The organism is Brachybacterium atlanticum (genome assembly GCF_025669985.1).
Classification (GTDB): Bacteria; Actinomycetota; Actinomycetes; order Actinomycetales; family Dermabacteraceae; genus Brachybacterium; species Brachybacterium conglomeratum.
In genome coordinates this window covers 53,671-110,988 of sequence record NZ_JAKJJW010000010.1, presented here as the reverse complement: position 1 = coordinate 110,988, position 57,318 = coordinate 53,671, and the positions used below count along the sequence as shown (strand labels likewise).

Annotated in this window: 48 protein-coding genes and 1 tRNA gene (2 of these 49 cut by a window edge); 34 read left to right on the top strand and 15 right to left on the bottom strand. The window is 72.0% G+C overall.

What is annotated here, in order from left to right; all coding sequences use genetic code 11:
* Positions 1-153: the start of a chromosomal replication initiator protein DnaA gene (gene dnaA, locus L3K22_RS07180; protein ID WP_263310761.1), read on the bottom strand. Its footprint begins 1,545 nt before the window's first position; 153 of the gene's 1,698 nt are visible here — the first part of the coding sequence; its start codon is at positions 151-153; the stop codon falls past the left edge of the window.
* Positions 154-602: 449 nt separating this feature from the next.
* Here dnaA and rpmH point away from each other — a divergent pair, with 449 nt between their 5' ends.
* The 8 genes from rpmH to L3K22_RS07140 all read left to right on the top strand — a co-directional run bounded on the left by rpmH (position 603) and on the right by L3K22_RS07140 (position 7,278).
* A complete protein-coding gene (gene rpmH, locus L3K22_RS07175; protein WP_010552021.1) occupies positions 603-740 on the top strand; it encodes a 50S ribosomal protein L34 in 138 nt (45 codons plus the stop codon).
* A gap of 35 nt (positions 741-775) precedes the next feature.
* A complete protein-coding gene (rnpA, locus tag L3K22_RS07170; protein ID WP_263310760.1) occupies positions 776-1,144 on the top strand; it encodes a ribonuclease P protein component in 369 nt (122 codons plus the stop codon).
* Positions 1,141-1,464 (top strand): membrane protein insertion efficiency factor YidD, encoded by a 324-nt coding sequence (gene yidD, locus L3K22_RS07165; RefSeq protein WP_263310759.1) that lies wholly within the window; start codon positions 1,141-1,143, stop codon positions 1,462-1,464. Before rnpA ends, yidD begins: the two co-directional genes overlap by 4 nt.
* 85 nt (positions 1,465-1,549) lie before the next feature.
* Positions 1,550-2,653 (top strand): membrane protein insertase YidC, encoded by a 1,104-nt coding sequence (gene yidC, locus L3K22_RS07160; protein ID WP_263310758.1) that lies wholly within the window; start codon positions 1,550-1,552, stop codon positions 2,651-2,653.
* 64 nt (positions 2,654-2,717) lie between these two features.
* Entirely contained in the window at positions 2,718-3,395 is a 678-nt protein-coding gene (locus L3K22_RS07155) for a Jag family protein (RefSeq protein ID WP_263310757.1), read from the top strand.
* Between the two features lie 8 nt (positions 3,396-3,403).
* The gene (rsmG, locus tag L3K22_RS07150) at positions 3,404-4,069 is read left to right on the top strand and encodes a 16S rRNA (guanine(527)-N(7))-methyltransferase RsmG (RefSeq protein ID WP_263310756.1); all 666 of its coding nucleotides are present in this window, start codon (positions 3,404-3,406) and stop codon (positions 4,067-4,069) included.
* Positions 4,056-4,985, top strand: coding sequence for a ParA family protein (locus L3K22_RS07145; protein WP_224765401.1), 930 nt, complete (start codon positions 4,056-4,058; stop codon positions 4,983-4,985). Before rsmG ends, L3K22_RS07145 begins: the two co-directional genes overlap by 14 nt.
* Before the next feature lie 85 nt (positions 4,986-5,070).
* Entirely contained in the window at positions 5,071-7,278 is a 2,208-nt protein-coding gene (locus L3K22_RS07140) for a ParB/RepB/Spo0J family partition protein (protein ID WP_263310755.1), read from the top strand.
* Positions 7,279-10,549: 3,271 nt separating this feature from the next.
* On the opposite strand, the gene L3K22_RS07135 is transcribed toward L3K22_RS07140, so the two are convergent.
* The 6 genes from L3K22_RS07135 to L3K22_RS07110 form a co-directional block, all read right to left on the bottom strand.
* Complete coding sequence (locus L3K22_RS07135; RefSeq protein WP_263310754.1) at positions 10,550-11,041, bottom strand: hypothetical protein; 492 nt, start codon at positions 11,039-11,041, stop codon at positions 10,550-10,552.
* A gap of 11 nt (positions 11,042-11,052) precedes the next feature.
* On the bottom strand, positions 11,053-12,126 hold the full coding sequence (gene trxB / locus L3K22_RS07130; RefSeq protein WP_263310753.1) for a thioredoxin-disulfide reductase: 1,074 nt from the start codon (positions 12,124-12,126) through the stop codon (positions 11,053-11,055).
* An 85-nt stretch (positions 12,127-12,211) separates the two neighbouring features.
* Entirely contained in the window at positions 12,212-12,778 is a 567-nt protein-coding gene (locus L3K22_RS07125; RefSeq protein WP_263310752.1) for a hypothetical protein, read from the bottom strand.
* Positions 12,775-15,588, bottom strand: coding sequence for a protein kinase family protein (locus tag L3K22_RS07120; protein WP_263310751.1), 2,814 nt, complete (start codon positions 15,586-15,588; stop codon positions 12,775-12,777). Before L3K22_RS07120 ends, L3K22_RS07125 begins: the two co-directional genes overlap by 4 nt.
* 55 nt (positions 15,589-15,643) lie before the next feature.
* The gene (gene murJ / locus L3K22_RS07115; RefSeq protein ID WP_263310750.1) at positions 15,644-17,392 is read right to left on the bottom strand and encodes a murein biosynthesis integral membrane protein MurJ; all 1,749 of its coding nucleotides are present in this window, start codon (positions 17,390-17,392) and stop codon (positions 15,644-15,646) included.
* Entirely contained in the window at positions 17,389-19,797 is a 2,409-nt protein-coding gene (locus L3K22_RS07110; protein ID WP_263310749.1) for a DUF6049 family protein, read from the bottom strand. Before L3K22_RS07110 ends, murJ begins: the two co-directional genes overlap by 4 nt.
* Positions 19,798-19,893: 96 nt before the next feature.
* On the opposite strand from L3K22_RS07110, the gene L3K22_RS07105 reads away from it, so the two are divergent.
* The 4 genes from L3K22_RS07105 to L3K22_RS07090 all read left to right on the top strand — a co-directional run bounded on the left by L3K22_RS07105 (position 19,894) and on the right by L3K22_RS07090 (position 26,794).
* Entirely contained in the window at positions 19,894-21,372 is a 1,479-nt protein-coding gene (locus tag L3K22_RS07105; RefSeq protein WP_373318008.1) for a CCA tRNA nucleotidyltransferase, read from the top strand.
* 172 nt (positions 21,373-21,544) lie between these two features.
* Positions 21,545-24,181 (top strand): transglycosylase domain-containing protein, encoded by a 2,637-nt coding sequence (locus tag L3K22_RS07100; RefSeq protein WP_263310748.1) that lies wholly within the window; start codon positions 21,545-21,547, stop codon positions 24,179-24,181.
* 2 nt (positions 24,182-24,183) lie between these two features.
* A complete protein-coding gene (locus L3K22_RS07095; protein ID WP_062946931.1) occupies positions 24,184-24,396 on the top strand; it encodes a hypothetical protein in 213 nt (70 codons plus the stop codon).
* 181 nt (positions 24,397-24,577) lie between these two features.
* On the top strand, positions 24,578-26,794 hold the full coding sequence (locus tag L3K22_RS07090; RefSeq protein WP_263310747.1) for a catalase: 2,217 nt from the start codon (positions 24,578-24,580) through the stop codon (positions 26,792-26,794).
* Between the two features lie 3 nt (positions 26,795-26,797).
* On the opposite strand, the gene L3K22_RS07085 is transcribed toward L3K22_RS07090, so the two are convergent.
* Positions 26,798-28,126, bottom strand: coding sequence for an APC family permease (locus L3K22_RS07085; RefSeq protein WP_263310746.1), 1,329 nt, complete (start codon positions 28,124-28,126; stop codon positions 26,798-26,800).
* Between the two features lie 246 nt (positions 28,127-28,372).
* Here L3K22_RS07085 and rpsF point away from each other — a divergent pair, with 246 nt between their 5' ends.
* The 8 genes from rpsF to L3K22_RS07045 all read left to right on the top strand — a co-directional run bounded on the left by rpsF (position 28,373) and on the right by L3K22_RS07045 (position 32,418).
* Positions 28,373-28,663 (top strand): 30S ribosomal protein S6, encoded by a 291-nt coding sequence (gene rpsF, locus L3K22_RS07080; protein WP_259882529.1) that lies wholly within the window; start codon positions 28,373-28,375, stop codon positions 28,661-28,663.
* A 56-nt stretch (positions 28,664-28,719) separates the two neighbouring features.
* Positions 28,720-29,283, top strand: coding sequence for a single-stranded DNA-binding protein (locus L3K22_RS07075; protein ID WP_263310745.1), 564 nt, complete (start codon positions 28,720-28,722; stop codon positions 29,281-29,283).
* Positions 29,284-29,382: 99 nt separating this feature from the next.
* Positions 29,383-29,619, top strand: a complete 237-nt coding sequence (rpsR, locus tag L3K22_RS07070; RefSeq protein WP_010533203.1) for a 30S ribosomal protein S18 — start codon at positions 29,383-29,385, stop codon at positions 29,617-29,619.
* Positions 29,620-29,636: 17 nt separating this feature from the next.
* Positions 29,637-30,107, top strand: coding sequence for a 50S ribosomal protein L9 (gene rplI / locus L3K22_RS07065; RefSeq protein WP_263310744.1), 471 nt, complete (start codon positions 29,637-29,639; stop codon positions 30,105-30,107).
* A gap of 112 nt (positions 30,108-30,219) precedes the next feature.
* Positions 30,220-30,504 carry a ribosomal L7/L12 family protein gene (locus tag L3K22_RS07060; RefSeq protein ID WP_263310743.1) on the top strand — a complete coding sequence of 95 codons (285 nt, stop codon included), beginning with the start codon at positions 30,220-30,222 and terminating at the stop codon, positions 30,502-30,504.
* Between the two features lie 61 nt (positions 30,505-30,565).
* On the top strand, positions 30,566-30,730 hold the full coding sequence (locus L3K22_RS07055; protein WP_263310742.1) for a hypothetical protein: 165 nt from the start codon (positions 30,566-30,568) through the stop codon (positions 30,728-30,730).
* Between the two features lie 42 nt (positions 30,731-30,772).
* Complete coding sequence (locus L3K22_RS07050; RefSeq protein ID WP_263310741.1) at positions 30,773-32,203, top strand: amino acid permease; 1,431 nt, start codon at positions 30,773-30,775, stop codon at positions 32,201-32,203.
* 131 nt (positions 32,204-32,334) lie between these two features.
* A tRNA-Leu gene (locus tag L3K22_RS07045) sits at positions 32,335-32,418 on the top strand.
* A gap of 98 nt (positions 32,419-32,516) precedes the next feature.
* Here L3K22_RS07045 and L3K22_RS07040 read toward each other — a convergent pair.
* From L3K22_RS07040 to L3K22_RS07030, 3 genes are all read right to left on the bottom strand, one after another.
* A complete protein-coding gene (locus L3K22_RS07040; RefSeq protein ID WP_263310740.1) occupies positions 32,517-34,286 on the bottom strand; it encodes a TIGR03767 family metallophosphoesterase in 1,770 nt (589 codons plus the stop codon).
* Between the two features lie 94 nt (positions 34,287-34,380).
* Entirely contained in the window at positions 34,381-35,757 is a 1,377-nt protein-coding gene (locus L3K22_RS07035; protein ID WP_263310739.1) for an NAD-dependent succinate-semialdehyde dehydrogenase, read from the bottom strand.
* Positions 35,758-35,821: 64 nt separating this feature from the next.
* A complete protein-coding gene (locus L3K22_RS07030; RefSeq protein WP_010552056.1) occupies positions 35,822-36,373 on the bottom strand; it encodes an NYN domain-containing protein in 552 nt (183 codons plus the stop codon).
* A gap of 605 nt (positions 36,374-36,978) precedes the next feature.
* Between L3K22_RS07030 and L3K22_RS07025 the strand changes: the two genes are divergently transcribed.
* Positions 36,979-38,709: an HNH endonuclease signature motif containing protein gene (locus tag L3K22_RS07025; RefSeq protein ID WP_263310738.1), complete on the top strand. Its 1,731-nt coding sequence runs from the start codon at positions 36,979-36,981 to the stop codon at positions 38,707-38,709.
* 1 nt (position 38,710) lies between these two features.
* On the opposite strand, the gene L3K22_RS07020 is transcribed toward L3K22_RS07025, so the two are convergent.
* Together L3K22_RS07020 and fdhA are read right to left on the bottom strand one after the other, a co-directional pair.
* Complete coding sequence (locus tag L3K22_RS07020; protein WP_263310737.1) at positions 38,711-39,118, bottom strand: hypothetical protein; 408 nt, start codon at positions 39,116-39,118, stop codon at positions 38,711-38,713.
* A 146-nt stretch (positions 39,119-39,264) separates the two neighbouring features.
* Positions 39,265-40,491, bottom strand: a complete 1,227-nt coding sequence (gene fdhA, locus L3K22_RS07015) for a formaldehyde dehydrogenase, glutathione-independent (RefSeq protein ID WP_259814038.1) — start codon at positions 40,489-40,491, stop codon at positions 39,265-39,267.
* Positions 40,492-40,607: 116 nt separating this feature from the next.
* On the opposite strand from fdhA, the gene L3K22_RS07010 reads away from it, so the two are divergent.
* From L3K22_RS07010 to ppsA, 10 genes are all read left to right on the top strand, one after another.
* On the top strand, positions 40,608-42,029 hold the full coding sequence (locus L3K22_RS07010; RefSeq protein ID WP_263310736.1) for a protein adenylyltransferase SelO: 1,422 nt from the start codon (positions 40,608-40,610) through the stop codon (positions 42,027-42,029).
* Between the two features lie 89 nt (positions 42,030-42,118).
* Positions 42,119-42,673 (top strand): type 1 glutamine amidotransferase domain-containing protein, encoded by a 555-nt coding sequence (locus tag L3K22_RS07005; protein ID WP_263310735.1) that lies wholly within the window; start codon positions 42,119-42,121, stop codon positions 42,671-42,673.
* 10 nt (positions 42,674-42,683) lie between these two features.
* A complete protein-coding gene (locus tag L3K22_RS07000; RefSeq protein WP_259882046.1) occupies positions 42,684-42,974 on the top strand; it encodes a hypothetical protein in 291 nt (96 codons plus the stop codon).
* 273 nt (positions 42,975-43,247) lie between these two features.
* Complete coding sequence (locus tag L3K22_RS06995; RefSeq protein ID WP_263310734.1) at positions 43,248-43,910, top strand: alpha/beta hydrolase; 663 nt, start codon at positions 43,248-43,250, stop codon at positions 43,908-43,910.
* A gap of 184 nt (positions 43,911-44,094) precedes the next feature.
* On the top strand, positions 44,095-45,471 hold the full coding sequence (locus tag L3K22_RS06990; protein WP_191461109.1) for a hemolysin family protein: 1,377 nt from the start codon (positions 44,095-44,097) through the stop codon (positions 45,469-45,471).
* On the top strand, positions 45,468-46,508 hold the full coding sequence (locus L3K22_RS06985; protein ID WP_259882050.1) for a hemolysin family protein: 1,041 nt from the start codon (positions 45,468-45,470) through the stop codon (positions 46,506-46,508). The genes L3K22_RS06990 and L3K22_RS06985 overlap by 4 nt, the downstream gene beginning before the upstream one ends.
* Before the next feature lie 22 nt (positions 46,509-46,530).
* Positions 46,531-47,151 carry a class I SAM-dependent methyltransferase gene (locus L3K22_RS06980; RefSeq protein ID WP_263310733.1) on the top strand — a complete coding sequence of 207 codons (621 nt, stop codon included), beginning with the start codon at positions 46,531-46,533 and terminating at the stop codon, positions 47,149-47,151.
* Positions 47,144-48,502 (top strand): hypothetical protein, encoded by a 1,359-nt coding sequence (locus L3K22_RS06975; RefSeq protein WP_263310732.1) that lies wholly within the window; start codon positions 47,144-47,146, stop codon positions 48,500-48,502. Before L3K22_RS06980 ends, L3K22_RS06975 begins: the two co-directional genes overlap by 8 nt.
* Positions 48,503-48,685: 183 nt before the next feature.
* Positions 48,686-49,603, top strand: coding sequence for a pyruvate, water dikinase regulatory protein (locus tag L3K22_RS06970; protein WP_263310731.1), 918 nt, complete (start codon positions 48,686-48,688; stop codon positions 49,601-49,603).
* 25 nt (positions 49,604-49,628) lie between these two features.
* Positions 49,629-52,028 (top strand): phosphoenolpyruvate synthase, encoded by a 2,400-nt coding sequence (gene ppsA / locus L3K22_RS06965; RefSeq protein ID WP_263310730.1) that lies wholly within the window; start codon positions 49,629-49,631, stop codon positions 52,026-52,028.
* Positions 52,029-52,125: 97 nt separating this feature from the next.
* Here ppsA and L3K22_RS06960 read toward each other — a convergent pair whose 3' ends face one another.
* Positions 52,126-52,509: a cupin domain-containing protein gene (locus tag L3K22_RS06960; protein WP_010552069.1), complete on the bottom strand. Its 384-nt coding sequence runs from the start codon at positions 52,507-52,509 to the stop codon at positions 52,126-52,128.
* A 303-nt stretch (positions 52,510-52,812) separates the two neighbouring features.
* Positions 52,813-54,441, bottom strand: coding sequence for a nickel pincer cofactor biosynthesis protein LarC (larC, locus tag L3K22_RS06955; protein ID WP_263310729.1), 1,629 nt, complete (start codon positions 54,439-54,441; stop codon positions 52,813-52,815).
* A gap of 71 nt (positions 54,442-54,512) precedes the next feature.
* Here larC and L3K22_RS06950 point away from each other — a divergent pair, with 71 nt between their 5' ends.
* The 3 genes from L3K22_RS06950 to L3K22_RS06940 all read left to right on the top strand — a co-directional run.
* Positions 54,513-56,282, top strand: coding sequence for a bifunctional chorismate-binding protein/class IV aminotransferase (locus L3K22_RS06950; protein ID WP_263310728.1), 1,770 nt, complete (start codon positions 54,513-54,515; stop codon positions 56,280-56,282).
* 109 nt (positions 56,283-56,391) lie between these two features.
* Positions 56,392-57,180 (top strand): hypothetical protein, encoded by a 789-nt coding sequence (locus L3K22_RS06945; RefSeq protein WP_263310727.1) that lies wholly within the window; start codon positions 56,392-56,394, stop codon positions 57,178-57,180.
* Positions 57,180-57,318, top strand: the beginning of a protein-coding gene (locus L3K22_RS06940; RefSeq protein WP_263310726.1) for a WXG100 family type VII secretion target. Its footprint extends 1,238 nt past the window's final position; only the first 139 of its 1,377 coding nucleotides appear in the window; its start codon is at positions 57,180-57,182; the stop codon falls past the right edge of the window. The genes L3K22_RS06945 and L3K22_RS06940 overlap by 1 nt, the downstream gene beginning before the upstream one ends.

Sequence of the window (57,318 nt, the reverse complement as noted above, 5' to 3'; positions counted from 1 at the left end):
GGTGGAGGGCACGGCGAGCAGGGCGGTGTCCGCGACCACGGCCATCAGGCGGGAGAGGGTGAGCAGGGCCATCACGCGCTGGGAGACGGTGTCGTCGCGGCGCAGGATGCTCAGCGTGCTGTCCCAGATCGCGTCGGCGTTCGCCTCCGGCATCAGGTGTCCCCCTCAGGTCTCGGGCGCGGGTCGCCACAGTTTTCCACATTATCCTCACCGCTGTGGATCGCCGATGTGGACAACAGGTCGGGGTTCCGCCTCCGACGTGACCGGGACGACCGCGACGATGTGAGCGGCGCCGCCCCGCCGGGCGCCGCCGGGCCGGAGGGGCAGGACCCGAAGGGCACGACGGGCCCTCGGGGCCGTCACGACACGCCCCCGGAAGTGAGAATCGGGCCACAACCGGCCCTCAGCGGGGCTCCTCCGTTGACCCCGTGCACCCCCGCGCCTAAAATCGTGCAGTCAGCGCTGCGCGCCGCCCGACGGCACCGTCCCGATGTGGGACACGGCAGCCGCCCCGCCCCGGCGGGTGCGCCCGGACATCCGTTCGCGCAGCAGACCACACGCCACCGCGAGGGGCACGCCCGTGCCCACGATCGAGGAGAACCATGAGCAAGCGCACGTTCCAGCCGAACAACCGCCGCCGCGCCAAGAAGCACGGCTTCCGCGCCCGCATGCGCACCCGCGCCGGCCGCAGCATCCTGAACGCCCGCCGCGCCAAGGGCCGCGCCGAGCTCTCCGCCTGAGACGACGGTGACCAGGGCCGAGGCGTCACGTCGTCGTGTACTGGTCTAGTCGCCGGCTCCACAGCGGCGACGAGTTCCGTGCGGTCACCCGCGGTGGCGCGCGCAGCGCTCGATCCCACGTGGTCGTGCACCTGACCCTGCTCACGCAGGGGGAGGAGGCACCCCGCGTGGGATTCGTCGTGTCCAAGAAGATCGGCAACGCCGTGGTGCGCAACCGCGTCACCCGGCGCCTGCGCGAGATCGTGCGCCCGCATCTCGAGACCCTCCCCGCCGGCAGCGCGATCGTGCTGCGGGCGCTGCCGGGCATCGAGGCGCAGCCCTTCGCCGAGCTCCGCGAGGACGTGGACTCGGCGCTCGCCTCCGCCTCCCGCAAGCTCGCCCGCCGCGAGGAGCGGTCGCGGTGAGCGCCGGCCCGCCGGAGCGCGCGCGAGGTCGCGAGAACGCGCTGCGCCGATTGGGACGCCTGCCGCGCCGGCTGCTGATGCTGCCGGTGCGCGGCTACCAGGTGGGCATCTCGCCCTACACCCCGCCCGCTTGCCGCTACGACCCCGTCTGCTCGCAGTACGGCATGGACGCCCTGCGCACGCACGGAGCCCTGAAGGGGACGCTGCTGACCACCTGGCGGATCCTCCGCTGCAATCCCCTCACCCGCGGCGGGCTCGATCCGGTCCCGGCGCCGGGCATGTGGAGCAATCCACGCCGACTGCGGCACCCGGCCCCCTAGGGCCTACCCTTGACCGAGACTCCCGACCACAGCCGGCACCTCGCATGAACGACATGCGCATCCGTGCGGCAGGAAGACCAGGCCGATGAATCCCCTGTACCCGATCGAGTGGGCCGTCGCATGGCTCATGGTGAAGTTCCATGCGCTCCTCTCGCTGTTCATGGAGGCGGACTCCGGCATCACCTGGGTGCTGTCCATCGTCGGCCTCACCGCGGTGGTCCGCACCCTGATCATCCCGCTGTTCGTGCGCCAGATCCGCGCCTCGCGCGCGATGCAGATGGTCTCGCCCGAGCTGCAGGCCGTGCAGAAGAAGTACAAGGGCAAGACCGACCAGGAGTCCCGGCAGAAGATGGCCGAGGAGACCATGGCGGTCTACAAGGAGGCCGGCGCCAGCCCGTTCTCCTCCTGCCTGCCCGTGCTGCTGCAGATGCCGATCTTCTTCGGCCTGTTCCGAGTGCTCTACAACAAGCTGCCCGACGCCGCCGAGGGCGAGCCCTTCGGGCCGCTGACCACCGAGCTGGCGCAGAGCGCGAGCAACTCGACCATCCTCGGCAACGTCACCATCGCCGACAGCTTCCTGCAGTCCGGCGACGGCGGGGTCACCACCAAGATCGTCGCCGGCGTCATCATCGCGGCGATGTGCGCGGTCACCTTCTTCACCCAGAAGTCGCTGACCATGAAGAACATGCCCAAGGCGGCCCTCGAGGGCCCCATGGCCAGCACCCAGAAGATGATGCTGTACATGCTCCCGTTCATCTACGTGATCACGGGGCCGGGCATGCCGATCGGTGTGCTCATCTACTGGCTGACCACCAACGTGTGGACCTTCGTCCAGCAGTACATCGTCATCCGCGCGACCCCCACCCCCGGCTCCGACGCGGAGAAGGAGCGCCACGAGCGCATCAACGCCAAGCGCGAGCGTAAGGGTCTGGAGCCGCTGGACTTCACCCCGCCGAAGAAGGTCTCGGAGCCCGATCCCGAGCCCGAGCGGCAGATCCGCGTCCAGCCCTCCGCGAAGAACAAGGGCGGCAAGAAGCTCTCCGACGAGGAGAAGCTGCAGCGCGCCCGCGAGGCCCGCGCCAAGGCCGCCGAGGAGCGGCGCAGGGCGCAGGAGGAGTCCGGTGACTTCCCGGTGCCCGCGCCGAAGAGCTCTCCCCTGGACAGGGGCAAGAAGAAGCGGAAGAAGTGACCTCACGGCCCGGGAGCACGGTCGCTCCCGGGTCGTCCATCCCTGCATTCCCGGAGGACCCTGAATGAACGAGACCACCACCGACCCGTCGTCGGCCGACGAGACCGCCGCCGAGCAGGCGCACGAGGCCACGGACGCCCCGGCCGCCGAGGCGGCGGAGACCGCCGCCCCCGCGGAGACCGCCGGCTCCGGCGAGGCCGCCGAGCCGCAGCACGCGGGCGAGAGCGGGTCCGAGGACGAGGACGGCGCCGAGTCCGAGGCAGAATCCGATGAGGAGCGCCTGCGCCGCCTCGAGGAGGAGGGCGACATCGCCGCCGACTACCTCGAGGAGCTGCTGGACATCGCGGACCTCGACGGCGACATCGACATCGACGTGGACGGCGACCGCGCCTCCGTGGAGATCCGCGGCGCGGACCGTCTCGCGGAGCTGAATCGCCCCAAGGGCGAGCTGCTGGACGCCCTGCAGGAGCTCGCGCGCCTCGCGGTCCAGACCCGCACCGGTGCCCGGTCGCGCCTGATGCTGGACATCGGCGGCTTCCGCGCCGAGCACAAGGGCGGGCTCGAGGAGCTCGCCGCCTCCGCGATCGCCGAGGCGAAGGAGTCCGGGCAGCCGGTCCCGCTGCGGCCGATGAACCCCTTCGAGCGCAAGGTCCTCCACGACGTCGCCAAGCGCGAGGGGCTGCGCTCCGAGTCCGACGGCGACGGCAAGGGCCGTCACGTCGTGATCTACCCGGCGTCCTGAGGCCGGCCGTGACGACGCTCCCCGCATCGCTCCGACCCCTGGCCGGGCGCCTCTTCGGCGACCGGCTCGAGCTCGCCGGGCGCTTCGCCGCCCTGCTCGCCGAGCAGGGTGCCGAGCGCGGTCTGATCGGACCGCGCGAGGTGGAGCGACTCTGGGAGCGCCACCTGCTCAACTGTGCGCTGATGGCCGACGCCATCGACCCGTCGGTCAGGACCCTGGCCGACGTCGGCTCCGGGGCCGGGCTGCCCGGCGTCGTGATCGCGATCGCCCGCCCCGAGCTGAAGGTGACGCTGATCGAGACGATGCAACGTCGCACCACCTGGCTCGAGGAGGTCGACGCCGAGCTCGGCCTCGGCCTCGAGGTCGTCCGCGCCCGTGCCGAGGAGCTGCACGGCGAGCGGGAGTTCGAGGTGGTCACCGCCCGGGCCGTCGCGGCGCTGGACAAGCTGGCCCGCTGGACCCTCCCTCTGGTGCAGGAGGAGGGGCTGCTGCTGGCGATGAAGGGCTCGTCGGCCGCCGACGAGATCGAGAAGGCCGAGAAGGTGCTCACGAAGCTTGGCGGGATCGACCCCACCATCACCCGGTACGGGATGGGCGAGGTCGAGGTTCCCACTACAGTGGTCCAAGTGCGTCGCCGGCCGAAGGCGAGCAGGAAGGGAGATGCGCGTGGCTGAGAAGCGCGAGGGCTCCTCCCAGGGGGCGGGGTCGATGGACGACACCCCGCTGATGCGCGAGCTCACCCGGGACCACGCCCGCCGCCGGCAGCTGGAGGAGGTCGAGTTCACCTCCCCCGAGCACACCAGGATCGTGACCATCGCGAACCAGAAGGGCGGGGTGGGGAAGACCTCCACCACCGTGAACCTCGCGGCCGCGCTGACTATGGGCGGCCTGCACGTGCTCGTGATCGACGCCGACCCGCAGGGCAACACCTCCACGGCGCTGAACATCGAGCACCATGCCGAGGTGCCCAGCATGTACGAGGTGCTGGTCGAGTCGGCGCCGCTGTCCGAGGTGGTCCAGGACGTCCCGGACATGGAGCGCCTGCAGTGCGCCCCCGCGACGATCAACCTCTCCGGCGCCGAGATCGAGCTGGTCTCCCTCGTCGCCCGCGAGAACCGGCTGCGCAACGCCATCCGCGAGCACCTCGAGGAGCGGGAGGCCCAGGGCCTGCCCCGCCTGGACTACGTGCTCGTCGACTGCCCGCCCTCCCTCGGCCTGCTCACGGTCAACGCGCTGGTCGCGGCCCGTGAGGTGATGATCCCGATCCAGGCCGAGTACTACGCGCTCGAGGGCCTGACGCTGCTGTTGAACAACATCGACCTGATCCGGCAGCACCTGAACCCGGATCTCGTGGTCTCCACCATCCTGCTGACCATGTACGACGCGCGCACGCGGCTCGCCGCACAGGTCGCCCAGGACGTGCGGGACCACTTCCCCGACCAGACCCTCGAGACCACGATCCCGCGATCGGTGAGGATCTCCGAGGCGCCGAGCTACGGCCAGACCGTGCTCACCTACGATCCCGGTTCCAGCGGGGCGCTCGCCTACCGGGCGGCGGCCTTCGAGCTGAACTCCCGCCCCGCTCCCTGACCTCGACCTCCCCTCACCGCGCGATGTCGCGCCCGGCACGGAGGTCACCCCCACGGTGACGACATTTCTCGGAAGGACAACGGCCATGACGCAGAAGCGAGGACTCGGCAGAGGTCTCGGCGCCCTGATCCCGGGGGCAGGCTCCTCGCCCGCTCCTGAGCAGGAGCTGCGCACGCGCACCCGTCCGCAGGAGGAGGGCGGCTCCGCCGCGTCGAGCACTCGCCCCGTGGACATGTTCTTCTCCGGCGAGAAGGTCTCCTCCGAGGACGCCCCCCAGCGGGGCGGCGCCCGTGACCTGGCGACCGGCATGGCGCGCGCCGCCGCCGAGCGACGCGGCCGCACCGCGGGCCGCTCCGGCAGCTCGTCGACCGCGAAGCGCTCCGGCGCCGCGACCTCCTCCGGTGGCGCGGACGCCGCCGGTTCCGCCGCCGGGACGGCCACCGAAGCCTCGACGACCTCCAAGGGCACCGCGACGAAGCGCGGCGCGTCGAGCTCTGCGGGCACCGGGTCCCGTTCGACCGCGTCCAGGCGCACCGCGTCCAAGGGGACCGGCACCGCCGCGAAGGGCACCACGTCGAAGAGCACTGCGTCGAAGAGCACTGCGTCGAAGGGCACCGCGGCGACGTCCGAGCCGTCGGGAACCGCGAAGAGCACCGGGTCTGCCAAGAGCACCTCCTCGTCCAGGACCTCCTCGCCCGCGAGGAGCACCTCCAGCTCGAAGGGCGCCTCCTCCCCGGCGAAGGGATCCACCGGCGCGAAGAGCGCGGCCGGCGCGAAGAACGCGGCCGCGCCCACGGCCGCCGCCGAGTCGACAGGCCCCGCGGAGGGCACCGCCGCCTCGACGGACGCGAGCACGACCCCTCGGACCACCTCGGCGCCGACCGCTCCCACCCCCGCCCCCGCGACGGGCGGAGCGGTCGACGAGACCGCTCCGATCAGGACCGACGAGGTCCCGAGCGCCGCCTCCTCGACGACCGAGCAGGAGCAGGCTTCTTCGCAGGCCGCTCCTGCCGCCGCAGAGAACGAGGCGACGGTCCCGGCGTCGAGCGCGCAGGATGCGCAGCCCGAGACCGCTGACGCGCCGGAGGAGGCCCCGCAGGCCGGCTCCGTGGAGTCGGAGGCCCCCGCGCGCGGCGAGGACAGCCCGGTCGTCGACGTCGAGGCGGTCGAGTACACCCGAGTGCGCGACACCGCCCCGTCGGAGGACGCCGAGCCGGCAGCGCCTGCCGAGCCCTCCACGACCGAGCAGTCTGCCGCCACCCCTCAGGAAGCCCCTGCCCCTGAGAACAGCTCCGCGCCGGCCGACGAGCCCTCTGCGACCGACGAGCCCGCTGGGACGGACGCCGAGCCCGCGGCTGCGGTCGGTCCCGATGGGGATGCGCGCGACGATGCCGGGGAAGCGCCTTCCGACGCTGCCGGACAGTCCGACGCCGGCTCGGAGAGGGCCCCTCTAGAGACCCAGGGCCTCGTCAGCGTCCCGGGCGCGGAGTTCGCGGAGATCCCGATCCACGAGGTCCGGGAGAACCCCCGCAACCCGCGCACCATGTTCGACGAGGAGGAGCTCGACGAGCTCGCGCACTCGCTGCGCGAGGTCGGCGTGCTTCAGCCCGTCGTGGTGCGCCCGATCCCGGTCACCGAGGACGGGGAGTCCTTCGAGCTCGTGATGGGCGAGCGCCGCTGGCGCGCCGCTCGCCGTGCCGGCCTCACCGCCATCCCCGCGATCATCCGCGAGACCAGCGACGACGACCTCCTGCGCGACGCGCTCCTCGAGAACCTGCACCGCACCCAGCTGAACCCGCTGGAGGAGGCCAACGCCTACCAGCAGCTGCTCGACGACTTCGGCTGCACGCAGGACGAGCTGGGAGAGCGCATCGGCCGCTCTCGCCCCCAGATCACGAACACGCTCCGCCTGCTGCGGCTCCCCGCCCTCGTGCAGCGACGTCTCGCCAGCGGGGCGATCAGCGCCGGCCACGCCCGTGCGCTGCTGTCGCTGGACGACCCGGCCCTCATGGAGGAGCTCGCCCAGCGGATCGTGAGCGAGGGGCTCTCCGTGCGCGCCGTGGAGCGTCTGGTGGCACAAGGCGGGCAGCAGCAGGCTCCCCGCACCGTTCGCCGCAGCACCTACGACCCGCACGTCGTGGACCTGACGAGCCGGCTGTCGAACCGTCTCGAGGCGCCCGTGCGCATCGATGTGGGCAAGCGCAAGGGCAAGATCACCCTCGAGTTCACGAACCTCGAGGACCTCGAACGCCTCATGGAGAACATGGGCCTGGAGCTCCCGGCCTCGGAGTGAGTCGGGGAGTGCGGGGTCCGGCCCGCACCCGCTCGCTGGAGCGCTGACGTGCCCCGGCGTGAAACGTGCGCCATGCCGTCGTCCCGATGACGAGGGCGCTCTTCTCCTGACCGACAAGAGCGTGCTCGTCCCGTCCCCCTCGCCGGCCGAACTAGGCGTTCGCCCGCAAGGAGCACCAGCACGCTGAGGGGGCCCTTCAATGGAAGGGCCCCCTCTCTAGTGTGACCGGCATCACAGGTTACGCGGATCTGCCATGAGCGCTCCGTGTGTCATCTCCGGTCGGTGCACGCGGTGTGGACGCGCGCGTCGTCCATTTCCCCCGCAGCCTCACATCACCCCGCACCGGGGCGTGTTTCCCGTGCCATCGGTGCAGGCCAGAATGCTGAGCGGAGCTTGTCCACCGTTGTGCACAACTCTGTGGACTGCGCTGCTCCATCGGGGAGCGGATGTCCACAGTTGTGTGCACCCTTGTGGAAGCGGAGTCAGTAGGTGCCGCTGTTCCTCGTGGTTTCGCGGGAAACATCTAGCTCGTCGCGGCAAATTCTCAACGGCCTCAGCGGTCGGCGCAGAGATGCTCCGCGTCCCGCAGGATGCCTGCGCGAGCATATGATGCCATTTATGCAGCGCCGGCTTCGGCTGACTCGCTCCCCTGTGGAGTTCCACGGGAAACCGAGTCGAATGGTCCTGGGACGAGCATTCCAGAGCTCGCGGTGGATGATCCTCGAAGGAGGAGAGTCCGCCGCTTCCGGGGGACGGGCTGCCTCGCCTCTGCCGTGCCTGTGGCTCCCACGTGGAACCGGACTGTCGCGGGGACGAATGCCGAATTCGTCGCAGTGCCCCCGTCATGCCGCCTTGCCCACCGCTCTGTTTCACGCGAAACGCTGGCCGAAGTCCGCCGACCAAGGCCTTCTGACTGCTCGTCTGTCACTTCGCGCGACATGGGACGTGTCGTAGGCAGAGTTCCGGTGTCGGATCTGTGGTCGAAGCCGCGGTAGTAAGTGGGTTCACGTGAATCGTCACTGGGTCGCTCCCCTCTCCGAGGTGTCAACGTCGCTCACTCTACGCACTACGATCGACGTCAACGCAGCGGGGCAAAGGCCGTCCCGGAGGACCGCACAACCCTCGGGCCGCTGACGTTTCCTGCGAAACACACGTGTCCAGGCACGATTGACTCCATCGCGGCGGGCGCCCTAGTCCGCGACGAGGGAGCATCGTGAACTAGGGATCCACGTGAAACAGGGTGGTGCGCCCTTCTCTTGTGGGTGCAGCAGGATCGAGACCGACCCGGGTAGGACGCGTTCACTCTCCCGATCGCAGTGAGTGCGTGGCGCGACCCGCATCAGAGGTGGACGGGTAGTGGCCCTGCTCCTCGTTTCGCGTGAAACATCGGCTTGGCAGGCGAAGCCGCTCGAGACGACTGTATGGCGTGTCCGGCCGACTGCGGTCGGGCAACCGCATGTGCGTTGCCGGAACTCGGCCTTTGAGGTTTCGCGTGGAACTGCTGGTTGTGACGGTGATGCTGTACGGCCGCGCGTCCGGCTGCATCGAGCCTCGATGAAGCGTCCGGCCTTGGGCTCGTCGCTTCGTGTGCGCATCCCATGTGGCCGTATGCACGCTTGGGCGGATGGCCTCTCAACCGTCGGTCTCATGGCAGCGTTTGCCGTGAAACATGGTGCGGGAACTCCCCGGATAGGTCTGCGAAGGCCGCTTCCCTCTGTGGATCTACGTCGGACCGCGCGACGCCAAGGAGCACCTGACGATTTCGCGCCGCGACTCGCCTTCAGTGGGGAGGTGGAGGAGTTCCCCGTGGAACGCTGATGGGTACCGACTCCGGCATCGTGTGCCGCAGCCTAGAGGCGTGCGATCCGCTGTCCCCCGGACAGAGCCTGCTTCACGCGAAACCCGCACTACGGAAGGGCGTCGGGGCGGTCCCTGCACCCGAAGCACGACTGGCAGTTTCCCGTGAAACGGCGCGCGCGGAGGCTCTGCAGGTGGTCAATTGCAAACCCTGCTTCGCCTTCCCATCCCGCGCTGTCGACTGTGCGGCTCCGTCTCGCCAGAAGTGGCTGGTTCGCTGAGGTGGTGGGCTCGGCGTCACGTCGAACTTGTACTGCGCTCTGTGCAGTCTTGGACCTGTTCGTTGCACAGGGAACGGCTGTGTGGACTATCCAGCCGCGCGGAGAAAATCGGAGGGGCGGCGGCAACTCCAGTACCTCATGACCAACGACCGACGCGCTACCCGCGTGACGTGGATGCGTCCTCCGCCAGCTCTGAGCGCACACGGATTCCGCCCAAGGGAGTGTGTCTCCTGCGAGACACCGTTTGTCGTGAAACCGCCGGGAAGCGCACGTCCCGCCCAGCGGATCGCTGAGCGGACGCCTTCGCGGTCGGCGGACGCCTGACTCAACTGATCAGGAGAGTTTCACGGTAAACATTGCGCCGTGATGGTCGACGGGCCCGGGGGCCTGGCCGGTCGAGTCACACGTGACGTGCTCACTCTCCTCCCACCGCCAACCCCTGTGCTTTTCCGGGCGGCACTGCTCCTGTGGATCGGGCATGGAGCATTGCTTCCCGTGCACCGGGCGAGTCAGTGGCCTTCCGCGCGGAAGCAGTGCGGCACCGAGCTTGGAGTGGTGTTCGTCGTCTTGATGGCCGCATGATGGCGGCGGATACCCACGGGAGCGGAGCGGTGAGGCGCGCGTCCCCCTCCGCCTGCCTTGTGATTCACGTGCACCATCGGCATTCATGCACAGTGTGCAGAACCCTGTGGACAACCGCAGCAGACCAGCTGTCCAGAATGTGACCGGAGATACATCGGGCCCTGTAGCACGTCCTGGAGCGGACGTCAGTTGAACCTCAGATCTGCTGGACCCGCAGGTCAGTGGAATTTCCGTGACGAAGGTCGTGGTCAGAGAGGTTCCACCGTCATCCACACCCAGTTGTGGATAACCTTGTGGAAAGACGAGGACAATTCTGTGGATAGCCATGTGGATATCGATGTGGACATACCGTCCATGCACGTCAGCGAGGGCGGTTGCACCTAGGTTGACACGACGCGGACAACGCCTTGGATGACACGCATCGTCGGGCTCAGCGCGAGTTCGTCGCGTCGGCCGCGGCGTCCACCTCGCCTGGGTGCAGCCAGATGCGGACACGGCTGCATGTGGTCGGGACGTCGCCGCCGACAGCTCGTCCTGCCCGCGGGCGCGAAGCCTCGGTCTCGAGACACCGGTGCGGCCGCCGGCGATCCCACGGCCGCAGAGGCTCCCCCTCAGCTCGCCTCGGGCCCGAGCTCTGCGTCCACGACGTGTTTGGGCAGCGCTCCGCTGCGCCGGTGCGTGAGCCGCCACGGGCCGTCCAGGACGAGCTCCTCTCCCCCGGGGGTGAGGCCGTGCAGCTCGCTCTGCTCGCCGTCTTCGTCGTCGGTGACGAAGCGGAGCCAGGTGGGAAGGTGCTCGATAGCCCAGCGGTCCAGGAAGCCGTCCTCCGGGTCCTCGACGAGGAGGCACTGCATGGAGGTTCCCCAGCGCCGGGACAGCTCCCTGAGCAGCGTGGGGGCGGGACGGGACGGCGCCGCCCAGTCCGCGCTCACCAGCACGAGCACCGGCACCCGCTCCGCGTCCCGCGATGCGTCAGGCGGGCCCTCGCCGTGGGCGCGCTGCTGCGCGGGCAGGACGACGTCCGCCCTCCCCGCGGTCCCCCGGAAGGGGACGCGAGGAGGGCGGACGGGCGACTCGGCCTCGGGCACTGCCGGCTCGGGCACCGCCGGGACGGTCACTGCGAGACGGCCTCCACCACGGGCTGCTCGGCGTCGGCCGCGGCGTCGATGCCGGCGGCGCGGTCGGCGAGCCAGCGCTCGGCGTCCAGCGCCGCCTGGCAGCCGGTGCCGGCGGCGGTGATGGCCTGGCGGTAGGTGTGGTCCACGACGTCGCCGGCGGCGAAGACGCCGGGCACGGAAGTAAACGTGCTGCGGCCCTGGCAGACGATGTAGCCCTCGTCGTCCAGCTCGAGCTTGCCGCGCACCAGGTCGGTGCGGGGCAGGTGGCCGATCGCCTCGAACACGGCGGAGGTCACGAGGTCGCGCTCCTCCCCGGTGACGGTGTCGCGCAGGGTCACGGACTCGACCTTGTCGCGGCCGTTGATCCGCACGATCTCGCTGTTCCACGCGAAGGTGAGCTTCGGATCGGCCTCGGCGCGGCGCCCCATGATCTTCGAGGCGCGCAGCTCGTCTCGGCGGTGCACGAGGGTGACGGACTTGCCGAAGCGGGTGAGGAAGGTGGCCTCCTCGACGGCGCTGTCGCCGCCGCCGACAACGACGATGTCCTGGTCCTTGAAGAAGAAGCCGTCGCAGGTCGCGCACCAGCTGACGCCCTTGCCGGAGAGGTCCGCCTCGCCGTCGATGCCGAGCTTGCGATAGGCGGAGCCGGTCGTGATGATCAGCGACTTCGCGCGGTACACGGTGCCGTCCTCGAGGGTCACCTTCTTCACGTCGCCGTCGAGCTGCAGATCCACGGCGTCCTCGTAGACGACCTCGGCGCCGAAGCGCTCGGCCTGCTCCTGGAAGGAGGCCATCAGCTCGGGGCCCTGCACTCCCTCGGGGAAGCCGGGGAAGTTCTCGACGTCGGTGGTGGTCATGAGCGCGCCGCCCGCGTCGAGGGCGCCCGCGATGACGATCGGCTTCATCTCGGCGCGCGCCGTGTAGATCGCGGCGGTGTAGCCGGCCGGGCCGGAGCCGACGATGACGACCTCGTGCACGGTCCCGTCGTCGTCCGCGACGGGCTGCACGAGCGGCTGCGCGGCCGGCGCGGGGCCGCCGAGGATGTTGAGGGCCTGGATCGGCTGGGTCATGAAGGTGTCCTTCCGTGGAATCGGGCGGAGGCGGTCGGCGGGAGGACCGCTGTCCAGTATGCGGCCTGGGGAGGGGCCGACGGGGTCAGAGCGAGCCGATCATCACGTGCCCGGCCCAGAGCCGGTCCTGGCCGGGATCCTCGTCGTGCGCTCCGGTCCCGCAGGTGGGCAGCACGACCGTCGCAGAGATGATGCCGCCGTTCGCGCGCAGCGTCTCGCGGTCCACGGGACCGTGGACGAGCAGCCAGCCGGTGGTGTCCTCCCCGCCCCATGAGACCTCCTCCATGATCAGGATCGATTCGGTGATGCCCTGCTCCTGCAGGCACTGCGCGGCATCGAAGCTGGTCATCGGCTGGATCGTGCCGGTGTCGACGAGCCGTTGGACCTCGGTGCCGAGGGTCGCCTCAGTGACAACGGGGAGACCGGTCGAATTCTTCCCGGTGCCCGAGGCGGAGTCGACGGAGGCCCCGGCCATGTGGGAGGCGCTGGTCGTGGACTGCTCCAGAGCAGTGGCGAGCTGCACGCCGAGCAGTGCCGCGATGACCAGGGCGAGGATCATCATCGGCAGCGGGATGCCGAGCACCGAGCGGATGCGCGGCCTGCCGGGGCCCCCACGTCGTGCAGGGCCCCGGCGCACAGTGCGGGGGGTCATCCGACCTGGATCTCCGCGATGCGGGCGCGATAGCGGCCCTGCTCGTTGCTGTCCGGGGGCAGCTCCGGGATCCACAGTGCGACCTTGTCGGCCTCGACGGGCTCCGGGGTCTCCAGCAGCACCTCGCCGTCGCCGGCGAGCTCGCCGCTGGCGAGCACGTCGCCGAGGGAGCCGTCGTCGTGCACGGCCCGCAGCTCGATCAGCCCGCCGGTGTTGCGTGCGGTGGTGACCTTGACGGTCCTGAGCGTGGACTGCTCGGCGAAGGTCAGCCGCACGCCCGCGCCCTCCTTGAGACCGCCGTAGTCGGCGCTCTGGTAGTGCTTGGTCGACCAGAAGGTCCCCGGGTCGCCGTCGGTCATGCGGTCCTGCTGATCGGCGTTGTCGGGCTCGAGGTCGGTGCCCTGGGTGAACACCTCGACCCCGGTGAGCTCGGGGGCGGGCAGCTCCGGCTCCTCCGTGTCCGTCGGGGTCGGCTCGGCGGGCGCCTCGCCGGTGTCCTCCGCGACGGGGGCGGTGGTCTGGGGCGTGGCGGTCGCCAGCGGGTCGGCGATGATCTCGCGGAGATCGCGGGTGATGGCGGTGACCGCCAGGACCAGCGCGAACATCACCACGATGACGCCGCCGACGATGATCCACTGCGACTGCAGGGAGCGCTTCTCGCGGTCCCGGGGGCCGAGGGCGAAGGTGTCGGGGTCGTCCGCGTCGACGGCGACGCCGACCACGTCGCGCAGCAGGGAGCCGCGCGAGTGCGGGACCGTCGTCTCCTCGGGGGTGTCGTCCAGGTAGGAGGTGCGGCGGCCCTGGACCACGATCGGGCCGGTCTCGTGCGCGGCGGCGCCGACGGCGGGCATCGCCGCGGTGGGCTCGTCCTCGCCCGCGGTCCTGCTCGGCTCCGCGGCGCTGGACTGCTGGGGAGCGACCGACGGGGTGGGGGCGGCATGGTCCGCCGTCGGCGCGATCGCGCTGACCCCCGGCTGCTCGGCGCGCCCGTCGCTGCCCGCGGGCGAGCCGGCGGGGCTCAGCGGCCAGTGCGTCCCCGAGGTGCGCGAGGGGACCTGCTCCGTCGCCTCGGGCTCGGCCGACGGGGACTGCTGGGCCGACGGGGACTGCGCCGCGGCTGCGCCTGCGGCTGCTGCCGCGCCGGCGTCTCCGGCGAGGCCCGCCGCGGCCGCCGCACCGGTTCCCGACACGGCGGAGTCCTGCTCCGCGTCGGTCGCCCGAGCGGCCTCCGCCTGCGGCCGACGGGGCTGGGTGATGTCGAGGTGCCCCGGGAAGGGGCTGGTGCCCCGCTTCTCGTCGAGATGCAGGTCCTTCACGAGGATCGCGGCCGCCGCGGAGTGGTCCTCCCGCGGCGCCGCATGCGTCTCCTCGCCGGCAGGGGCGTCCTGGCTCGAGGAGGAGCCGTCCACCGTGGACAGGCCCTCGCCCGTGGTGGCTGCGCTCGCCGCGGGAACGGAAGCGGTCTCGCTCGCCGAGGCCTGTGCCTCGTCCGGTCGAGCGTCCGCCGACTGCACGTCGACGGACGGCTCCTCGCCAGCGCGCTCCGCGGCGTCGTCGACGGCCGGCAGGGCCGCCGTCCTCTCGCCGGCGTCGCCCTGCTCCACGTCATCAGGGCCGTTCTCGGCCGGGGCAGCATCAGCCGAGGTGGCATCGATCGACGTGGCGCGGACGGCGTGATCAGCAGCGTCGGAGCCGGCATCGCCGGCTCCGTCCGCATCCCGGCGGGAGCCGACGTCGCCACCGGTCACCCCCGCGCCCGAAGGCTCCTGTGCCGACGCCGCGCCCGCGACCACGACGGCACCTGTCACCGCACCGGCCGCGGCAGCGCCGGCCCCGACGGCCGGACCGGCGGGGCCTCGCTCCTCGTCCTCCTGCGCGGCCCGCGTCACGGACTCCCCGTCGACCGCCCCTGCGGCCTCCGAGCGATCACCGTCGCCCGGCGTCGCACCGTCGCCCGACGCAGCTCCGGCCGCCGATGCCCCGCCGGCGGCACCGCGCGGATACGCCTCGAAGGTCACCGGGATGGACTGCCACGGCTCGAGCGCCTCGATCAGCCCGCGGGTGGTCTCGGGGATGTCGTCGGCGGACTCGTTGAGCACCAGGTCGCACAGCAGATCGAGGTCCGCGGGGATGTCGGTGTCCACGAGCGTCGAGGGCCGCGGCACGGTGCCGGTGCCGTCGTGCTGGGGGGTGCGGCCGGTGAGCGCCCGGTAGAGCAGGGCGACCAGCGCCGCGGTGTCCTGGAAGGAGGCGACCTCGCGGGAGCGGTCCAGGCCGGGGTGCGAGGCGGCCTCGACGCCGATGCCGAGGATGTGCACGCCGCCGGAGCGGGTGTCGACGAAGACGCGGTTGGAGTCGAGGAACTGGTGGCGCACGCCGCGGCGTCGGGCGGCCTCGAGACCGGTCGCGGCCTCGCCGATGATCGCGCGCGCCGTCTCGGGATGCATCGGACCATCGGTCAGCAGCGCTGCGAGCGGCGGGGCGGGAGGCATCGGGTACTCCACGACCGTCGTCGGCCCGTCCTCGGGCGCGCCGGTCGCGGTGGTGTCGGACTCCTCCCGGGGGTCGTCGAGCACGACGATCTCCCGGACGGGCAGCAGACGGGGCTCCTCGACGAGATAGGCGCGGCGCACCGCATCGGCCGCCTCGAGCGCGGCCTCGCCGCGGACGATGAACAGCACCACGGACTCGCCGGTCGCGACGGAGCGGGCGCGGCGCCAGACGGCGCCGTCGGCCACGCCGGACAGCGGGATCCTGCCCTCGAGGGTCCACCTCGCGTGCAGTGCATCCTGCTCGGGGTTCGTGCTCACGGACCCTCCCTCTCCTCGTCCGACGGGTCGATGCCCGTCATCTGCGTCGACCATGCTACGAGGTCGCCCCCGCTCCACGACGACGCAGCCTCAGGACCAGGCGTCGCGTCGCACCGACCAGCTGGCGGACCTCAGGCACGCGCAGCACGTGCCCCGCCGCCGTGAACACCACGATCATCACTGCGCCGATCACCATGCCGAGCACCACCGCGAGCGCCCGGTGCTGCCAGATCAGGCCGTCGAGCAGGGCCACCAGGGCCGTGCCGGCCGCCCAGCTCACCACGCCCGCGGCGATCAGCCTCCCGAGCAGCAGCGCCTCGGCGCGCAGGCTCGGCGGCGCCACCTCGTGCCGTGCGGCATGACGTCGCAGCTGCCACAGCCCGAACAGCCAGGCCAGCAGGTTGCCGAGGCTGGTCGCGCCCGCGGCGCTCATCGCCGCGTACTGCGGATCCACGAGCGTGAGGATCACCGGCACGGAGATCAGCGTGACCGCGGCGATCGGGATCTGCGCGAGGAACGGGGTGCGCGCGTCCTCGTACGCGTAGAACAGCCGCTTGATCAGGTACAGGGACGCGAAGGGCATCAGGCCCAGCATGTAGGCCACCAGCACGCTGCCGTTCGCGCGGGCCCCGATCTCGCCGGTGCCGCCGCCGATCACCCACATGATCGGCCCGGACAGCGCGACGAACACCGCCGTGCACAGCACCATCGGCACCGACAGCATCCGGTTGGTGTCCGTGTAGCGGGCCAGCGCCCCGGCATGGTCCTCCGCGGCGGCGCTGCGGGAGATCGACGGGAACGCGGCGGTGACCAGGGTGACCGCGATGATGCCCTGCGGGATCATGAACGCGAGATACGCCCATTCCAGCGTCAGCAGCGCCGGATAGCGGGCCGCGAGCTCGGGCTGCCCCTGCAGCTGCTCGGTCATCCGCACCGCGCCGCCGGTCGCCCAGCGGGACGCCCAGATGCCCAGCTGCCCGAGCCCCAGCATCGCCAGCGACCACAGCCCGATCCGGGAGAGCTTGCCGAGCCCGAGGCCGCGCAGCCCCCACTTCGGGCGCAGGCGCAGGTCGAGCTTCTTGACGTACCAGAACAGGAATACGACCTGCGCCGCGGAGCCGCCGACGTTGATCAGCGCCATCGCTACGATCATCGGGATCGTCCACTGCGCTGGATCGCCGACGGTGCCCCACAGACCCAGGAACAGCGCCGCCCCGAGGATGCCGACGAGGTTGTTGAGCACCGGCGCCCACTGGTACGGGCCGAAGGAGTCGTGGGCGTTCAGCAGCTGCCCGCACATCACGTACAGGGCCGAGAAGAAGATCTGCGGCATCATCCAGTAGCCCAGCTGGACCGCGAGCGCATAGGTCACCGGCGGCAGCACGCCGCTGGTGACGGTGAGCAGCAGCGGCACCGCCACCATGCACACGACGGTCACGCCGAGGGACAGCACCGCGACCAGGGTCATCAGACGCGAGATGTAGTCGCTGCCGCGATCGGGCCGTTTCACGGCGCGCACGATCGCGGGCACCAGGATCGCGTTCAAGGTGCCGCCGCCCACGAGCAGCCAGATGGTGTTGGGCAGGGTGTTCGCGGCGGAGAAGGCGTTGGCCGCCGAGGACATGGAGCCGCCGAGGATCGCGCCGAACAGGAAGTTCCGCACGAAGCCGAGCAGGCGGGAGACCATCGACCCCGAGGCCATGAGCACGCTCGCCTGCAGCAGCCTCGAGCGGCTGGAGGGGCTGCCGTGGCGGCGATGGCGGGGTATGTGATGAACCCTGCGGACCCGGCGGGTGGTGCTCATCGGGGGTCCTCCTCGGGGGTGTCGTCGGGGTGGTGGTCAGGGGCGTCGTCGGGGTCGGGCGCAGTCCCAGGCCTCTCGGCGGGCCCGTCGGCCGCGTCCCCGTCGCGGTGCCTCGCCCGTTCGGTCCAGGTCCGCTCCGGCACCGAGGTGTCCAGTGTGGTGCGGCCCGTGCGGGCGAGCTCCTCCGGGTCCTCGGGGCCCCGGATGGCGGGGGCGCGGGTGCTGGAGCCGGTGCGGCCTGCGCGGGCGACGCCGACGACGACCAGCAGGCCCATCGCGATGACGAGCAGGAGCGTGGTCCAGTTCTCCCACGACGGGTTCACCGTCAGCGGCACGTCGACGGGGTCGGTCAGCTGCCGGTCGTCCTCGGTGGTGAGGGTGGTGGTGAGGGTGACGGAGCCGTTGGCGACCGCCTCCACGTCCACGCTCGCGTTGGTCTGGCCGTGCGCCGGGACGGTGACCACGGCCGGCTCCGCGACCTGGACCAGGGGCCGGTCGGAGGTGACCGTGGCCTTCACCGTGATCGGGGTGTCCAGGCCGTTGGTGATCGTGATGGGCACGGCGGCGGTGTCGGAGACGACGTTGTAGCCGGAGGCGGGGACCACCTGGATCCTGTCCTGCAGGGCGTCGGCCCGCTCGGCGGCGTCCTCGGCCCGGGCGGCCGGGGCCCCGGGATCCCCGCGCCAGGCGAGGGAGGTCGCGCCGAGGATCTCGCGGCGCGCGGCGTCCAGCGGGGCGTCGTCCTCCATCGCCTCACCGAGCGCGTCGAGCCGGCGCCAGGTGCCCTCGAGGTCCTCGAGGACCGCCGGGTCCAGCAGCTGCGCCTCGGTCGTCTCCTCGAGCACCCGCCAGCTCCCGTCGGACGGGCCGGAGGGGTGCACGTCCTCGGCCTGCAGCCGGCCGAGGGCGTACGGCTCGCCGCCGTCGGCGCCCGGATCGGTGGTCCATGCCTGCTGGTCCGCGGTGTCCAGCAGCGTCGAGGTGCGGCCCGACTCGATCCAGGGCGCCTCGGCGAAGGCGTCGAGCACCGCACCGGCGGCCGCGGGGTCTAGGTCCGCCCCGGCCGACGGGGAGATCAGCAGGTGGCGGGGCGCGCGGGAGTACTCGGAGGCGATCGTGGCGGTCTCGGCGAGCAGCCGCTGACGGGTCTGCTCCGCGTCCGAGTCCCCGGTCAGCTGCGAGAACTCCTCGGAGAGCACGGGATCCGGGGCGAGCACGGAGAGCTGCGCGCCCTCGGTGCGGGAGGACTCGTACACGCCCACCGAGCTCGGGGTCACCGCGGAGCTCGGGTCAGGGCGCAGCGAGCTGGAGGGCACCACGGCCGCGGTCGCGCCGACCTCGATCATGTCCTCGAGGGCCTCGGCATCCGCCTCCGCGCCGGGGACGCCGAGGACCTGGGCGCGGGGCGAGATGCCGCGGGCCTCCCACACCCCGTCGGCCGCGTCACGGGCGGCGCCCTCGAGCAGCATCGCCCCGGACTCCCGCAGGCTCACCAGATCGGCGCCCGCGTAGGGGGCGGCGAGCACGGTGCGCTCGCCGACGGCGGCGTCGAGCTCGTCGGCGATCGCGGTGGATGCCGGGTCGGGGCGCAGGGACGGCGCGGCGGAGGAGCCCTCCGCCTCCTCGCCGCCCGCGGTCTCGGGCAGGGTCGGCGGATCCATCAGCGCGGGATCCAGCCACCAGTCGACGTCCTCGCGGGCGGCGAGGGCCCGCAGAGCGTCGAGCCGCCCCTGCTCGGCGGAGGCCGCGTGCTCCTCCGGGGCGAGCACCGCGGAGGCGGCGTCGGCCTCGGACACCGGCAGCAGCGTGGACTGGGTGATTCTCACGTCGGCGCCGTCGGGGCGCCACACCGCGAAGGTGCGCAGGCCCGCGAGGGGCTCGTCGTCCGCGACGGCGGTGAGGGAGACGCGGCGGGTCCCCCAGTAGTAGGTCTCCCCCGAGTAGCCGAGCTTCTCGGCGGTGGCCTCGACGACCAGGGTGGTGCTCTCTCCGGGCGCGAGGCTCGCGGGCGGGGTCCCGGAGGAGGTGGCGATCGCCGGGCCCTCGATGTCGGGGGCGGTGTCCGCCTGCCAGCTCGCGAGGGCCTCCCGGTCGGTGACCCGGGAGCTGCGGGTGCGCAGCTCGAGGTCGAGGTCCGTCAGCGGTTCGGAGGAGGCATTGGTCACCTCGACCTCGGCCCGCAGCGTGCCGCCGGGGGCGAGGGAGGTGGGGGTCAATGAGACGAGGTCCATGGTCACCGGTGCGTCCTCGGCCGGGACGGGCGGGGCCGACGGGCTCGCCGCGGGCGCGGCCTGCGCCGCCGGGAGAAGGGTTGCCGGGCCGCTGACCAGCACTGACGAGGCGATGACCAGCACCGTCAGCAGTGCCGCGAGCACCGGGCGCGCGGCGGGAAGGGACGACGGCATGGGGACACTGTAAGCGGCCGCTACCGTAGAGGCCCCGAGGAGGCGCGCCCGCCTCCACGACATCTCCATCCCCTCCTCCCCCGGACAGGACCGCCCGTGACCGACCCCGCCGACGAGACCGCCGAGCGCCTCGCGACCGCCCGCACCCGTGCCGCCTCGATGTTCCGGGCGCTGCCCGAGGAGGTCCACGAGCTGGGGAGGCTGTTCGAGGCCGCCGGCCACGAGCTCGCCCTGGTGGGCGGGCCGGTGCGGGACGCGGTGCTGGGCCGCTCGAGCGCCGACCTCGACTTCACCACCTCCGCCCGCCCCGAGCAGACCGAGGCGATCCTCCGCTCCTGGACGCGGGACGGGGCGATCTGGGACATGGGGCGCGACTTCGGCACCCTCGGCGGGGTGCGCGACGGGGTGAAGGTCGAGATCACGACCTATCGCACCGAGTCCTACGACCCGGCCTCCCGCAAGCCGCAGGTCGAGTACGGCGACACCCTCGAAGGCGATCTCTCGCGCCGCGACTTCACCGTCAACGCGATGGCGGTGCGCCTGCCCTCCCTCGAGCTGGTCGACCCCTTCGACGGGCTCGCCGACCTCGCCCGCACCCTGCTGCGCACCCCGGTCGCGCCCGGGCAGTCCTTCGACGACGACCCGCTGCGGATGATGCGCGCGGTCCGCTTCGTCGCCCAGCTCGGCTTCCGCATCGAGGACGCCACGGCCGACGCGATCGAGCGGCTCGCGGAGCGGATCACCATCGTCTCCGCCGAGCGGGTGCGGGAGGAGCTCGTGAAGCTCATGCTCGGCGCCCATCCCCGCGGCGGCCTCGAGCTGATGACCGAGCTTGGCCTGGCCGCGCACGTGCTGCCCGAGCTGCCGGCCCTGCAGCTCGAGATCGACGAGCACCACCACCACAAGGACGTCTACGAGCACACCCTCACCGTGCTCGACCAGGCCATCGACCTCGAGAGCCCGGCCGGCTCGGGAGGGCCCTGCGAGAACCCGGACCTGGTGCTGCGCCTCGCCGCGCTGATGCACGACGTGGGCAAGCCGGCCACGCGCCGCTTCGAGGACGGCGGCGCGGTGACCTTCCGCTTCCACGAGACCGTCGGCGCGAAGATGACCGCGAAGCGGATGAAGGCCCTGACCTTCGACAAGGACACCACCAAGAAGGTGGCGCGCCTGGTGGAGCTGCACCTGCGCTTCCACGGCTACGTCGACTCCCCATGGACCGACTCCGCCGTGCGCCGCTATGTCACCGACGCCGGCGACCTGCTGCAGCACCTCCACCGTCTCACCCGCGCCGACGTCACCACCCGCAACAAGCGCAAGGCCCGCACCCTCGCCCGCGCCTACGACGAGCTCGAGGCCCGCATCGACCATCTCGCCGAGCAGGAGGAGATCGGGCGGATCCGTCCCGACCTCGACGGCAACCGGATCATGGAGATCCTCGACCTGCCGCCCGGCCGCGAGGTGGGCGAGGCGTACAAGCATCTGCTCGAGCTGCGGATGGAGCACGGTCCGCTCGGCGAGGAGCGCGCCGAGCAGGAGCTGCGTGCCTGGTGGGAGGCCCGGACCGAGGGGTAGGGGCCCTCGGCGCGTCGCCCGGGGGCGGTGTGAGCGAGGCCGCACGGCTCGTGCACACCCTGTGTGTTTCGCCGCCGGATCGTTCCGTCGGGACCGGGGGCGTGCTCATACTGGGGAGCTGGACGCTGCGGCGCCCTCATCCGTCCATGCCCCCGAAGGACCAGGAGCAGCCATGAGCGAGTCCCGACGCCCGTCGAGCGGCGGCGGCAACCGCCGCGCCGCGGGTGTGCGCCGCACGCCTTCGGGGAAGCGCACGCCCTCGGGAAAGTCCGCCGCGGGCGGCGCCGCCAAGGGCAGCAGCCGCAGCGGCTCCTCGAAGAGCACCGGCAGCGCCAAGGGCACCAGCCGCACCTCGTCGAAGGGGACCTCCGGCGCGAGGACAGGCGCCGCCGCCAGCACGTCGGCCGCCTCCGCGAGCTCCGCGAAGCGCCCCACCTCCCGCACCTCCGTGAGCGCCCGCCACGCCGGCGCCGCCCCGAAGGGCGCGGGGAAGGGTCGCGGGAAGAAGGTCGCGGCGACGAACTTCCTGAACTACCCCCGCGCCGGGCGGAAGAACCCCTGGCGCTGGATTCCCTCGCTGCGCATGATCGTCGGCGCCATGGCGCTGTTCGTGCTGGCCGGGCTCGGCTTCGCGGTGTGGCTGTACAACGACACCGAGGTGCCCGAGCCCTCCGACTTCGCCCTCGCCCAGACCTCCCGTGTCTACTTCGCCGACGGCGAGACCGAGATGGGCAAGTTCAGCGAGATCAACCGCACCGAGCTCCCGGCCGACGAGATCCCCGACAACGTCAAGCAGGCCGTCGTCGCGAGCGAGGACTCGAGCTTCTACGAGAACCGCGGCGTCTCCCCGCGCGGCATCGTCCGCGCCTTCGTCAACAACCTCCAGGGCGGGGCCCGCCAGGGAGGCTCCACCATCACCATGCAGTACGTGGAGCGGTACTACACCGGCACCGAGACCTCCTACGTCGGCAAGGCGAAGGAGGCGGTCATGGCGCTGAAGGCGGACCAGGAGCTCTCCAAGGACGAGATCCTCTCCCGCTACCTCAACACCATCTACTTCGGCCGCGGCGCCTACGGCGTGCAGGAGGCCTCCCAGGCCTACTTCGACAAGGACGCCTCCGAGCTCACCGACGCCGAGGCCGCGCTGCTGGTCGCCGTGATCCCGAGCCCCTCCACCTACGACCCCGCGAACGACCTCGAGGGCGCCACTCAGCTGTGGGACCGGGTGATCACCCGCCAGGTCGCCGAGGAGCAGATGACCCCCGCCGAGGCGGACGCCCTCGAGTTCCCGAAGACGGTCGAGCCGAACTCCGAGAACTCCCTCGGCGGCACCAACGGCTATCTCCTGTCGCAGGTCCGCAACGAGCTGATCGCCGAGGGCTTCACCGAGGACGAGATCAACACCGGCGGCTTCACCATCGTCTCCACGATCGACCCCGCGATCCAGGAGAACACCGTCCAGGCCGTCGAGAACCTGCCCGAGGATCGGCCCGAGAACAACCGCGTGGGCACCGTGACGATGGACCCCTCCACCGGTGCGATCCGCGGCATGTACGGCGGCGCGGACTACGTCACCCAGGCGCAGAACGACGCCACCCAGTCCCGCATGCAGGCCGGCTCGATCTTCAAGACCTTCACCCTGATCGCCGCGCTCGAGGACGGCTACCCGCTGGACTCCCGCTGGGACGGCAACTCGCCGAAGACCTTCCGCGGCGGCTGGACGGTGAAGAACTTCAACGACATCGACTACGGCCGGGTCACCCTCGAGACGGCGACCACCAACTCGATCAACACCGCCTACGCGGAGGCGAACCTCGAGATCGGCCCCGAGCGCACCCAGGAGACCGCGATCTCCCTGGGCCTGCCGGAGGACACTCCGGGTCTGGACGCGGAGTCCTCGAACGTGCTCGGCTCCGCCTCCCCGACGGTCGCGGAGATGGCCGAGGTGTACGGCTCGATCGCCTCCGGCGGCGTGCACCGCGACAGCTACGTCGTGCAGTCCGTGACCCGGCCCGACGGCTCCTCGCGCTACGAGCACGAGACCACGGAAACCCAGGGCATGGACGAGGAGGTCGCGATCAACGCGACCGTCGCATTGCAGGGCCCGCCCACCCAGGGCTCCGCGCGCGACCTGCAGAACGTCATGGGCGGCCGCCCGGTCGCCGGCAAGACCGGCACCTCCGAGCGGTTCCGCTCGGCCTGGTTCGTGGGCTTCACCCCGCAGCTGGTCACCGCCGTGGGAATGTTCCAGCCCTCGGCCGACGGCACCTCCGAGGAGACCCTGACCCCCTTCGGCGGGGAGCAGAACATCACCGGCGGCACCTTCCCCACCCAGATCTGGGGCGACATCATGTCGACCTCCCTGGAGGGCGAGGAGTACCTCGAGTTCCCCGAGGAGGTGCAGCTGGACAACGAGACGCAGGAGCGCAGCTACGTCCCGCCGCCCACGCAGGAGCCCGAGCCGACCCAGGCCCCGGAGCCGACGCAGGAGGAGCCCAGCGAGGAGCCCACCACGGAGGAGCCCACCACCGAGGAACCGACGACGGAGGAGCCCACCACCGAGGAGCCGACCACGGAGGAGCCGACGACGGAGGAGCCCGAGCCCACCGAGGAGCCCTCGTCGGAGGAGCCGCCCGCGGACGAGGAGCCTCCTGCGGACCAGCCCACCGAGGAGCCGTCGGCCGACGAGCAGGGTGGCGACGAGGAGGCCGACGCCGGTCTCCCCGAGGTCGAGGACCTGCTGCCCGGCGAGGGCCAGGGGGCCGGAGGCGGCCGCGAGGGCCGCAGCGGCAGCCGAGAAGGGGACTGACTGTGGCCGCCCGCTGCGAGCAGTGCCGCAACCGGATCCGCGGGAGGGTGCACCGCTCGATCACGGGCCGTCGACTGTGCGAGAGCTGCCACACCCGCCTGATGGGGCAGACCGCCGGCTTCATGGCCGGCGGCGGCGTCCCGAACGCGATCTCCACCGGAGGCTGGTTCGCCCGTGCCAAGCGCGCCATGCGCGGAAACCGGTCGAAGGGCTGATCGCGAGGTCGGCCAGGCAGGCGCCTGCTGATCTCCTCGGACCGATCGGCCCGGCCGCACGGACCGATCGTTCTGCGCAGTGCCCTGCACGAACGCTCGGGCGACTGTCGGTCCGCCGCGTGCACGCCTACCGTGACATGCGTCAGCGATGACCCGCGCGAGCCCCCCGAGGAGACACGTCATGACCCCTCCGAAGAAGACCCCCACCCCCGCTCCCGGCCGGCCCGGCAGCCGCCCGCCCCAGCTCGAGGAGCCGACCGCACCGGACGGGCCCCTCCCGCCGAAGCCCGATCAGCAGGGTGCGCAGCCGCGCACGCCCACCGGCGCCGAGCCGGGCCCGGAGCGCAGCACGAACGCCCAGCAGGGCGCCTTCCTGACCACCTCGCAGGGAGCGCGGCTGCGCGACACCGACCACTCGCTGAAGGCGGGCCGGCGCGGCCCCGTGCTGCTGCAGGACCACCACCTGCGCGAGAAGATCACCCACTTCGACCACGAGCGGATCCCGGAACGAGTGGTCCATGCCCGCGGCGCCGCCGCCCATGGCGTTTTCGAGGGGTACGGCACCGCGGAACCCGTGTGCCGTGCCGGATTCCTTGCCAAGGGGAAGCGCACCGAGGTGTTCACCCGCTTCTCCACCGTCGTCGGCTCGCGCGGCTCGATGGACACCGCCCGGGACACGCGCGGCTTCGCCACGAAGTTCTACACCGACGAGGGCACCTTCGACCTGGTCGCCAACAACATCCCGGTGTTCTTCATCCAGGACGGCATCAAGTTCCCCGACGTCGTCCACGCCGCCAAGCCCCATCCCGACCGCGAGATCCCCCAGGCCCAGAGCGCGCACGACACCTTCTGGGACTTCGTCTCCCTGCACACCGAGGCCCAGCACCACACCCTGTGGTTCATGGGCGACCGCGGCATCCCGCGCTCCTACCGGATGATGGAGGGCTTCGGGATCCACACCTTCCGGCTCGCGAACGCCGCCGGGGAGACCTCGCTGGTGAAGTTCCATTGGAAGCCTCAGCTCGGCGTGCACTCGCTGACCTGGGAGGAGGCGCAGCTCCTGGGCGGCAACGACCCGGATTTCCATCGCCGCGACCTCGCCGATGCGATCGAGTCCGGGGCCCACCCCAGCTGGGAGCTCGGGATCCAGGTGTTCCCCGACAACGAGGCGCAGAGCTTCGAGGGGATCGACCTGCTGGACCCTACGAAGTTCGTGCCCGAGGAGCTGGCGCCGGTGCAGCCCATCGGCCGGCTCACCCTGGACCGCAACCCCAGCAACTACTTCGCCGAGACCGAGCAGGTCGCCTTCAACCCCGGCCATCTGGTGCCGGGCATCGACGTCACCGATGATCCGCTGCTGCAGGTGCGGCTGTTCTCCTACGTCGACACCCAGCTCACCCGGCTCGGCGGGCCGAACTTCGCGCAGCTGCCGATCAACCGTGCACACGCCCCGGTCAACGACATGCTCCGGGACGGCTACGGCCAGCAGGGCGACCACGCCGGTGTCGCGCCCTATCAGCCGAACTCCCTGGACGGGGGCTGCCCGTTCATGGCGGGCGAGATGGACGGCGCCTTCGAGGACCTGCCGGTCCGGGTGCCCGAGGGGGTGAAGGAGCGGGAGCTCTCGGCCACCTTCGAGGACCACTTCAGCCAGGCCCGCATGTTCTGGCGCAGCATGACGCCGGTCGAGAAGGACCACATCGTCGACGCGTACTCCTTCGAGCTCGGCAAGTGCTACGAGAACACGATCAAGGAGCGCCAGCTGCAGAGCCTGGCGAACATCGACGGCGAGCTCTGCGCGCGGGTCGCCTCGGCCCTCGGCCTGCCCGCCCCGGAGCCGACGGTCCCGGCCGACGGGTCCGAGGAGGGGCCGGCCACCAGCGCACCGCTGTCCCAGCTCGGCGGAAGCTGGCCCGTCGACGGCAGGAAGATCGGCATCGTCGTCGACCCCGAGGCGGACAACGCGGGCCTGCTGGAGCTGCACGAGGCGATCGTCGCCGCCTCGATGACCCCGCTGGTCATCGCGCCGCGCGGCGGAGAGGTCGCCGGAGTGCCGGTGGCTCGCACGCTCGGCACCGCCGCCTCCGTCGAGGTGGACGCCCTGCTGCTCGCCGGCAACCCGCTCCTGGCCCCGGACTCCCGCCCGTCGGTGGACTCGAAGGCCGGCGCGCTCGGGAACGGCGAGGTCGAGCCGCGGGTGGGCAAGCTGATCGACGAGTGCTGGCGCCACGCGAAGGCGATCGGCGCCTGGGGCCCCGGCCGCGAGGCGCTCGAGGCGCGCACCGCCCCCGGCGGCGCAGGGCTCGTCGCCGGTGAGGACGGCGAGAGCGTGCTCGGCGAGATCATCGCCCTGCTCGGGAGCCATCGCGTCTGGGAGCGGTTCCCCGCGGGGGCCTGAGCCTCAGGCGGCGTCGGCGCCGGTGAGCTCACCGGCCCGGCGCCGCCGCCATGCGGCGAGGGCCGCGAGCAGCGCCGCCACGACGAGGAACGGGAGCCCCAGTCGCCACACCGCCCACTCGACCTGCGTCATCAGCAGCAGGCACGAGACCAGGCCCCCGACCGGTAGCACGGTCGGGACGCGGAAGTGGCGGTGCTCCGGCCGGTCGCGGCGCAGCACCAGCACGGCCGCGTTCACGGAGAGGAAGACCACCAGCAGGAGCAGCACCATGGTGCCCGCGAGCACGTCGATGGTCCCGGTGAGGGCGAGGAGGAGCGACAGCGCCGTGGTCACGAGGATCGCGACCCACGGGGTGCGGCGCCCGGGCAGGACCCGTGCGAGCACCCGCGGCAGGAGTCCGTCGGACGCCATGCCGTAGGCGAGCCGGGAGCTCATGATGCCCGTCAGCAGCGCACCGTTCGCCACCGCGATCAGCGCGATCGCGCTGAACACGACCGGCGGCACGATGCCCGCCGCCTCGACCACGAGGGCCAGCGGTGCGGAGGAGCCCGCGAGCTCCTCCGTGGGCACGACGGCGGAGGCGACCACCCCGATCAGCGCATAGACCACACCGGTGACGATCAGCGCACCGAACAGGGCGCGGGGGTAGGAGCGCGAGGGGTCCTTCGTCTCCTCGGCGATGTTCACGCTGGTCTCGAAGCCGACGTAGGAGTAGAACGCGAGGACGGTGCCGGCCAGCACCGCCGCGACCGGTCCGTTCTCGGGGGTCCCGAGCTCCGTGAGCCGGCCCAGGTCGCCCTCGCCCCGGCCGATCACGATCGCGCCCAGCACGATCACCAGCAGCAGGCCGCCCACCTCGATCAGGGTGGCCACGCGGTTCGCACCCAGCGACTCGGAGATGCCGCGGGTGTTCAGCGCCGCGAGCAGGGCGAGGAACACGACCACCACGAGCACGGCGGGCAGGCTGACGAAGGCGCCGAGATAGTCCCCGGCGAAGCCCAGCGCGAGCGCGCCGACGGACACAATGCCGGCCGAGAGCATGCAGAACCCGACGAGGAACCCCGCGAAGGGGCCGAACGCGCGGGTGGCGTAGTGGGAGGAGCCTCCCGCACGGGGGTACTTCGTCGCGAGCTCGGCGTAGGAGCCGGCGGTCAGCAGGGCCAGCAGCAGCGCCACCACGAGGGGGACCCACAGGGCGCCGCCGGCGATGCTCGCGATCTCCCCGGCCAGCACGTACACCCCCGCCCCGAGCACGTCCCCGAGGATGAACAGGAAGAGCCCGGTGGTGGTGACGGTGCGGCGCAGCGTGGGGCGCTCATCGGTGCTGGTCATCCACCCACGGTAGGACGGGCGCGGTGGTGCGGACGGACCGATCGGTCGTGCCGCGCCGCCCGGCTCCGCTCGCGCACGCCCTGTGATGCGCCGCGCACCGGCGGGCACTCCCTGGCCGATGCTCCAGGGCACGGGTATGCTGTTGCGGTCCGTGACGTGCATCGCCGATGCCCGCACGGGCGGCATGAACCCTCCTGCCACGGAGAGACCGTGGCCGCAGAGACCACAGGAGGTGGGTACCAGAACATGCGCAAGTACGAAATGGTCGTGATCCTCGACCCGTCCGTCGATGAGCGGACCGTCACCGGAACCTTCGAGAAGCTCGTCCAGGTCGTCCCGACCGAGGGCGGCACCATCGACAACGTCGACGTCTGGGGCAAGCGGAAGTTCGCCTACGAGATCGACAAGAAGTCCGAGGGCATCTACATCGTCCTGCAGTTCACCGCGAAGGCGTCCACCGCGCAGGAGCTGGACCGTCAGCTCGGGCTCAACGAGTCCGTCATGCGCACCAAGCTCATGCGTCTCGACGCCGAGTGATCTGCCGTCTCTGACCCCCGCACGATCCACCACACCCCCGGAGCAGAGGAGCACCCATGGCGAATGACACCGTCATCACGGTGATCGGCAACCTCACCGCGGACCCCGAGCTGCGCTTCACGCAGTCCGGCGTCGCGGTCGCGTCGTTCACCATCGCGTCCACCCCCCGCACCTTCGACCGCCAGTCGAACGAGTGGAAGGACGGCGAGGCGCTGTTCCTCCGTTGCTCCATCTGGCGCGACGCCGCGGAGAACGTGGCCGAGTCGCTCGAGAAGGGCTCCCGCGTGGTCGCACAGGGCCGCCTCAAGCAGCGCTCCTTCACCGACCGCGAGGGTAACAACCGCACCAGCATCGAGCTGGACGTCGACGAGATCGGCCCCTCCCTCCGCTACGCGACCGCGAAGGCCACCAAGGTCCAGCGCGGCGGCGGCGGTGGCGGCGGACGAGGCGGTTTCGGCGGCGGAGCCCCGCAGGGCGGCGGCCAGGGCGGCTTCGGCGGCCAGGGCGGATACGGCAACCAGGGCGGTCAGGGCGGCTACAACGCGCCGCAGAGCGCTCCCAACGCCGACCCGTGGGCCGGCGGAGGCAACCAGGGCGGGTACGACGACCCGCCCTTCTGATCGGCGCGCCGGATCCCGGCACCCCGCGCAGAGAACCCCTAAGAACAACCCCATCCCGGGTGCATGCCCGGGCTCCCCTCAGAAAGAAGGAGCACCACGATGGCCAAGCCTGTTCTTCGCAAGCCGAAGAAGAAGCAGAACCCGCTGAAGGCCGCCGGTCTCGAGACCGTCGACTACAAGGACGCCGCGCTGCTGCGCAAGTTCATCTCCGACCGTGGAAAGATCCGCGCCCGTCGGGTCACCGGCGTCTCCGTCCAGGAGCAGCGCAAGATCGCGAAGGCCGTGAAGAACGCCCGCGAGATCGCCCTGCTGCCGTACTCGACCTCCGGTCGCTGAGCGAGGAAGGGAAGCACATGACCAGCAAGCTCATCCTCACCAACGAGGTCACCGGCCTCGGCGCCGCCGGCGATGTCGTCGAGGTCAAGGACGGCTACGCCCGCAACTTCCTCCTGCCCCGCGGTCTCGCGACCCCGTGGACCAAGGGCGGTCAGCGTCAGCTCGACCAGATCCGTGCGGCCCGCGGCAAGCGCGCCATCGCGAACATCGAGGAGGCGCAGGCCCTGAAGGCGACGCTCGAGTCGAAGCCCGTCGTCATCGCCGAGCGCGCCGGCCAGAACGGTCGTCTGTTCGGTGCGGTCTCCTCCAAGGAGGTCGCCGAGGGCGTCAAGGCGATGTTCGACAAGGACATCGACCGTCGCACCGTCGAGTTCGCCACCCCGATCCGCTCGCTCGGCGAGCACAAGGCGACCGTGCGCCTGCACGACGAGATCTTCGCGAACCTCGTCATCCAGGTCGTCGCCGCCAAGGGTGCCGCCAAGGCCTGATCCGGCCTGATCGACCCCGCAGCGCCCCGCACCCTCACGGTGCGGGGCGCTGCTGCGTTCCCGAGACCTTCGTCGAAGGGTCCTCGGGCCGCCTGCCGGATAGGTTGTCGCCATGTTCGGACGCACGAGGCAGCAGCAGACCACGATCGAGAACCTTCAGGAGCAGAATGCACGGCTCGAGGTCCTCGTCGGCGTCCTCGCCGAGCGGGCCGGCGTCGGCGAGGCGGAGCTCGACCGGCTCCGCGAGGAGTCGGGCGCTCCGCGGGTGCCGGAGGAATGCCGCCGGCTCATCGCGGAGGGCAAGGTCATCGAGGCGATCAAGGTGTACCGCGAGCGCACCGGCGCGGGCCTCAAGGACGCCAAGGACGCGATCGACCGCAGCCGCGGCGTCGCCTGAGCGGACTGCGACCACAGTCGGCCCCGGGGCCGACCATCCCCGCCCCCGCGGACCCTCCGCGATGTGGCTCGTCGACCTCGCCGTGCTCCTGCTCTCGGCTGGCTACGGCCTCACCCTCGTCCCCGAGATCGGGGACCTCGGCCTGCTCGTCCTCGTCCCGGCCGGCGCGCTGCTGCGCGTCGGGTCGAACGCCACCGTGCGCGACGACCTCGACACCGAGCGCTGACAGGTCCCGGACCCGGCTGCATGCCGGGGCTACCCTCGACGGGTGACCACCCAGACCTCCTCCTCCGACGAGCGCGCCGACGGGCAGCTCGCCCGCTCGCTCGGCCACGGCCAGATGGCGATGATCGCCATGGGCTCCGCGCTCGGCACCGGCCTGTTCCTCGGCTCCGGCGAGGCGATCGGCATCGCCGGCCCCGCCGTGATCATCTCCTTCGCGCTCGGCGCCATGATCGCCGCGACGATCGCGCTGGCGATGGGCGAGATGGCCTCGCGCCACCCTGTGCGCGGCGGCTTCGGCACCCTCGCCGCCCGCTATCTCTCCCCGTTCTGGGGTTATCTCAGCCGCTGGCTGTACTGGATCGTCACCGTCTGCGTGACCGGCGCGGAGCTGGTGGCCTGTGCAGCCTATCTCGCCTACTGGGTGCCCGCGGTGCCGATCTGGGCCGGGATCCTGCTGTTCGCGGCGCTGATCATCGCGATCAACCTCTCCAGCGTCGGCTCCTTCGGCGTGATCGAGTTCTTCCTGTCCTCGATCAAGGTGATCGCGGTGTTCGTGTTCATCCTGATCGGCGCCGTCCTGGTGCTCTTCGGGATGCCCGGCCAGGAGGCGCCCGGCTTCGTCGAGCTCACGGCCGACGGGGGCTTCGCCCCGATGGGCTGGACCGCGGTATGGGTCGCGCTGTCGGTGGTGATGTTCTCCTTCGGGGGCATCGAGCTGCTCTCCATCACCGCCGCGGAGGCCAAGGATCCCGCTCGTTCGATCCGCACCGCCGCCCGCACCACGATCGTGCGCCTGGCCTTCTTCTACGTGCTGTGCATCGGGATCGTCGTGTGCCTGGTCCCCTGGCAGCAGGCCGCCGGGACCGGCGAGGACGTCGCCACCTCGCCCTTCGTGATGGTCTTCGACCGGATCGGCATCCCCGGCGCCGCCCACATCACGAACCTGCTCGTGCTGATCGCGGCGCTGTCGGCCGCGAACGCGAACCTCTACGCCGGCAGCCGGATCCTGCACTCCCTCGCCTCCGACCGGCTCGCGCCGCGCTTCGCCGCGCACGTCACGGCCCGGCGCGTCCCCGCCGTCGGCATCGCCCTGAGCTCGATCGGCCTGATCGGTGCCGCGCTGCTGGCCTTCAGCGGCGTGGGCGGGGTGTTCGGCTACATGATGAGCCTCGTGGTGTTCTCGGTGATCATGGTGTGGGCGCTGATCCTCGCGACCTACATCGCCTTCCGCCGACGCGGCGAGCGGGGCGGCACCTTCCGCATGCCGGGCGGCGTGGTCACCGCGGGCGTCGGCCTGGTGGGCCTCGCCGCCGTCTTCGCGACCGTGTTCGTGCGGCCCAGCATGCAGGTCGCCGCGATGGTCGGCATCCCCGCGGTGGTCGTCGCGACCGTCCTCTACGCGGTGGTGGGCCGTCGCCGCATCGATCCGGCCGACATCGACGCCGCCTTCGAGGAGGCCGAGTCGATGCGCTGAGCCTCGAGCGCCGAACCGGCCCGGAGTGGCGTTCGTTACTGTGCTGGGTGACGGCTTGGGCTCAGGGTTCGGCGGGGGTAACCTGAGGGAACCTTCGGCCTCGGCGCCACGAGACCCGGTGCCGGAGATACGCGCAAGTGGCGGAATTGGTAGACGCGCACGGTTCAGGTCCGTGTGCTGGCAACAGCGTGGGGGTTCAAGTCCCCCCTTGCGCACCGCGAGAGATCCCCTCTGACCAGCAGGTCAGAGGGGATTCTTCGTCTCAGGGCGACGGGCGGAGCGCCCGGTCCCGCAGGACCGGGCCGGCCCGCTCTCAGTGCCCCGGCGTCGCCAGCAGCAGCTCGACGTTGCGGTCCTTCCCCTCGCCCTCCTGGGCCCGCTCGGCGTGGAGGTCGTTGAAGGACAGCTCCCGGTACAGGCTCGCCAGGCCCTCGCCCTGGTACGGGGCCTTCGCCTCGATCAGGGTGCTGAGCAGCGAGAGCGTCCCGTCGCGGTTGTCGACCACCTCGAGCACCCGCGCCTGCTGCGGGAAGTCGACGTGCGAGGCGGTGGTGATCTTCCAGTAGCGGCGCTCGGCGACGTCGTCGCCGTGCAGCGCGATCGTGTTGGTGTGCGTGTGGCCGTTGACCCAGGCGAGCACGTTCGGGAAGCGTCCCAGCAGGTTCTCCACGTCCCAGCCGGCATGGCGCAGTTCCCCGTTGCCCGGCTCGAGCAGCAGGTTGTTCATCGTGTCCGGGGTGTGGTGGCTGAAGACCACGAAGTACGTGTCCTCGGACTGCGTGCGCTGGAGGCGCCCGATCCCGTCGTAGTAGCGGCTGGAGCCCTCCTCGAGGGTCTCCTCGAGCCAGCGGTACTGGGCGTGGCCCAGGGAGCCCTGCGTGAAGCCGGCGCGGTTGGTGGAGTCCAGCGCGATGCCGACCACGCCCGGCGCGATCTCGAAGGTGTAGTAGCCGGTCGACTCCACCGCGTTCTCCTCGGTGAAGCCGTGCCCGGGGGTGCCGACGCGCGGGGTCTGGCCCAGATGGGCGCGGATGTACTCCTCGGGGGTGAAGGGCTCGCGGCGCTCGTCGGGCGTGACCTCGTACCGGCGCTCGGGGTCGAGGGAGCTGGAGAGCGCCTGACGCTGCGCCTCGCCGGTGCCGCCGGCCTCCGCGGTGCGCACCTGCGCCTCGAGCCGCCGGTTCGCGGTCTCCGAGGCGAAGCCGGTGAACTTCCACGAGCCGGTGTACATCTCCCGCAGGACGTCCCAGTCCGTGGGGAGGGTTCCGCTGATCGAGTCGTCGTGGTTGCCGAAGACGCTGAACCAGGGGATGTCCAGGCCGGGGCTCGTGTGGGTGGTCATGGCGCCCGCGAGCAGGTCGGGCAGCTGCGGGAAACCGGCCTCGGCGTAGCGGTCCTCGACCTCGCCGCCTGGATGCCAGTAGTGGGTCGAGCCGCCCGTCTGCACGCCCTCCCAGGTCCCGTCGTCCCCGGTGTTCGCGGTGATCTCCCCGCCGTTCATGAGGGCGAGGAACCAGTTGAGCTCCACGTGCTCGTGGTTGTCGGTGTTGTCGCCGGTGGTGACCACGCAGTCGAGGTCGCGCCCGGTGTGGGGGCCGCGGCGCAGCTCGTTGACCCGCTCGATGAGGGAGACGGCGCCCTGGGTGGTCAGCGACTCCTGCGGGCGGAACGCCGAGCCGGTGATGTCGTGGAGGAACTCGAAGCGCATCGGGGACTGGGCGTCGAGCACGTGCAGGTCGGTGAACTGGACGAAGGCCGCCAGCGGCACGCGGGTGTCGGCGCGGGAGGCCTGCGGGGCGCGGTCCAGCGCGTCCTCGCGCACCTCGAAGGCGTAGCCGGGGCCGGCGGTGAGACGACGGTAGGAGTCGTTCTCCCCGGCCTCGGGCACCGCGACGGCCTCGAGGGTGGTGCCGGTGGGGTCCAGCCCCGCGTCCTCTGCGAAGGCGCGCTGGGCGGGGAGGGCCGAGGCGGCGGTGCCGCCGAGAGCGAGGCCCGCCCCGACCAGGAGGGTGCGTCGGCCGAGGGGAGGGAGGGCGAGCGAGGAGTCGTGTCGGCGGGCGGGGGTCCGGGGTGCGTGGAGCATGCGCTCCACCCCAGCACCGGGAAGTGGCCAGCGGGTGACGACAGGCTGAGCACTTGCCGTCGATCGCCGCAGCGGAGTGCGTCCCCGGCCCCGCTCAGCGCACGGCGGTGCGGCGCAGGCGGACGTTGACGAACTCGCCCATGCCCCAGCGGCCGAGCTCGCGGCCGTAGCCGGAGCGCTTCACCCCGCCGAAGGGCAGCCCGGGCAGCGTCGTCCCGTGCTCGTTGACGTACGCCATCCCCACGTCCAGGCGGTCGGCGACCTCCTGCGCCCGGGCCAGGTCCTCGCTCCAGACGGAGCCGCTCAGCCCGAACGACACGTCGTTCGCCAGCTCCACGGCGTGATCGACGGACTCCGCACCGTAGATGACCGCCACCGGGCCGAAGATCTCCTCGGAGTAGGCGTCCATGTCGGGGGTGACGCCGGTCAGCACGGCGGGTCGCATGAACGCGCCCTCCCGGTCCAGCGCGTCGCCTCCCGTGTGCAGAGTCGCTCCCTGCTCGACGGCGCGGGCGACCTGCTCGACGACGCCGTCGCGCGCGCCGAGCGAGGAGAGCGGACCGACGTCGACGCCCTCGTCCAGCGGGTCCCCGAGCGTCGCGCCCTCGAACTCCTCGACGATCGCCGCGACGAACTCGTCGAGCCGTGCGCTCGGGACGATCATGCGCTTGGGGGAGTTGCAGGCCTGGCCCGCGTTCGACAGCCGCGCGGTGGCCGCCGCGCGGGCGACCCGTGCGATATCGGCGTCCTCGAGCACGATCAGCGGGTCCGAGCCGCCCAGCTCCAGCACGGACTTCTTGAGGTGCTCAGCCGCGGTCCGGGCGACGGCGGCTCCTGCTCGCTCGCTGCCGGTGAGGGACACGCCGCGCACGCGCGGATCGGCGATCATCTCGGCGATCTGGTCGTGATCGGCGAAGACATTGACGTAGGCGTCGTCGGGGACCCCGGCGTCGTGCAGGATCCCGGCCATCACCTCGGCGGAGCCGGCGCAGATCTCCGCGTGCTTGAGGATGATCGTGTTGCCTGTCATCAGGTTGGGGGCGACGAAGCGGGCCACCTGGTAGTACGGGAAGTTCCAGGGCATTACGCCGACCAGCGGGCCGATCGGCTCGGTCTGCACGAGCGACTCCTGCGCTCCCTGCGGGTCCAGCAGCTCGTCCTGGAGCAGCTCGGGGCCGTGCGTCGCGTACCACCGGTAGATCGATCCGGCCAGCTCGGCCTCGCCGATCCCCTGCGCCAGGGGCTTGCCCATCTCGGTGGCGATCAGTCGTCCCAGCTCCTCCGAGCGGGAGTCGTAGGCGTCAGCGACGCGCTCGAGGATCTCGGCACGTCGCTCCGGGGGCGTCCCCCGCCAGTCCGGGAAGGCGGCGTGCGTCCGTCGGAGCACGTCCTCCACGCCCGCGGATTCCAGAGCAGGGAACTGCTTGTCGGTGCGTCCCGTGGTCGGGTTGGTCGTGGTGTATCCAGCCATGCCCCCACCCTCAGGCCCCACCCCGTGGTGTGTACAGTCCGAGGACCGATCGGTCGTCGATCTGTCAGAGGATGAACTCCAGCGGGTCGAACTCGTCGATGTCGATGATCCGCACGCGCGGCAGACGGCTGGTGAAGGCGTGCACGTCGTACTCGAGGTCGTGGAACTCGATCCCGGGGATGTCCTGCAGGTCGGTGGCCATGAACTCGCGGAAGCCGACCAGCGCCGTGCGCCGGTCCGGGGTCGCCGCGAGGTCCGTCATCTGCGGGACGAAGTCCTTGTCGTGGCTGACCAGCATGACGTCCGCCGGGCGGTCCTGCAGCGCCTCGGCGGTGCGCTGGATCGCGATGTCCACGACCTTGCCCTCGCCGCGCAGCGGGATCGCCTTGTACCCCAGTGCGATCAGGGCCTGCACGAACCCGGAGGGGAGGCTGTCGCCGACGGCGAGGAAGAACAGGCCCCGCACCGGCTGGTGCCAGGCGTGCTCGGCGTGCTGGAGCAGCTTGTTCCAGCGGGGGCGCTCGTCGGACTGGGGTCGTCGGCCGAGCACCGAGACGCCGAGGGTGGCGTCGATGTTCTCACCGTCCACCAGGAGATACGTGGTGCGTGCGGTCATGGGGATGACCCTACTCGGTGCCGGGCGCGCGGTCGCCGGCGCGGGTGGTGCGTGCGGGCGCCCGCCGCGCGCGCCGATGAGCTCCGCACGACGTCGCCGTCGCCGCGAGAATCAATTCCGAGGGCTCCTCCCCAGTCGCGCTTTTCCACATTCTTGAGGGTGCTCTTGACAATTCACGACGAGCGGGGATGGCGACGATTTCGGTGTTCTCGAGGATGGCCCTGTCCCGCGCACGTCCTCTCCGGTGCCGTCACCGTTCGGGACCCGTTCACGTCGGGCACGTGTTCCCGTCCCCGCAGCACCCCTGCTCGCGCCCACGCTCCAGCCTCGGAGCACCCTGCTCCCATCCCTGTCCCTGCCTCCGCTCCCACTTCCGCGGCGCCCTGCTCCCGCCGTCGAGTGACCGTCGCATGACGCGCCGGCCGCGACCTCTCCTCCCCGCACGTGAGTTATCCACAAATTCATCCCCATTGCGCCTGAGTCCTTCTGAAATGTCCGTTTCGACGGTATTGTATGAGGCGTTGGGAGTCTTGAACGAGATTCTCTGTCTCGGCAGCGGACGGCACCGAGGCCGTCCCGTCCACGGAGCGGGGAAGGAGGGCGTGATGGGTGAGTTCGACGAGGGTCCGGAGGCCCCGTTCGAGTCCGAGTCCGACGCCGGCACGGGAACCGGCGCCGGCAGCGCTGCAGATGCGGCGACCGCCGACGAAGCCTCCCAGGGCAGTATCGCCACAGCCGAGACACCCGCCGTGACCGACGACGCGACGGAGCCCACCGCCCCGCGCTGGAGAGTGCGAGCCCGTCGGCCGTTGGATCAGGAGCAGTTGCTCGCCGAGGTGGAGCCCGGCACGATCGAGGCGTCGCGGGTGCTCGTCCTGCACCGCACGATGCAGACCAGGGCCCGCCTCTACGCCCACCAGCTGCGACAGCTGGCGGTGTTCTTCCGCGAGGATCCCGAGACCGGCGCCATCCCCGAGAACGCGGACATGACCGGCGTGAAGGTCGCCGTGGGCCTGCGCACCTCCGCCGCCCGCGCCTGGTCGATGGTGCTCGACGCACGCACCTCCGTGGACCTCATGCCGGCGACCTTCGCGCACCTCGCGCGCGGCGACATGCCCGAGGACTTCCACCGCTACCTGCTGCGCCAGGTGCGCCGCCTTGACGATGCGCAGAAGGAGTCGGTGGACCGTCACCTCGCCGGGGTGGAGATCCCCGCGGTCTCGAAGGCCACCTTCGAGACACAGGTCCGCCTCGCCGTGCGCCTAGCGACCGCGGGCACCGTGCCCGAGCCGCCGCGGGCATCCCGCTCCGTCGAGCTGCTCGACGTCGACACAAAGGCCGGCACCGCCTCGCTCTACGTCACCGGACCGATCCCCGAGATCCAGGGCCTCGCGCATCGGCTCGACGTCGCCGCGCGCACCGTCCAGAAGGCGCAGCGCGCCGCCCTGCGCGACGGCGAGGAGGGGCCGCTGCCCTTCGACATCGACGGCGACCTCGCCGAGCGGGGCCGCGCCCTCTCCCTCGCGACCCTTCGTTACGCGATCCTCACCCACTCAGTGCTGGACATCGACCCGGTCCAGGAGACCCGCAGCCCCTACAAGATCCTCGTCACCGTGCCGGTCACGACGCTCATGGGACTGGAGAACACCCCCGCGATGCTCGACGGGCTCACGCCGATCCCGGTCGAGCTCGCCCGGGACCTCGCAGCCGGTGCGCCGACCTGGCTGAGGATCCTCACCGACCCGATCACCGGCGCCCCCTGTGACGCGGTCGCCGAGTCCTATGCGCCGACCGCACAGATGAGGCTCCAGCTGCGGATGCGCCACCCCGTCTGCGCCGTGCCCGGATGCGGGAGGCCCACCCGGCTCGCCGCAGAGGACGACCACATCCTCGAGTACGACCACGACCATCCCGACGAGGGCGGGCAGACCTCGCTCGCGAACCTGCACCGGCTCTGCTGGCGCCACCACCAGCTCAAGACCGCCGGGCTCCTCGACCCCACCCGCATTCCCGACTCCAGCCGCGAGCTCGGCGGCTCACCCGGACCGGTCGCCACCGACTGGGAGATCGACGGCGGGATCCGTGCCCGCACCGTCGAACACACCGACCTCGTCACCCCGGTCACCGCCGAGGCACTCGAAGCCGCCTGGCGGATCCACCAGCGACTCCACGCCGACGCAGAGCGGCTCGCCGCCGCCGAGCGGGCCAGGCCACGACGAGAAAGGGTCGACGAGCAGCGTCGCGAGGCGATGGCCATCGCCCACCCCCACCTGCGCAGCCGGCTCCGGCCGCCGGACCCCGACGCGATCGCCGCGATCGGCGACCCGCCGTTCTAGCTCACCGGCCCTCGCCGGCGACCTGCACCGTCATCCGCGCCATCTCGCCGTTCACCGTGACCGTCACCGTCGCGGCGCCGCGGCGCAGTCCCGTCATCTCCCCGGTGCGCGGGTCCACCCGGACGACAGCACGGCGGTCCACCTGCTCGTCGCCCGCGGCGCCGGTCGCGACCTGCACCCCGGTGCCGCCCCACTGGGCGGTGACCGGCCAGGCGACCGGCACCTCCCGGCCCTCGACCGCGAGGGAGTCGACCCGCGGGCGGGTCTCCGCCGCGAGCCGGGCGACCCGATCCTGCGTGGTGGAATTCCGGCCGACCACGCCCGAGGCGGGGAGGAGGACGGCGAAGGCCGCGAGGAGCGCGAGCCAGCGGGTCTGTGCGAGGACGGGGGTGCGGGGCGCGGAGGGCATCGAGGATCCTGCTCGCTGGAGGGGAGGGCCTCGAGCACCGTATGTGACCTGGGAGACACCTGGGTGGTGTCGGGGTGAACGTCGGGTGACCTGACATGGGTGTGAGGGCTGGTCGCCCTCACACCGATGTCAGGCGTCGTGCCAGGTCAGACGGCCTGGACCTTGCCGGTCACGCCGTGCGGGTCGATGACGTACTTCTTGGCGACGCCGGAGTCGAACTCGGCGTAGCCCTTCGGGGCGTCGTCCAGCGAGATCGCGGTGGCGTTGACGGCGTCGGCGATCTGGACACGGTCGTGGAGGATCGCCTCCATGAGCTGGCGGTGGTAGCGCATCACCGGGCACTGGCCGGTGGTGAAGCTCAGCGCCTTCGCCCAGCCGAGCCCGAGTCGCATCGAGAGCGAGCCGACCTTCGCGTTCTCGTCGACGCCGCCCGGATCACCCGTGACGTACAGGCCCGGGATGCCGAGCGCGCCGCCGGCACGGGTGATGTCCATGAGGGTGTTCAGCACCGTCGCCGGAGCCTCGGCCGCGTCCTTGCCGTGCCCGCGGGCCTCGAAGCCCACGGCGTCCACGCCCGCGTCGACCTCCTCGCGGCCGAGGATCCGGGCGATGCCCTCGCGCGGGTCCTCCTTCGAGACGTCGATCGTCTCGCAGCCGAACGTCGCGGCGTTCGCGAGGCGGTCCGCGTTCATGTCGGCCATGATCACGACCGACGCGCCGAGCAGCTGCGCGCCCACGGCGGCGGCGGTGCCGACGGGGCCTGCGCCCGCGATGTACACCGACTTGCCCGGGCCGACGCCCGCGGAGACCGCGCCGTGGAAGCCGGTGGGGAAGATGTCCGAGAGCATGGTCAGATCCAGGATCTTCTCCATGGCCTGGTCCTTGTCCGGGAACTTCAGCAGGTTCCAGTCGGCATAGGGGACCACGACGTACTCGGCCTGTCCGCCCACCCAGCCGCCCATGTCGACATAGCCGTAGGCGCTGCCGGGACGGTCCGGGTTCACGTTCAGACAGATCTCGGTGCGGCCCGTCTTGCACATCTCGCAGCGGCCGCAGGAGATGTTGAAGGGGACCGAGACGAGGTCCCCCTCCTTGATGAACTCCACGCCCGGCCCGGTCTCGACGACCTCGCCGGTGATCTCGTGGCCGAGCACGAGGCCCTCGGGGGCGGTGGTGCGGCCGCGGACCATGTGCTGGTCCGAGCCGCAGATGTTGGTGGTGACGACCTTCAGGATCGCCGCATGGGGGAGCTTGCGGCCGACGTTCGCGGGGTTCACCCCGGGACCGTCCTTCAGCTCGAAGGTCGGGTAGTCGATGTCGACGACGTCGACCTTCCCCGGGCCCTGGTAGGCGATCGCGCGGTTGCTGGACATGGAGGCCTCCTTGCCTTCACGCGGCCCGCCCTCGCGGGCCGAGTCCTCGAAGCCTCCGGGACGACTCGGAGGAGTGTCAATGGTCGCGGCGTAGCCTGGTGGGGAAGAGGTGAGCCGTGCCCGAGATCCATCAGACCTATGCCGCCGAGCTGCCCGAGCTCTCGACGCCGTGGCGGGCCGACGTCCCGCCGCGTCCGGAGCTCGTCTGGCTCGACGAGGAGCTCGCCCGCGAGTTGGGGCTGGATCCCGAGTGGCTGCGGGGCGAGGACGGGATGGCGCTGCTGACCGGGCAGATCGAGGGCACCGTCGCGCAGGCCTACGCCGGTCACCAGTTCGGCACCGCGAACCCGCAGCTCGGCGACGGGCGGGCGGTGCTGCTGGGGGAGATCGTCGACGCCCGGGGCAGGATCCGGGACCTGCATCTGAAGGGGGCGGGCAGGACGCCCTTCGCGCGGGGCGGGGACGGGAAGGCGCCGCTCGGCCCGATGCTGCGCGAGGCCGTGATCGGCCGCTGGCTGCACGCCTGCGGCGTCCCCACCACGCGCGCCCTCGCCGTGCTCACCACCGGGGAGAGGATCGCGCCGCGCCAGGGCGTCACGGACGAGCCCGGGGCGCTGCTGGTGCGGGTCGCCGCGAGCCACCTGCGGGTGGGGACCGTCGAGTACGCCTCCTGGCACCTGGGGCCCGAGGTGACGGGGCGGCTCGTCGACCACGCGATCGCCCGGCACCACCCGTCGGCCGACGGGCCGCTGGGGCTGCTGCAGGCCGTATCCGAGGCGCAGGCGGAGCTGGTGGCGCAGTGGATGCTGCTCGGCTTCGTGCACGGGGTGATGAACACCGACAACATGGCGCTGTCCGGCGAGGGCATCGACTACGGGCCCTGCGCCGTGCTGGACGTGCACCGCCGCGCCGCCGTGTTCAGCTCGATCGACCGCGGCGGCCGCTACGCCTACGGCAACCAGCCCGGCATCGCGCTGTGGAACCTCTCCCGCTTCGCCGAGGCGCTGCTGCCGGTGATCGATGAGGAGCCGAATGCTGCGGTGGCCAGGGCGGCGGCGGTGCTCGAGAGGTTCGAGAGCAGGTATCTCGACGCGTACGCCGACGGGCTCGCGGCGAAGCTCGGCGTCCGCGGGGAGCGGGGCGAGGTGCGGGAGCTCGGGGAGGCGCTGTTCACCCTGCTCGAGGAGCAGCGGGTGGACCACACGGGGTTCTTCCAGGAGCTCGGCGGGGGCACGGCGGCGGGGCTGTTCGCGGAGCCAGCACCGTTCGAGGAGTGGTCGCGGCGCTGGGAAGCGCTGCGGGGCGACGGGGAATCGGCCGACGAGGCCCGTGCGGCGGTGTGCCGCGCGAACCCCCTGTACGTCCCCCGCAACGTCCACCTCGAGGCGGCGCTGCGAGCCGCGCACCTGGGGGACACGGCACCGGTGCTGAGGATGCTCGACGCCGTGGGCTCGCCCTTCGAGCGGCGAGAGGGGCTCGAGGATCTCGAGGGGCCGGGCGACGGGGGCGATGCCTTCATGACCCTCTGCGGCACCTGAGGGGCACCCCCGAACGGTCGGTCGAGCGCGGGGCTCCGACTGTCCGGCGGTGCTAGCGTCGACGGTGTTCCCGATGGAAGGAGAGCCCCATGGCTGCCCTGGACGATCGACGCATCCTCGTGATGACCACCAACTTCGGCACCGAATCCGACGAGCTGACGAAGCCGATCGCCGCGCTGCGGGAGGCGGGAGCGACCGTGACGGTCGCGGCGACGGAGCCCGGCGTCGTGAAGACGCTCGCCGGTGATCGGGACCCCGGCCCCGAGGTCCCGGTGGATACCACCTACGACCAGGTGAAGGCCTCCGACTTCGACGCCCTCGTGCTCCCCGGCGGCACCCTCAACGGCGACCAGCTGCGCGCCGACGAGACCGTCCAGCAGGTCACGCGTGCCTTCGCCGCGGACGCCAAGCCCGTCGCCGCGATCTGCCACGCGCCCTGGCTGCTCGTGGACGCCGGCCTCGCCGACGGCCGGGACCTCACCTCGGTGCCGACGATCCGCACCGACCTCGTCAACGCCGGCGCCCACTGGAGCGACCAGGAGGTCGTGGTCGACGACGCCGGCGGCTACCGCCTGATCACCTCGCGCACCCCTGATGATCTCGACGCCTTCAACGCCGCGATCATCGACGCGCTCACCGCCTAGGAGGAAGTCCATGACCGAGAGCTTCGATCCGATCGCCGCCGAGCCCGACGAGACGAGCATCGACGACGCCCTGGAGACGGACCGGGTCGTCGCCGAGGGGCGCGACTCCCGCAACGCTGATGGGTACGGCTTCGACGAGGACGTCGCGCGCGGAGCCGACGAGTCCGCCGCCGCCGAGCAGGGCAACCGCGACGAGGACCGCATGGAGGCCGACGTCGACGACGAGCAGCTCGACCAGCTCGCCCGCGAGGACGGGGGACTGGATGAGATCCTCCCCGAGCAGGAACCGCCCCTGCCCTGACCTGCGGCGACGCCGTCCCCGTTTAATCCGTTGCTCTCGGGTGACGACGGGCCTACGGTGTGAGCACACAGGGAAGGAGGTGATCCGAGAAGTGATTTCTTATCGGACATGTGAGGTGGCTCGCCGCTGAGGCGACCGTTCATCCGGACGCGCAGCGAATACCACCGAGCTGCCGGGACCCCCAGGGGTCGGACCTCGTCCTTCCGACCAGCGCACCGCGCGACCTGGGGGTTCTTCCCTGCCCCGACGCCTGCGGGTCGATAGCCTCGTGCCATGACGACCTCGCCCCAGTACGGCCCCGTGGAGCTGATCTCCCCGCACCTCGACCCCAGCGCCGTGGTGCGCGGCGGCGCGCAGGACGCCCCGATCGTGCTGCTGATGCACGGGCTCGGCAGCGACGAGCGCGACCTCGCGGGCCTCGTACCCTTCCTCCCGCCCGCCTTCGAGTACGTCTCCGTGCGCGGGATCTTCCGGTACGTGCAGGGCTATGCCTGGTTCGACATGCCCGTGGCCCCGGATCGGCCCGAGGCGATCGAGACCTCCGCCGCGGCCGTCGAGGAGTGGATCGCCGCGCAGGACCGCCCCGTCGTCGGCGCGATCGGGTTCTCCCAGGGCGGCGCCGTCGCCCTGCAGCTGCTGCGCCGCGATCCGCATGCGCTCCGGTTCGTCGTGAACCTCTCCGGCTTCCCGTTCCCCGCCGCGATGCAGGGCGATGCCGCGCTCGCCGAGGTGCGTCCGCCCGCGCTGTGGGGCCACGGTGGGATGGACCCCCTCTACGACCCCGAGCGGGAGCAGGCGGTCCGCGAGTTCATGAGCGCGCACACTGCGCTCGAGGAGGAGCGCCGCCCGCAGCTCGGGCACGCGGTCGACGAGATCGAGCTGAGGGCCGTCGCCGCCTTCCTGCAGCGTCGGGCCGCCGACGCGGACGGGCGCTGAGCGCTCCCCCGCATTCCCTCCCGCCGTCCAGGGGGCGGGCTGTAGCATTCCTGCATTCCCCGCCGAGAGACGGCGGGGTTCCCCAGGAGCACCAGGAGATCATGAGCGCCGCCAGCGACGCCCCCAGTGACAGTCCCAGGCCTTCGGGCCTGCACTCATTCACTTCCCACGGGGGGATCCGTCCATGGATCTGATCGGCCCCCTCGTCTCGCTGGCGATCGGGCTCCTGCTCGTGCTGGCCTGCGGCGCCTTCGTCGCCGCGGAGTTCTCCCTGATCACGGTCAACCGCAATGACGTGGAGGCCGCCGCCGAGAGCGGCGACAAGCGCGCCGGCGGTGTCCTGCGGGGCATGAAGACCCTCTCCACGCAGCTCTCCGGAGCGCAGCTGGGGATCACGGTCACCAACCTCGGCATCGGCTTCCTCGCCGAGCCCGCGATCGCGGCCCTCGTCGGCCCCCCGCTCGTGGACGCCGGGCTCAGCGAGGTCGCGGCCCGCTCCGCGTCCGTCGCGCTCGCTCTGGTCCTCGCCACCGGCATGACCATGATCTTCGGCGAGCTGGTCCCCAAGAACATGGCGATCGCGCAGCCCCTGCGCACCGCGAAGCTGGTCGTCGGCTTCCAGCGCCTGTTCAGCACGATCTTCGGCCTCCCGATCCGCCTGTTCAACGGCAACGCGAACGCGGTCGTGCGTGCGCTCGGCGTCGAGCCGCAGGAGGAGCTGAGCTCCGCCCGCAGCGCCGACGAGCTGTCCGTCCTGGTCAAGCGCTCGGCCGACGAGGGCGCCCTCGCCGAGGAGACCGCCTCGCTGGTGCAGCGCACCCTCGCCTTCGGCGACCGGCGCGCGCACGACGCGATGGTGCCCCGCGGCCGGGTCGACTCCCTGGAGGTCGACCAGACCGTCGCCGACCTGCTGGAGCTCGCCCGCGAGACCGGGCACTCCCGCTTCCCCGTGCAGGACGACGAGAACGAGATCGCGGGCGTCGCGCACATCCGCCACGGCCTCGCCGTCCCCTTCGACGAGCGGCCCACCACGAGGGTCGACGCCGTGATGGGGCCGGCGACGTTCGTGCCCGACACGGTGCCGCTGGACGACCTGATGGACACCCTCCGCGCCGGTGGCCTGCAGATGGCCGTCGTCGTCGACGAGTTCGGCGACCACGCCGGCCTCATCACCCTCGAGGATCTCGTCGAGGAGATCGTCGGCGAGGTCCGCGACGAGCACGACGAGGAGACGGACGACACCCCCGAGCCCGACGGCTCCTGGGATCTCGATGCGCGCATGCGCCCCGACGAGGCGACCGAGCGGCTCGGCGTCACCGTGCCCGAGCACGAGGACTACGACACCCTCGGCGGCCTGGTCACGATGGAGCTCGGCCGTCTGGCCGAGGTCGGCGACGAGATCGTCGTGGACACCGACCCGGCGCCCGGCGAGGAGCCGGCGCGCCTGCGGATCGTCGTCGTCGAGATCGACGGGATGCGGATCGAGACCGTGCACGTGATCGTCGAGGCGGCGCCCGACGAGACGGATGTGCGGGCCGAGGACGAGGAGGTGGCCCGATGAGCGACTACGTCGGCCTGCTGGCCACCCTGGTCCTCCTGCTCCTGAACGCCTTCTTCGTCGGCGCGGAGTTCGCGCTGATCTCCGCGAGGCGCTCCGTCATCGAGCCGAAGGCGCTCGAGGGGAACTGGGCCGCGAAGGTCACGATCTCCGCGATGGAGCAGGTCTCCCTCATGATGGCGGGCGCCCAGATGGGCATCACCGTCTGCTCCCTCGCGCTCGGCGCGATCAGCGAGCCCGCGATCGCGCACCTGCTCGAGGGTCCCTTCGAGGCGATCGGCGTGCCGGGTGCGCTCACCCACCCGATCAGCTTCGTGATCGCGCTGTCCCTGGTCACCTACCTCCACGTCGTCTTCGGCGAGATGGTGCCCAAGAACATCGCGCTCGCCGGCCCCGAGCGGATGGCGCTGATCCTGGCGCCGGTGCTGATGGGCATCGTCACCGTGCTGCGGCCGCTGCTGTGGCTGCTGAACTCCATCGGCAACCTCGTGCTGCGGATGATGGGCATCGAGCCGAAGGACGAGGTCACCAGCGCCTTCACCCGCAACGAGGTCGCGGCGATGGTGAGCGAGTCCCGCGAGGGCGGGCTGCTCGAGGACAACGACGAGGCGCTGCTGCTGGGTGCCCTGCGCTTCGAGGCCCGCTCGGTCGCGAACCTGGTCATCCCGCTCGAGAAGGTCTCGACCCTGCCCGAGGGCGCCACCGCCGCACAGGCGGAGGCCGCGGCCGTCGAGGGCTACTCCCGCTTCCCCGTGAAGGCGGCCGACGGGCGCCTGACCGGCTACGTCCACATCAAGGACCTGCTCGACGCCGTCCAGGCCACGCGCGACGAGCCGATCCCCGCGGAGCGGATCCGGGCGCTGCCCCGGATCGGCGGCGACCAGCCGCTGCGCGACGCGCTCGCCGAGATGCAGGGCTCCGGCGCGCACCTCGGCGCCGCGACCGGTCCCGGCGGCGAGGTGATCGGCGTGGTCACCCTCGAGGACATGCTCGAGGAGCTCGTGGGCCAGATCCGGGACGACTCGCGCGCGTACGCCTGAGGACGGGCCCGACAATGGGGTCATGACGACCTCTGGCATCGGCCCTGACGAGAACCTGTGGACGGCCGCGGTGCGGCGCAACCCTGAGCATGCGGCCGGCTACGCCGCACGCTGGAAGCGCCTCGCCGCGGCCGGACAGGACCTGGACGGCGAGGCGCGGCTGATCGACGCCATGGCGCGGCGCGGCTCGCGGATCCTCGATGCCGGGTGCGGCACGGGGCGGGTCGGCGGGCGACTGGCGCGAGCCGGGCATGAGGTCGTCGGCGTCGACCTCGATCCGCACCTGATCGAGGTGGCGCGCGCCGAGCAGCCGGACGGGCGCTGGGAGGTGGGGAACCTCGCGGAGCTCGACCTGGTCGATGGCGACGGTGAGCGCGAGCTGTTCGACCTCGCGGTGTGTGCGGGCAACGTGCTGACCTTCCTCGCGGGGGCGGAGCGCCGGCCGGCGCTCACGGCGCTGGCCGCGCATCTCGCGCCGGAGGGTCGCCTGGTGGTCGGGTTCGGGCTCGACCGCGGCTACGCGATCGAGGACTTCACGGCCGACGCCGCCGCGGCCGGGCTCGAGCTCGCCCAGCGCTTCTCCACCTGGGACCTCCGCCCCGCCGCGGACGACTTCCTGGTGGGGGTGCTCCAGCATGGGTGAGCCCGCACCGATCGCGGAGTCGCGCTGGCGGGTGCTGCCCGTCGGCCTCGGACCGGCGCTGCAGCGCCAGGCCCTCCGGGCCTCCGTCCACGTGATGGTGGGCCTCGGGGTGCTCTTCGGGACCGTGGTCGTCGCCGGGATCGTCTCCGAGGAGCTGCTGTCCGACTCGGAGGCGGGGTCGACGATCGACCTGGCGGGCCGCGCCTCCCTCGCGGGGATGCTGATCCTGCTGGTGCTCGCGTTCCTCGCGCTCGGCGTGATCGGCGCGCTCGAGGGACCCCTCATGGCCCGGGCCCTCGCCCGTCGGCTCGACGAGGGCGTCCCCGCCGCCGACGTGCCGGCCCCCGGCCAGTGGGCGGAGGCGACGGAGCCCAGCGCACGCGCGTACAGGATCATCGCGATCGTGCTGCTGTGCGTGCTCGGGCTGTGCTTCCTCATCGCGCTCTTCGCCCTGCTCGAGACGGGGCTCGACGCCGTGGGCCTGGCGATCATCGCCGCGGGCCTGCTGGTGCTGGGCCTGATCGGCGCCGGCATCCCGCTGTTCGAGAAGGTGCTGGGCGCCCGCCAGGAGCGCACGGCGCAGCGGCTGCGCGCCCACTGGACCGAACCGCACCGCATCATCGCCGCCGGCCGCGCGCTCACCGCCGAGGACGTGGCCGCGGCGCGCGGCGTCGACGGGCCCGAGGTGCTCCCCGGCGCCGGGGCGCGGCGTCTGGGTGGGGCGGCGCTCGGCGTGCTCGGCGCGAGCGCCGCCGTCGGCCTTCTCGCCCTCCAGCTGATGTTCGCCCTCGCCTATCCCGACCGCGAGCGCTGGTCCGGCGGGCGGGCGGGGGAGCGGGCCGAGCTCGACCCCCGCGGCGAGCAGCTGGTGGACCTGGTCGTGGCGGGCGTGGGGGTGTGCGGGGCGCTCGTGCTGCTGTGCCTGCTCCTCGCCCTGGCCTGCGAGGTGCTGGCCCGCCGCGCCGAGATGCGGGCGGTGCGCACCGCCCTCGCCGACCCTGCGGCGCCCCCGCCCGCCATCGCGCTCCTGCGGAGCCTGTTCGCCGCCGGTGCGCCCCGCCTGCTGCTCGCGATGCACTCCCTCGCAGGAGCCCTCGCCGCGATCGGCCTCGGGCTGTGGGTGGTGCCGATCGGGGAGGACGGCCCCTCCTGGGAGATCTTTTCCTCCGTCGGTCCGACGCTGCGCGACCTCGACTCGCAGGCGCCGCTCGTCCTCGTCGGCGCCCTCGCGGTGCTCGTCGCCGGGATCCTGCTCGCGGCGGTGCTGGACGTCCGCGAGCAGCGCCTGCGGGACGAGCTGGTGCGGCGCTGGCCGATGCGCGCGGACCCGTCACCGGCTGCGGAGGCCTGACCACCTCCGGACGTGCACGATCGCGCTCGAGTGCGCGCTCACCTCGGCGATCTCGCGCAGACGACGGGTGAGCCGCGCCACCTTCGTGGTCGCGAGCACGCGGCGACGGCGCTCGCGGCTACGGTGAGGCCAGCACACCGACGTGTCCCCGGCCCCGGCCGGGCCCACCGCAAGGGGCGCCGAATGAACGCATCGCTTCCGATCCCCCCGCCGCTGCCCGCCGCGGCGCGGACCGCCTCCGCGAGCCCCCGCCCGCGCCCCGCCGCGGAGCGTCCCGCGGCCGATGCGGTCCCCGTCTTCTTCATCTCCGACTCCACCGGCATCAGCGCCGAGACCATGGGCAACGCGCTGCTGCTGCAGTTCCCGTCGGTCCCCTTCGAACGTCGGCTGATCCCCTTCCTCCGCACCGTCGAGGAGGCGCGGGAGGTGCGCGAGGACCTCGACGCGGCGATGGACGGCGCGATCGCGCCGCTGGTGTTCCTCACCGTCGTCGACGAGTCGGTGCGCGAGGAGCTGCTGCGCACCCGCGCACCCGTGATCGACTTCGTCAGCGGCCATCTCGCCCAGCTCGAGGCGCAGCTCGGCGTCACCGGCGACCACGCCCCCGCCCGGCTCCACGGGGTCGGCGACTCCCGCCGCTACAACCGCCGCATGCAGGCGGTCGAGTTCGCGATCGAGCACGACGACGGGCAGTCCGTGCGCGCCATCGAGAAAGCGGATGTCGTCCTCATCGCGCCGTCCCGCTGCGGGAAGACCCCCACCTCGATGTACCTCGCGCTGATGCACGGGATCTTCGTGGCGAACTACCCGCTGGTGGACGAGGACCTCGCCGGCGAGGTGCTGCCCGGCTCGATCTCCGCCGTCGCGGACCGCTGCTTCGGCCTGCTGACCTCGCCGGAGCGGCTCACCGCCGTGCGCTCCGAGCGCCGCGCCTCCTCCCGCTACGCCTCCCTCGAGCAGACCCGCTGGGAGCTGTCGAGGGCCCGCCGCGTGTACGACACGCACGGCATCGACTTCGTCGACTCCTCCAGCAAGTCGGTCGAGGAGATGTCCACCCTGATCCTCCAGTCCCTGGCTCGCCGCGGCACCACCGCCCGGTGAGCGTCCCCACCCCGAAGGAGCAGCAATGACGCAGAGCATCCGTTGGTTCTCCGAGCTCGGCATGGCCGATCTCGAGCAGGTCGGAGGCAAGAACGCCTCCCTGGGCGAGATGGTCTCGAACCTCTCCGCCCTCGGGGTCGCGGTGCCCGACGGCTTCGCGACCACCGCCGACGCCTATCGCGAGTTCCTCGGCGCGACGGGCCTTGCCGAGCGGATCGACCAGCGGCTGCAGGGCCTGGACACCGACGACACGATCGCGCTCGCCGAGGCGGGCCGCGAGATCCGGGCGCTGGTCATCGAGCAGCCCTTCCCCTCCGCCCTCGAGGAGGGGATCCGCGAGGCCTACGAGAAGCTCGCCGCCGGCAGCGGCGAGGAGGCGTCCTTCGCGGTGCGCTCGTCGGCGACTGCCGAGGACCTGCCGGACGCGTCCTTCGCCGGGCAGCAGGAGACCTTCCTGAACGTGCGCGGCATCGACGACGTGCTGCTCGCGATCCGGGAGGTGTTCGCCTCGCTCTACAACGACCGGGCGATCGCCTACCGCGTCCACCACGACTTCGAGCACGCCGCGGTCGCGCTCAGCGCCGGCGTGCAGAAGATGGTCCGCTCCGACATCGGCTCCTCCGGCGTCATGTTCACCGTCGACACCGAGTCCGGCTTCGACCAGGCCGTGTTCATCACCTCCGCCTTCGGGCTCGGCGAGGGCGTGGTCCAGGGCGCGGTCAACCCCGACGAGTTCTACGTCCACAAGCCCGGGCTGCGCGAGGGCCGGCCCGCGATCCTCAAGCGGCAGGTGGGCGAGAAGGCCACCAAGATGATCTACACGACCGACACGGCCGTCGGCCGCACCACCGCCTTCGTCGACGTCGACCCCGCCGAGCGGGTCCGGCTGTCGCTGACCGACGAGCAGGTCACCGAGCTCGCGACCCAGGCGCTGGTCATCGAGGAGCACTACGGGCGGCCGATGGACATCGAGTGGGGACTCGACGGGGCCGACGGGAGGCTCTACATCCTCCAGGCCCGCCCCGAGACCGTGCAGTCCCGCGCCGGGAACACCGTGGAGAAGTACCTGCTGGCCTCCCGAGGCCCCGTCCGGGTGGAGGGCCGTGCGATCGGCGCCCGGATCGGCGCCGGCCCCGTCCGGGTGCTCGACACGATCGACCGCATGCACGAGTTCCAGCCCGGCGAGGTGCTCGTCGCCGACATGACCGACCCCGACTGGGAGCCGATCATGAAGCGCGCGAGCGCCATCGTCACCGACCGCGGCGGGCGCACCTGCCACGCCGCGATCATCGCCCGCGAGCTGGGGATCCCGGCCGTGGTCGGCACCGGCACCGCCTCCCGCGACCTGGCCGACGGGGACGAGGTCACCGTCTCCGCAGCCGAGGGCGACACCGGCTACGTGTACGAGGGGATCCTCGACTACTCGGTCTCCTCCTCCGAGGTCGACTCGATGCCGGCGCTGCCCACGAAGATCATGATGAACGTCGGCAACCCCGAGCAGGCGTTCTCCTTCTCCCGTCTGCCGAACGCGGGCGTGGGTCTCGCGCGGCTGGAGTTCATCGTGAACCGCCAGATCGGCATCCACCCCCGCGCCCTGCTCGAGCTGGACCGGCTGGAGAAGGACGAGCCGGAGATCGCCGCGCAGGTGACGGAGCGGATCAGCGCCTACGAGGGGCCGCGCGAGTTCTTCGTCCAGCGCGTCGCCGAGGGCGTGGCGACCATCGCCGCGGCCTTCCACCCCGAGCCCGTGATCGTGCGGATGAGCGACTTCAAGTCCAACGAGTACGCGAACCTCCTGGCCGGCACGCTGTTCGAGCCGGAGGAGGAGAACCCGATGATCGGCTACCGCGGTGCCTCGCGGTACCTCTCGGAGGGCTTCGCCGACTGCTTCGCGATGGAGTGCGAGGCGCTGCGGTACGTGCGCGAAGACATGGGGCTGACCAACGTGAAGCTCATGATCCCCTTCGTGCGCACCCCCGCCGAGGGCAAGGGTGTGATCGACCTGCTCGCGAGCCACGGGCTGGTGCGCGGGGAGAACGGGCTCGAGGTGATCATGATGTGCGAGATCCCCTCGAACGCCGCGGTGCCGGAGCTGTTCCTCGAGCACTTCGACGGCTTCTCGATCGGCTCGAACGACATGACCCAGCTGACGCTGGGCCTCGACCGCGACTCGGCGCTGGTCGCGGACGCCTTCGACGAGCGGGACCCGGCGGTGAAGTTCATGCTGGGCCGCGCGATCGAGGCGTGCCGTGCGGCGGGGAAGTACGTCGGCATCTGCGGGCAGGGCCCGTCGGACCACCCGGACCTCGCCGAATGGCTGCTCGAGCAGGGCATCGCCTCGATGTCGCTGAACCCGGACACGGTGGTGGACACGTGGCTGCGGCTCGCGAAGATGGGCGCCGGGGAGGCGGGCGGGGTGGGCTGAGAGTCCGCCCGGAGAACGTCGGCAGCCGGGGCCGCGCCGTCCCCGCGGGGACGGCGCGGCCCCGGCGGGTCAGCTCGGCGTGCTGCGCGCCGCGGGGTCAGGCGCGGTCGTCGTCCTCCGTCACGGGCAGCTCCCCGGTGCGGGTGGCGTGGCTGCCGCCGCTGGGCTGCGAGGTGACGGTGGTGAGCAGGAAGGCGCAGTCCTCGAGGGCCTCGACGGCGTGGCGGAAGTGGGTGAGCGCGTCGAGGTCGCCGGCGCGCAGCTCCGCCTCCTCCTGACCCGTCACGCGCACGCTGCCGCGCACCACCTGGATCGACGCAGCGGGCGGGGAGTTGTGCTCGGGCAGGCGCACGCCGCGACGCAGCGCGATGACGCTCTGGCGCAGCGGGCCGTCGCTCACCAGGACCTCCGCGTGGCGTCCGTTCTCGGCGGTGCGGGCCATGGTCATGGCCTTGGTGATCGCGTCGGGCAGGGCGGGCATGGGTCCTCCTCCTCGGGAGCGGTGTCGGGCCCTTCCCAGTATCTCGCGGGGGTCGGGGTGCCGCTGTGGAACCGGGGAAGTCGAGCCGGGCGATCGGCCGGGCGCGGCCCGAGGGCCGCTGGTCGTGACCGACGGCGGAACGGGGTGCCGGGAGCGAGCAGCGGTGCTGTCGAAGAAATCGGCGTACGTGACGTACATGATGTACGTGCTTTTCTGCAGCAGCCCTGCTGGTCGCTGTGGTCGCTGCTGTCGTTGGTGCCGTTGTCGTCGCGTGGGCGCGGGAGAGCGTCGGCACGGGCCGTGTCAGCTGGTCGAGAGGCCGGAGGCGGCCTCCTTGGCGAGGTCGAGCATGGTGCGCTCGCTGATGCCGAGAACGCGGGCCGCGGCGGCGACGTCGCGGAACTCGGGCTCTCGGCGCACGACGGCGCCGTCCTGGTCGCGGGCGATCTTCACGGCGATGCGCTGGCCGCGCACCTCGACCTCGGTGAACTCGCGGGTGCGGATGATCCGCTCGACCCGGTGCATCCGCACGCCGAGGGTGCCGGTGCGGTCCATGAGCAGGGATGCGGCGGGGCCCTCGGAGCCCTCGCGGACCAGTGCGTGGATCGTGACGGCGGGGCGGCCGTGCTTCATCGAGATCGGGACGAGCCAGGCGTCCAGAGCGCCCGCGTCCAGCAGCTCCTCGAGCACGCGGGGCCAGAGACGGGGGTCGAGGTCGTCGACGTTCGCCTCGAGCTGGAGGGCGGAGGTGGGGGTGGCGTGGGCGTCGGGCGGGAGATCGTCGGCAGGCAGCTCGTTCGCGGCGAGGGTGCTGGGGACAGGGGCGAGGTCTGATGCCGCGGGATCGGCCGAGTCGGGATCGAATGCACGCGGCGCGGTCGACCGGGGTGCGGTCGTCGGGAGCGCTGCGGAGAGCTGCCCGGCGGCGTGCGGCTCGGCGGTGAACGGGCGGCCGACGAGGACACGGACGACGTTCGGGCGGCCCGGGGTGTCCTTCGTGCCGGCGCCGACGCCGAGCGCCTCGGTGGCGATCATCGGCTGGGGGCCGGCAGTCGCGGCGAGTCCGCGCAGGAGGGCGACGCCGGTGGGGGTGGCGAGCTCGCCGATGCCGGGGGCGACACCGGAGGGGACGCGCCGGCCGCCGTGCTCGTGCGGACCGCCCTGGGCGTGGGCGGGCAGGGCTGCGTCGGAGTCGGGGACGGGGACCGGGTCGTCCGAGTGTGGGTGGGCATGGCCGTGGTCCTGCCCGCGGTCTGCGCCGTGATGCTCGCCGTGGCTGTGCATGTGCGCGTCGGCGTGCGAGTGGCTGAGATCGTGACCGTGTGAGGGCGCGTGCCCGCGCGGGGGGAGGATCTCGCCGGCGACCGTCGGCCAGCCGAGGGCGAGGCGCGCGACCGCGGGCACCGGGACGGGGATGTCGCCGTGCGCGGCGCGGATCCGGCCCGAGCCGACGGCGAGCACGCTGCCCGTCGCCTCCTCGACGCCGAGCTGACGCCACGCCTCGCACGCCCCGATCACGTCGGCCAGGGAGTCCAGCGCCCCCACCTCGTGGAAGTGGACCTCGTCGGCCGGGACCCCGTGGGTCGCGCCCTCCGCGTCGGCGAGGCGGCCGAAGACGGCGAGGGCGAGGTCGATCGTGCGCTCGGGGACGTCGTCGCGGCCCCGCGCCTCTTCGAGCAGGTCCCGGATCGAGGCCCATGTGCGGTGCGGCGGGTCGTCGACCAGCACCTCTACGTCGACCTTGAGCGCGCGCTGCCCGCCGCGGTCCACGTCGGTGCGGAGGAAGCGCACCGAGTCCGGGACCAGCGCGTCGAGCACGCGCTGGACGCCCGCGAGGTCCGCGCCGGCGTCGACGAGCGCGGCCAGCAGCATGTCGCCGGCGATCCCGGCGGTCGCGTCGACAAAGGCGGTGCGGGGCGTGACGGGATCCATGACCGGATCGTATCGGCACCGCCTCCTCGGACCACCACGACGACGGCCCGTGGATCGGGCAGAATGCGGGGATGACCTCCGGTTCCGCCCCCGCGCCGCGTGCCCGGCTCGACGACCTCGTCGCGGGCACGACGCTGCAGTTCGGCCGCTTCGCGCGGGAGATCCGGGCGGAGCGGCCCGAGGAGGTGCGGCCCGCGCTCGCCGAGATCGAGCAGGCCGTCGCCGAAGGCTCCTGGGCAGTGGTGATGATCGCATACGAGGCCGCCGCCGGGCTCGACCCCGACGCACAGGTCCATGCCGGGCAGGACGGTCTGCCGCTGGTGTGGGCGGGGATCGCGGAGGCCCCGGACCCCGACCCCGCCCCGCTCACCCCCGCGGGCGGGTACGCGCTCGAGCCCTGGCGGCCGGACTGGTCCCGCGACGAGCACGCGGAGAAGGTCGCCGCGGTCCGGGCGGCGATCGCCGAGGGCGACACCTACCAGACGAACCTCACCACCAGGCTCCGCTCGCGCCTCGTCGGCGACCCCTACGGCCTCTACGGCGACCTCGCCCACCGTCAGCGCGGCGCCCACCACGCCTATCTCGAGCTCGGCCGCCACACCGTGGTCTCGGCGAGCCCCGAGACCTTCCTGACCTGGGACGGGAACGAGATCACCACCGCGCCGATGAAGGGCACCGCCCCGCGCACCGGCGATCCCGCGACGGACGAGGCGGCGCGGGAGACGCTCGCGGCGGGGGAGAAGGACCGCGCCGAGAACGTCATGATCGTGGACCTGCTGCGCAACGACATGGCCCGGATCAGCGAGCCCGGCAGCGTCGAGGTCACCGAGCTGCTGGGCGTCGAGGAGTACCCGACGCTGTTCCAGCTCGTCTCCCGACTGCGCTCCCGACCCCTGCCCGGCACCGGCCTCGCGGGCGTGCTCGGCGCGATGTTCCCCTGCGGCTCGATCACCGGCGCCCCGAAGCTCTCCACGATGGAGCTGATCAGGCGCCTCGAGGACACCCCGCGCGGCGTGTACTGCGGGACGATCGGCGTCATCGCCCCCGGCGGCCCGGGCGAGCACCCGCGGGCGAGCCTCTCCGTCGCGATCCGCACCGTCGTCATCGACCACGAGGCCGGCGGCGCCGCCGTCTACGGCGCGGGCGGCGGCGTGACCTGGGGATCCACGGCTGACGGGGAGTACGACGAGCTGCTGGTCAAGGCCGCCGTGCTGCCGATGGGGCAGCGGGAGCCCTTCGCGCTGCTGGAGACCTTCGCCGTGAGGGACGGCCGTGCGCAGCACCTCGAGCCCCACCTCGAGCGACTGCGCGGCTCGGCCGAGCGCTTCGGGATCGTGATCGACGAGGAGGCGCTGCAGGCCGCGCTCGGGCAGGTCGCCGCGCTCGAGGGCGAGCAGCTGGTGCGGCTGCGGCTGCGGCGCGACGGGAGCGTCTCCGTCGAGCCCCGCCCGCTCACTCCCGCGCCGGAGCCGGTGCGGCTCGTGCTGGACGCGCAGCCCACCGATCTCCCCGTCGGGCTCAGCGCCCATAAGACGTCCGTGCGCGATCACTTCGATGCCGCCCGGGCACGGCACCCGGAGGCCGATGACGTCATCCTCCGCGGGGCTCACGGCCGCCTCGTCGAGACCACCATCGCGAGCCTCGCCCTGCGCCTGGACGGCACCTGGTGCACCCCGCCGCTCGAGGACTGCTGCCTCGACGGGGTCGGTCGACGCCTCGCGCTCGAGGCCGGGGAGCTCGTGGAGCGGGAGCTGACGGCCTTCGACCTGGAGAAGGCGGAGGAGATCGCGGTGATCAGCTCCGCGCGCGGGTGGCGTCGGGCGGTGCTGGCGGAGGGCTGACGACCCCTGCCCGCCGCCTGTCCATGGGGAGTCCTCCCCATTCCCACCCCCGTCGGCCGCGCCTAGCGTGCGCGGAGGAGCGGTGCGACGACGGGCGAGGGGGACGATCATGGGGAATCGGGACGAGGACGAGCAGGCGAGGACGCCAGGGGCGGGGCCGCGGGTGACCGCGCTGCCCGGACCCTCGCGCCTGGTGCGGATCAGCGACGGGGCCTTCGACCGGGTGCGTGCGCTCGCGCTCGGGGAGGAGCCCGCCCCCGAGCTCACCGAGGAGCAGGTCGTCGAGCTCGAGCTCGCCGGACTCCTCGTCGACTCCCCGGACGACGAGGACGCGCTCGTCCTCGATCAGCACTGGGAGCAGCTTCTGCGCAGCGGGCTGCGCTCGCCGGTCGGCGCCGAGCTCGTCTGCGTCGACGGGGACCGCGGCTGGGCCACCACGCTGCGGATCGCCGGACGGTTCGTGCTGGTCATCGACCAGGAGCGCGAGGTCAGCGCCGACGAGACGACGATGCGGCTCGGCCGACGCTCGAACGCCGTGCTGCTGGGCCTGGCGACCATCGAGCACCTCGGCGCGCTCGTGCGGGCCCTGGTGCCGCAGCGCCCCGCCTTCACCGACGCGGAGCCCGCCCCCGCCCCGGAGCACCTCGCTGACGCCCCGTCGATCGCGCAGGTGCAGATGGTCGTGGTCTCCTCCCCGACCCCGGAGGAGACCACCGTCGGCGGCGGTTCCTGGTACGCGCTCGGGCAGCACGGCGAGCAGCTCGCCGTGCTGGTCCCCGGCGAGGACGGCGCCGAGGTGCGCGAAGCCGCACCCGGCTCCCTCGCCGATGCGCTGTGCGCGAAGGTGATCGGCGCGATCGACCACGTCACCGCCCACGCCGCGGGGAGGGCCGCCTGATGAGCTTCCAGGGCATGGACACCGAGCAGGTCACGGGACAGTCCGAGGCGCTCGCCCGGGCGGCGCAGCGCCTCGAGGGACTGCTCGGCGACCTCGACGGCAGCGTCCGGTCGGTCGCCTGGGTCGGGCCCGACGCCG

What these genes read in the sequence shown, in the direction of transcription:
- rpmH (WP_010552021.1), top strand. Translation starts at nt 603, where the DNA reads ATGAGCAAGCGCACGTTCCAGCCGAACAACCGCCGCCGCGCCAAGAAG.
- yidC (WP_263310758.1), top strand. Translation starts at nt 1,550, where the DNA reads ATGAATCCCCTGTACCCGATCGAGTGGGCCGTCGCATGGCTCATGGTG.
- L3K22_RS07155 (WP_263310757.1), top strand. Translation starts at nt 2,718, where the DNA reads ATGAACGAGACCACCACCGACCCGTCGTCGGCCGACGAGACCGCCGCC.
- L3K22_RS07145 (WP_224765401.1), top strand. Translation starts at nt 4,056, where the DNA reads ATGCGCGTGGCTGAGAAGCGCGAGGGCTCCTCCCAGGGGGCGGGGTCG.
- L3K22_RS07140 (WP_263310755.1), top strand. Translation starts at nt 5,071, where the DNA reads ATGACGCAGAAGCGAGGACTCGGCAGAGGTCTCGGCGCCCTGATCCCG.
- trxB (WP_263310753.1), bottom strand. Translation starts at nt 12,126, where the DNA reads ATGACCCAGCCGATCCAGGCCCTCAACATCCTCGGCGGCCCCGCGCCG.
- L3K22_RS07125 (WP_263310752.1), bottom strand. Translation starts at nt 12,778, where the DNA reads ATGACCCCCCGCACTGTGCGCCGGGGCCCTGCACGACGTGGGGGCCCC.
- murJ (WP_263310750.1), bottom strand. Translation starts at nt 17,392, where the DNA reads ATGAGCACCACCCGCCGGGTCCGCAGGGTTCATCACATACCCCGCCAT.
- L3K22_RS07110 (WP_263310749.1), bottom strand. Translation starts at nt 19,797, where the DNA reads ATGCCGTCGTCCCTTCCCGCCGCGCGCCCGGTGCTCGCGGCACTGCTG.
- L3K22_RS07100 (WP_263310748.1), top strand. Translation starts at nt 21,545, where the DNA reads ATGAGCGAGTCCCGACGCCCGTCGAGCGGCGGCGGCAACCGCCGCGCC.
- L3K22_RS07090 (WP_263310747.1), top strand. Translation starts at nt 24,578, where the DNA reads ATGACCCCTCCGAAGAAGACCCCCACCCCCGCTCCCGGCCGGCCCGGC.
- L3K22_RS07085 (WP_263310746.1), bottom strand. Translation starts at nt 28,126, where the DNA reads ATGACCAGCACCGATGAGCGCCCCACGCTGCGCCGCACCGTCACCACC.
- rpsF (WP_259882529.1), top strand. Translation starts at nt 28,373, where the DNA reads ATGCGCAAGTACGAAATGGTCGTGATCCTCGACCCGTCCGTCGATGAG.
- L3K22_RS07075 (WP_263310745.1), top strand. Translation starts at nt 28,720, where the DNA reads ATGGCGAATGACACCGTCATCACGGTGATCGGCAACCTCACCGCGGAC.
- rpsR (WP_010533203.1), top strand. Translation starts at nt 29,383, where the DNA reads ATGGCCAAGCCTGTTCTTCGCAAGCCGAAGAAGAAGCAGAACCCGCTG.
- rplI (WP_263310744.1), top strand. Translation starts at nt 29,637, where the DNA reads ATGACCAGCAAGCTCATCCTCACCAACGAGGTCACCGGCCTCGGCGCC.
- L3K22_RS07060 (WP_263310743.1), top strand. Translation starts at nt 30,220, where the DNA reads ATGTTCGGACGCACGAGGCAGCAGCAGACCACGATCGAGAACCTTCAG.
- L3K22_RS07055 (WP_263310742.1), top strand. Translation starts at nt 30,566, where the DNA reads ATGTGGCTCGTCGACCTCGCCGTGCTCCTGCTCTCGGCTGGCTACGGC.
- L3K22_RS07040 (WP_263310740.1), bottom strand. Translation starts at nt 34,286, where the DNA reads ATGCTCCACGCACCCCGGACCCCCGCCCGCCGACACGACTCCTCGCTC.
- L3K22_RS07035 (WP_263310739.1), bottom strand. Translation starts at nt 35,757, where the DNA reads ATGGCTGGATACACCACGACCAACCCGACCACGGGACGCACCGACAAG.
- L3K22_RS07030 (WP_010552056.1), bottom strand. Translation starts at nt 36,373, where the DNA reads ATGACCGCACGCACCACGTATCTCCTGGTGGACGGTGAGAACATCGAC.
- L3K22_RS07025 (WP_263310738.1), top strand. Translation starts at nt 36,979, where the DNA reads ATGGGTGAGTTCGACGAGGGTCCGGAGGCCCCGTTCGAGTCCGAGTCC.
- L3K22_RS07020 (WP_263310737.1), bottom strand. Translation starts at nt 39,118, where the DNA reads ATGCCCTCCGCGCCCCGCACCCCCGTCCTCGCACAGACCCGCTGGCTC.
- fdhA (WP_259814038.1), bottom strand. Translation starts at nt 40,491, where the DNA reads ATGTCCAGCAACCGCGCGATCGCCTACCAGGGCCCGGGGAAGGTCGAC.
- L3K22_RS07005 (WP_263310735.1), top strand. Translation starts at nt 42,119, where the DNA reads ATGGCTGCCCTGGACGATCGACGCATCCTCGTGATGACCACCAACTTC.
- L3K22_RS07000 (WP_259882046.1), top strand. Translation starts at nt 42,684, where the DNA reads ATGACCGAGAGCTTCGATCCGATCGCCGCCGAGCCCGACGAGACGAGC.
- L3K22_RS06995 (WP_263310734.1), top strand. Translation starts at nt 43,248, where the DNA reads ATGACGACCTCGCCCCAGTACGGCCCCGTGGAGCTGATCTCCCCGCAC.
- L3K22_RS06990 (WP_191461109.1), top strand. Translation starts at nt 44,095, where the DNA reads ATGGATCTGATCGGCCCCCTCGTCTCGCTGGCGATCGGGCTCCTGCTC.
- L3K22_RS06985 (WP_259882050.1), top strand. Translation starts at nt 45,468, where the DNA reads ATGAGCGACTACGTCGGCCTGCTGGCCACCCTGGTCCTCCTGCTCCTG.
- L3K22_RS06980 (WP_263310733.1), top strand. Translation starts at nt 46,531, where the DNA reads ATGACGACCTCTGGCATCGGCCCTGACGAGAACCTGTGGACGGCCGCG.
- L3K22_RS06975 (WP_263310732.1), top strand. Translation starts at nt 47,144, where the DNA reads ATGGGTGAGCCCGCACCGATCGCGGAGTCGCGCTGGCGGGTGCTGCCC.
- L3K22_RS06970 (WP_263310731.1), top strand. Translation starts at nt 48,686, where the DNA reads ATGAACGCATCGCTTCCGATCCCCCCGCCGCTGCCCGCCGCGGCGCGG.
- ppsA (WP_263310730.1), top strand. Translation starts at nt 49,629, where the DNA reads ATGACGCAGAGCATCCGTTGGTTCTCCGAGCTCGGCATGGCCGATCTC.
- L3K22_RS06960 (WP_010552069.1), bottom strand. Translation starts at nt 52,509, where the DNA reads ATGCCCGCCCTGCCCGACGCGATCACCAAGGCCATGACCATGGCCCGC.
- larC (WP_263310729.1), bottom strand. Translation starts at nt 54,441, where the DNA reads ATGGATCCCGTCACGCCCCGCACCGCCTTTGTCGACGCGACCGCCGGG.
- L3K22_RS06950 (WP_263310728.1), top strand. Translation starts at nt 54,513, where the DNA reads ATGACCTCCGGTTCCGCCCCCGCGCCGCGTGCCCGGCTCGACGACCTC.
- L3K22_RS06945 (WP_263310727.1), top strand. Translation starts at nt 56,392, where the DNA reads ATGGGGAATCGGGACGAGGACGAGCAGGCGAGGACGCCAGGGGCGGGG.